Consider the following 57,671-nt stretch of genomic DNA (forward strand, 5'->3'; position numbering starts at 1 on the left):
TCACGGTTCGCGTCGCTCTCGCTGGTCTGGTTGGGCGTCGGGTGTGCGGGTTCGCAGACCCCTCGAGCCCAGCCGCCGCAAGCCCAAACCGAGCCCGAGCCCGAGCCCGAGCCCGAACCCGAGCCCGAGCCCGAACCCGAGCCCGAGCCGACGGCGTCGCTCGCCCATGGCGAGTTCACGCTCGAGGATAGCGACGGCGCCGTCTCGCACCCATCGTGGTCCGCGCCACCTGGCCACGTGTTCTGTCGCTGGTACGCCGAGCCCGAGCGCGGCGACTACCTGTGGATCCGCCTGGCCCAGACGCCCGAGCAAGACGGCGACGCCGGTCCGCGCCTGGACATCGACGTGTGCCGCCTGTCTCAGCGTCCGAGCGGCCGCTACGACCCGATGCCGGCCGGCGCCCACGGCAGCCACTGCGGACCCGAGCCAGGCTTCTCGATCTGGTGGCACGAGGGCGACGACGCCTACAACAACGGGGCGACGGCCACCAAGCCAGGCTGCACGCTCGACGTCGAGTTCGACGCCGAGTCGATGACGCTCACGGGCACGTTCGTGTGCCCCGACCTGGCCCCGGCCGCCCACGGCCAAACAAACGCGCCCGAGCTCCCAGAGCCCGGGCGAACGATGTCGGTGTCCGCGGGGCAGCTCCGCTGTGACGTTCAGCGGATGCCCCCGAAACCTACTTCGTCATGAGCATGTCTTGCAGGTTCTGCGGGATCGTGGGCATCAGCACGACCTCGATCCGGCGGTTCTGCGCGCGGCCCTCGGGCGTGGAGTTGTCGGAGACCGGATCAAACTCGGCGTAGCCCGCGGCGCCGATGCGGTCGGCCGGCATGCCCTGCTCGATCAGGAAGTTGACGACCTCGAGCGCGCGCGCCTGGCTCAGCTCCCAGTTGCTGGCAAAGGTGGCGGTCTTGATCGGCACGTTGTCGGTGTGGCCGCCGACGATCCAGTCGCGCTTGACGTTCTTGAGCGGCTCGACCAGCGACGCGATCGCCTCTTGGCCGGTCTTCTTGAGCTTGGCGCGACCCGAGTCGAACAAGATCGCGTCGTCGAGCTGGACGACCAGGCGGCCTTCGCGGAACCCGACCTTGATCGTGCCGGCATCCACCATTTTCTTGAGGCTGGCGAACAAGCTGCGGTAGACGTCGAGCTCCTTCTCGCGCTTGGCCTTCTCGGCGCGCAGCTCGGCGAGCTCGCGCTCGGTGATCCCTGCCTTGTCGGCGAGATCCTTGATCTGGCCCTCGAGCTGGGTGATCTGCGAGTCGAGGTCGGCGACCTCGCCCTCGAGCTCGGCGATCCGCTCTTGCAGGGTCTGGTTCTCGGCCTGCAGCGTCTCGTTGGCCTTCTTCTGGCCTTCGAGATCCTTGCGGGTCTGCGCGAGTTCGGCCTCGGCCTTCGCCAGAGCCGCCTCGAGTTCATCTTTTTTGCACCCTCCGAGCAGGAGGGCGACAAGGGGGAGCAGGATGGCGACGCGTCGCATGCCGCGGACACTAACCCGCTCCGGCGGTCCCCGCGACACCTCCCGATGAATATGTGTGGTGAAATGTAGGTGTTTGGCCTACAATATTGCCCGGGAGCCCGCGCAAGATCCACAACCCCCCGAGATTACTAAAGAAAATGGCCAAGAAGCAGCGCAGTCGAGAGCCGGAGCCGAGTGATCCTGGGATCCCCCGCGGGTGGGGCGAGTTCCTGGGCGTAGCGTTGCTGGCGATCGGCGCGCTGATGGCGGGCGGGCTGATCTCCTACCAGTTCGGCGACGGCAACCTCATGGGTCCGGTCGGCCGGCTGGTGGCGGCGGCGCTGTACGCCGGGTTCGGGATGGCCGCGTACCTGGTCGTGCTCGGGGTGGTCGGGATCGGCGTCAAGGCGCTGCTCGGGCACCGCATGGAGCTGCGGATGGGCGAGGGGATTGGATTCTCGTCGGCGACCTTGGCCGGGTGCGTGCTGTTGCACGTGATGTTCCCCAGCTATCGCGTGCACGGCTACACCGCCGGCGGCCTGTCCGGTGAGCTGCTCGGCGAGGTCAGCATCGGGCTGTTCGATCACGCGGGGACCTACCTGCTGACCGTGACGGTCATGTGCTTGGGGTTGATCGCCTCGACGCCGCTGACCTTCGGTCACTTGCTCGTCGCCTCGCGGGCGGTTGGGCGCGGCGGACTGTGGACGCTTCGGTACCTGTGGTCGGGCGTGATCGGCATCGCGCAGGCGCAGCGCGAGTACGCCGAGCAGAAGTGGGACGAGAGCGAAGCGCCGGCGGCTGACGCGGACGACTACGAGGAGGAAGCGGAAGCGGAAGCGGAGGAAGAGCTCGAAGAGGAAGAGGAAGAGGAGGCCGAGCTCGAAGAGGAAGAAGAGGAAGAAGAGGAAGAAGAGGACGAGGAGGAAGACGACGAACCGGCCGAGCTCGTCGCGGCCTCGAAGAAGAAGTCCAAGTCGACCCGCAAGTCCACGCAGGGCAAGCGCGCTCGCAAGAACCGCAAGCGCAGCGACGCCGCGGCGATCGCGGGCGCGGAGACCGAGCCGGCCGATCAGCCCGAGCTCGCCGTGGCACCCGAGCCAAGCGCTGCACCGCAGGCGCCGGGCAGCGACGAGCGCCCCGAGATCTGCGTCAGCGAAGATCCCGATCTGCTCAGCGGACCCGACGCCGACGACGACGACGACGACGGCGACGAGCTCGAAGCGGCCGCCAACGACGATCCAGCCGACGCCGACGGCAAGCCAGGTCGCAAGAAGGCGCCGCTGACCCCAGCGGAGATCGCAGCCCGGGCCCGCGCCAAGCGGGCCGAGGCGGTCGGCGCCGCGAGCGAGGCCAAGTTGGCGCCGCGGCGAGACGGCGCTCAGCCCGTCCAGTACCTGCAGGGCGCCTACGAGCTCCCGCCCCTGCACCTGTTCGCCGCGATCGACAAGACCGCGACCAAGGCCGAGATCGACACCGACTTCATCTATGAGCAGGCCGGCCGGATCGTCGAGGCCTTCGCCCACTTCAAGATCCGCGGCAAGGTCACCAAGATCCACCCGGGCCCGGTCATCACCCGCTACGAGTTCAAGCCCGAGGCGGGGGTCAAGGTCTCGCGGATCCAGAACCTCGAGAACGACCTGGCGATGGCGCTCGAGGCCATCCGGATCCGGATCCTCGCGCCGATCCCCGGCAAGTCGACGGTCGGCCTCGAGGTCCCCAACAAGGAGCGCGAGACCGTCTATCTGCAGGAGAACCTGGCCGATCCCGGCTACGAGGAGAACGGCGGGCACCTGCCGCTGGTGCTCGGCAAGGACATCGTCGGCAAGGCGGTCTCGATTGACCTCGGCAAGTCTCCGCACCTGTTGGTCGCAGGCGCGACCGGCTCCGGCAAGTCGGTCGGGGTCAACGCGATGCTGTGCTCGCTGCTGTACTCGTGCACGCCCGACCAGCTGCGGCTGATCCTGATCGATCCCAAGATGCTCGAGTTCAGCATCTACCGCGACATCCCGCACTTGCTGCTGCCGGTCATCACCGACGCCGAGAAGGCCAACTTGGCGCTGCGCTGGGCCGTCAACGAGATGGAGCGCCGCTACGCCTTGCTGTCCAGCGCCAAGGTCCGCGACATCAAGGGCTACAACAAGAAGATGCCGCAGCTGCAGGCCGAGTGGGACGGCGAGAGCAAGGCGCTCGAGGCCGAGGCCGCGGGGCTCTCGGCCGACGCGATGGCCGACGGCGAGGACGCCGTCGACGGCAGCCGGCTCAGCGGCGTGCAGTTTGACGCGCAGGGCAACGCGGTGGCGATCACGGGCGGCGTCGAGCTGCCCCCGCGGCCCGAGGCGATGCCCTACATCGTGATCGTGATCGACGAGTTCGCTGACCTGATGATGGTCGCCAGCAAAGAGGTCGAGTGCAACGTCGCGCGCCTCGCCGCCAAGGCCCGCGCCGCAGGTGTGCACTTGATCCTGGCCACCCAGCGGCCCTCGGTCGACGTGATCACGGGGACGATCAAGAATAACTTCCCGTCGCGGATCGCGTTTCAGGTCACCTCGGACATCGACTCGCGCACGATCCTCGACCAGAAGGGCGCCAAGCAGCTGCTCGGGATGGGCGACATGCTGTACATGGATCGCGGCAAGGAGCCGCGCCGCATCCACGGCTGCTTCGTGTCGGAGGCCGAGATCGAGAAGGTCGTCGACTTCGTGCGCAAGCAGGCCAAGGCCTCCTACAACATGGAGATCACCAAGGCCGAGGTCGAGACCGACGAGGTCGACGAGGAGCGGGCTCACGATCCGCTGTACGACAAGGCCGTGCAGCTGGTCGCCGAGGCCCAAAAGGTGTCGACCTCGATGCTGCAGCGCCGGCTCAACGTCGGCTACAACCGCGCGGCGAAGATCGTCGAGCGGATGGAAGAAGACGGCGCGATCGGACCGCCCAACGGCAGCAAGCCGCGCGAAGTCTTCGTCTCGGCGGCGTGAGCACCCGCGCGGGCGCGGGGCGAGACCCACGACATTGATGTCGTGGGGCGAAGCGGCGGTCACCGGGGAACTACGTGGGGCCAGCGGGTTGGACCATCCGTGAGCGCACACACCGCTGGGTTGATCCCGTGGCTTTTACGGCCGTCCGACAATAAGCTCCGCTCGATCGCGTCCGAGAACCACGCGGGCCGACCGCCCGTTCGAGGAACCCACATGCACGCTGTACTCGTTTCAATGTTGAGCCTCTCCGTTCTGCTCGGCTCCGGCGCCTCAGCCGTCGAGCCCAACGCGATCGCCAAGGTGGTGCGAGCGCAGAACCCGGACAAGAAGGCCGCCAAGCCGATGGCGCCCGCGTGGCGCCCCGACAAATCCTCCGAGGTTCTGGTCATGGTCCAGGCCTTCTACGACGGCACCGCGGACCTCGAGGCCAAGTTCAAGCAGACCTACTGGAACCCGACCTACGGCGAGGCCAAGAAGACCTCGGGCAAGCTCAAGCTCAAGAAGCCGGGCAAGATGGTGTGGGACTACGGCGACGGGCAAGACGCCGACTACTACGCCAACGGCGACACGCTGTGGATGGTCGAGCACGACACCCGGCAGGTGATCAAGACCTCGACCGACGGCAACTCCGAGGTCAACGTCGCGCTCAAGTTCTTGTTTGGTGGCGAGAAGCTGACCCGCGAATTCGAGGTCCGGTACGCCTCGGACGAGAAAGTTCAGCGCTACGGGGACGAAGATCACTACGTGCTCGAGCTCCGACCCAAGGCCAAGAACAAGCACTACAAGGGCCTGGTGCTGATCGTCCACGCGACCACCGGACGGGTCGACAGCTTCGTGGTCTACAACACCGACGGCTCGTCGAACTATTTTCAGCTCAAGGGCATCAAGACCAACGTCGGCATCACCGACAAGCTGTTCGACTTCAAGCTGCCGGCCGGCTACGTCGAGACCGTGGAGTAGCCTACTAGCTCCTTAAGGGGGCTTTCAAAAAGCGCCCTCGCTTCGGCGGCGGAGCCCCCTTCGCTCACCCCAAACGCTCGCCTGGCGGCTCGTACTAGCTCTTCAAGGGGGCTTTCAAAAAGCCCCCTCGCTTCGGCGGCGGAGCCCCCTTCGCTCACCCCAAACGCTCGCCTGGCGGCTCGTACTAGACCCGAGTCACGCGATCGCGTGCTCGGGTTTTGTCGCGATCTGCGGCGGCGCCGAGAGCCCGGCGCGAGCGCACGTCCGATTGTTCAGCTATGCGCTTTGTGCATGCGCGGGCTCACCAGCGACGCATGCCTGTCGCTTGTTTGGGCCGTATCGGCCCTGCTAGGCTCCGCTCGACAGAACCCGGATATCCCGGCTCAACGCGACGAGTGAACACGATGCGACGCATGAACAATGACTTCCTTGGCAAGCTCTCCATCTGCGGAGTTGCCCTGCTGCTCTCGATCCCCGCCGTCAACGGCTGCAAGTCCGAGCCGATGGCCGACGACGAGACCGACACCTCCGGCGACGGTGATGGCGATCCAACCGGCGACGGCGACGGCGATCCAACCGGCGACGGCGACGGCGATCCAACCGGTGACGGCGACGGCGATCCCGGTGATGGCGATGGCGATCCCGTGATGTGCGACGAGACCCACGCACCCGGTGACGGGGCAGCCAACGGCGAGGCCTGCTTCGCCAACGGCGAGTGCGCCTCGAAGCTGTGCGAGGTGTTTCAGGACGTCCCGCCGGTCGAGGGCAGCTGCGAGCCCGCGCCAGACGGATGTGAGACCCGCATCATGGGGCGGATCTTGGACTTCACCACGCGCCAGACCGTCGCGGACATCGACCTGCGGGTGGCCCAGGCCATCCAGGCTTCGGTTGACCCCGTCGGCGCGGCCGCGCTGGCCTCGGGGACGAGCGACGCCAACGGCGTGATCGACAGCCTGAGCGACGGCCAGATCGTGTCGGCGTTGGGCATCGTCGGGCTCGCCGAGGGCGGCGAGTACTACCTCACCGCGACCGGCCTCGCGAGCCCGGCCGTCGGCACCAACTACGGCCCGGCCAACGCGATCCACGACATCTGGGTGGTCCCGGCGCAGGCGCTCACGGACTGGTCGGACGCCCTGATGAGTGACCCCGAGGTGACCGAAGAGCTGCCGCTGGGCGAGGCTGGTGGGGTCGTTGGTCTGGTCCGTGATCAGGCCACTGGCGATCTGATCGAGGGCGCGGTGGTCGTGCCGACCGACGCCAACGGTTCGGGTGCGGTGATCCGCTACCTCAACGCCGCGGGCGACGACTTCGTGACCGACGCGACCACGACCTCGGGCGTGTTCGTGATCGTGAACCCGGGTCTCGGCGAGACCTTTGGTGTGGAGGTCAACGGCATGGACCAGGGGATCACCGGCACCGGTGGCTCGGCCAACGGAGCGATCTTCACGCTGATCATGAACGTCTCGATGTGAGCGATCCGTCTCCGTGAGCGGAGCTGCGGGCGCTCCCCGGCCATGTGGCGGGGGCGCCCGTTCTTGTTGGAGCGTGCGGGGGCGCGTCGGCGGTCACACAGGTCGACGCAAACCGGTTATCGTGGGCGCGATGGCCGTGCAGCTGAAGATCCGCGACATTCAAACGGGCCAAGCTCAGCTCGCCGAGTTTGACAGCGTCGAAGACACGCTGACCTGGCTGGCCGCGCGGCCGCGCTTCATCGAGGTGCTCGGCCCGGCCCAGCGCAGCAGCTTCTCTGTCGAGGACGAGCAGCGCTTGCGCGCGGCCATGCGACCGCTCGACGCCGACGAGAAGGCCGCCCAGGCCAGGCAGGACGAGCGCGACGCGGCGGCGATGCGCGAGCAGGCGGACCAGGAGCAGGCGCGCGCGCGCGAGGAGCTCGCGGCGATGCGCGAGCACAACCGCCACGCGGATCCCAACCGCGTGATGCAGGTGGCGTGGGAGCGCGGTAAGGGCTGCCGCAACGCCGATCCCGCCGATGATCGGGAGGTCAGCGCCGCCGCGGTCACGGCCGTCGAGGCGTGGGTGGCGGAGCGCGACACGTGGGTGCACCCGCGCGGACAGTACGTGGCCGACGCGATGGTCGAGGTCTGGCCTGGGCCCGTGCCCGGCGGGGACGAGGCCGACCGGGTCGAGCGGGGCGGGCAGTTCAACGCCGTCCTCGGTGATCCCCCGGAGTAGCGACCCCAGCAGTTGGGTCGCGATCCGGCGCGATTACGCTTGCGCGACTTCGCGAACTTCGGGCTCGGTAGCCGGCTCGACCCGGGGCTTGAGCGGCACCACTGGACTCATTTGCTCTTCGCGAAGCAACGGCGGCGTGAACAGCTGCGGATGCTTGGCCCACTCGGTCTTGTAGAAGGCGCGGACCCGATCCATGGTCGCGCAGACGTCGTCGTCGGGCTCGATCATGGGGCCGAAGCCAGCTTCGCGAGTCTTGTAGTCGAGATAGCTCAGGCAGATCGGGAGCTCGGCCCCCACCGCGATCTGATAGAAGCCCGACTTCCAGTAGTCGCGCTTGCCACGGGTGCCCTCGGGCGGGATCGCCAGCAGCAGCGACTCGCGGGACTCGAACTGCTCGACGATCTGCGCGACGAGGCCCTGGGGGGCGCTGCGTTCGACCGGGATCACGCCGCAAGCCCGGGGGATCCAGCCCAGCGGCCCGCGAGTGAGCGAGGCCTTGCCCATCCAGGCCAGGTCCACGCCCCACACCCAGGCGAACGCCAGCATCCAAAACCCGTCCCACCAGGTCGTGTGCGGGGCGGCCACGATCACGTACTTGTTGATGGTTGGCGGGGCGCCGCCGACCGTCCAGCCGCCGAGGCGGAGGCAGGTTGCAGCAAAGCGCGCACGCAGCCCGCGACCACGTATCGTCCGGCGTTCATAGCCGTCGTCGACGCACGCTGCGGGCAGGCCCTGGAAGTCGCGTATCCGACTCACTGCTGACTGCGGTACCATGGCGGGCTGCGCGTCACACGTTCACTTTGGTCTCAGATTGGTCATTTATTTGAGTATGGACGAGTGGGGTGTCCTACTGCGCGTATGCGCTCCACGCTTGCTGCCATCACTGTGCTCGCCGTCACCATTGGGGCGCTGACGGGTTGTGATTTCTTCCAGGAGCTCGAGAGCCTGCCGGAGGCCGGCGAGGATGGATCGAGCGACAGCGGTGGCACGGGTGACACGGGCGAGGCGGGGGACACGGGCGGCGAGCCGTGTGACGTGCTCGACGAGTACTGCTCGGACCAAGACACGCTGCATAGCTGCGACGTCGCGACCGGCGAGCTGTCGACCTACCCGTGCGCGACGGTGTGTGGATCCGCGAACCTGTTGAACTTCACGTGCACGCCGACGGCGACGTTCCAGCACGGGTGTTGGTGCGTCAACCCGGGCGACATCAAGATCGACACTTGCTTGCAGCTCGACCAGTGCGTGGTCGAGTGCGGGGATCCTGACTCGACCTGTGCAGGCAATTGCTTCAGCCGGACCGACGCGCAGACGGTCCGCCTGCTCGGTGCGCTCTACTCTTGCGCCGATCGAGCCTGCGATGAGGTCTGCGCGAGCTCACCGGGCGACTGCGGGAACTGCCTGACCGCCGCCAAGGCTGGCCTGTGGGGCGACTGTGGTGTCGCGCGCGAGGTCTGCGACGCCGATCAGAGCGATGAGCCCAGCTGGCCCTGAGGGGGGCGAGCCTGACAGCAGCGACGGCAGCGGGAGCGAGAGCGAGAGCGGGGCCGGTATGACCGCCGACGCCGGATCCGAGGCGGCAGAGACCCACGCCGACGGCAGCTGCCAGAGAACTGCGCGTGCGCGACGTGCCGCCCACGAACAGTGCTAGATTCGCGCTCGAATGGCCGGGAATTCCTTTGGTGAGCGGTTTCGCGTCACCACCTTCGGCGAGTCACACGGTGGCGCGCTCGGGGTCGTGGTCGACGGCTGTCCAGCCGGGCACCGGTTCCCGCGTGAGCGCATCGACGCGCAGCTGGCACGCCGCCGCCCGGGACAGAGCGCGCTCACGACTGCGCGCGACGAGGCCGACGCGATCGAGCTGCTCAGCGGGGTCGACCCGGAGTCGCAGCTGACGCTGGGCACCCCCATCGCGATGGTGGTCCGCAACAAGGATCACCGGCCGGGGCACTACGCCGACATCGCCGAGATCTACCGGCCCTCGCACGCCGACTACAGCTACGACGTTCGGTTCGGGCTGCGGGCGGTCGCGGGTGGGGGCCGCTCGTCCGCGCGAGAGACAGTCGCCCGCGTGGCCGCCGGGGCCCTGGCCGAAGATCTGCTCGCGCGTGTGCATGGGATCACGATCGTCGCGTGGGTCGAGCAGGTCGCCGAGCTCGAGGCTGGGCCGGTCGATGAGCAGACGATCGCGCGCGCCGACGTGGATCAGACCCTCGTGCGCTGCCCAGATCCCGGCGCGGCCGCGCGCTTCGAAGCGGCGATCCGCGAGGCCAAGAAGCAGGGCGACACCCTCGGCGGCGTGGTCCGCTGCGTGGTCCGTAACGTCCCGCCAGGATGGGGCGAACCCGTGTTCGCCAAGCTCACCGCCGAGCTCGCGGCCGCGATGATGAGCCTGCCGGCCAGCCGCGGGTTCGAGATCGGCGAGGGCTTCGCGGCCACGCGGATGCGCGGCTCGACCCACAACGACCCGTTTTACATGTCCACCGACCAACAGGTGCGCACGCGGACCAACCACAGCGGCGGCATCCAAGGTGGGATCAGCAACGGCGAGGCGATCCGACTAGCGGTCGCGTTCAAGCCGGTCGCCACAATCTTCAGGCCGCAGCAGACCGTGACCCGCGCTGGCGAGGAGGTCGTGTTCAGCCCCGCGAAGGGCCGCCATGATCCCTGCGTGCTGCCGCGGGCGGTGCCGATGGTCGAGGCCATGGCGGCGCTCGTGTTGTGCGATCAGATGCTGCGCCGCGCGGGCGTGCGCGCGGACGAGCTGGGCGCAACCACCGGTGGTTCGGGGGCCGCATGAACCAGCCACGCGCGCCCTTGCAGCTGCTGCCGGCTCCCGAAGATCGCGAGCCGAGCGAGCCCACACCCACCCGCAAGACGTCTGCGATCGAGCCACGCAGGCTGGCCCCGGGCGCACCGATGTCGCCGGGGCCGGTGCCGTTCGAGCTCGCGACCGAGCTGCGCGCGGGTGAGCCGGTGGTGTGGTGGGGTCGCAAGTCCAGGATCGATCGCAAGCCGATTGCGTGGCTGCTGATCGCCGGCTTGCTGGTGCTCGGGTTCGCGACCTTGCTGGCGCCCGAGCTGTGGGATCAGCCGTGGACGGACATGTGGAAGCCGCTGATCCCCGCGCTGGCGCCCGCCGCGTTGTTGACCGTGCGAGAGTGGCTCAGCCTCCGCGACGTGGTGGTGACCGACAGCTCGATCTTGGTGTGTGATCACCGTGGCCGGCTCGAGCGACTCGCGTTTCGTAACGTGCGTCGTGTCGCCCGTGATCTGCTGACGGGTGGGATCCTGCTCGAGGGCGCGCAGCACAAGCTGCGACTGCCCCCGGCGCTCGCAGAAGACGCCCGCGCGGCGATCGCCACCCAGACTCGGCACACCCTGCGCGCCGACGATGGCCCGGTCGATCCGCTGTCGTGGCTGCCGTGAGCGGGGCGCCAGCGCTCAAAACTGCATCTGCCAGGACACCACGGCCCGGCGCCCGGACTGCTTGCCGACCCGGACCTCGTCGACGGCCAGCGTGACTCCACCGAACACGAGCAGCGCCGAGCCGATGCCCACGGCGGCGATGCCCGAGACGGTCCCTTCGTAGAGATCCGGGCACTGCGAGGCGTCGGCGACTGGGTCTTGGCCACCTGGGCAGTTGCCGTCGAGGCCCAACATCACGCCCCCGGCGACCGCGGCCCCGACCCCGATCACGGCCACGCTGATCTCGGCCCAGCGCGGCAAGATCCGCTTGGGCGGCGGAGGCGGAGGCTCGACCACGGCCGGCGGCGGGGCCACGATCTCACACTGATCATCCTCGGCGATCTCGGGGTAGTAGAGCACCTCCGACACGCCGTCCTCGCCGAGCTCGAGCTCGTGGCGCTCGGCCGGCGCGCTGCCGTCGGCGGCCTCGATCCACACGCGGTGGGGGCCCAGGTACAGCAGCCCGGAGTTTGCGGTCGCGGGTTGCTCGTCGATCACGATCCGACAGGCGACCCGACACTGGATCTGGATCGAGCCAGACCCGCGCTCGTCGAGCAGCTTGCGGCGGGCGTCGTGAAACTCGACGAGGGTCGGTCCGAACCGCTTGATCGGCAGCTTGCGCTCGCGGGCGGTCAGCAGCACCGCGTCCATGACCCGCGCGGCCTGGGTCTCGTCGTCGGCCAGCAGCAGCGCCCGCGCGAGGTTGAGCTGCGAGAGGTCGAGCGCCTCGCGACCTTTGGGGTCGGCCGCGATCTGGGGCCCAAAGCCGACGAGCTGCTCGAGCGCGGCCTCGAGCATCGGCAGGCTGGACTCGGGGTCGCGGTTGACGGCGATGTTGGCCTCGTCGACCGCGGCGAGGGCTGCCTCGTAGTCGCCGTCCGACTCCGGCGCCGCGACCTCGACGAGCGGGGCGGCGAGGTGGGGGGCCGGCGGAGAAAAACTCGTGACGGCGCTCAGGGCCGCGAGCGAGCACGCGAGTACGGGGGACGCCACTGCCGCAAGATATCAGGACCGGGGCGGTCGCCGCAGCTTCACTGTTCCCCCGCCCAGGTGACGCGGTTGGCAGTACGATCAGTCGCCAGCGGTCTCGCCTAAACACCAATGCGCTCGTGCGCGTTGGGTTTGGCTGGAATATGGGCCGGTGCGGGGGCCGCACGCCTGGCCAGATTCTTGATCTCGACGGCCTCGACACGGCACCATGCGCATACGCCCTCGTGCTCAGCCACGAGCGTCGTCGCGAACGCGAAAACGGACAACCGTGCGCCAACTCGGGCCATATCAGCTGCTTCGCAAGATCGGGTCCGGCGGTATGGCCGAGGTCTGGTCAGCACGGATCCCGGGCACGAGCGCCGGGGAGGATCGCTTCTTTGCGATCAAGCTGCTCGCCGCCCACCTGGCCGAGCGCGACGAGTACCGCGAGATGTTCCTGGCCGAGGCGCGGCTGTCGATGATGCTCAGCCATCCCAACATCGTGCAGGTCTACGATGCGATGGCCCACGATCACGACTGCTACATGGTCATGGAGCTGATCTCCGGCATGACCTTGTCGCAGTTTCAGCGGGCGCTGGCGCGAGACCACCTGGCGCTGCCGTTGACGGTCTCGGCGTTCGTGATCGGTGAGCTGCTGCGCGCGCTGTCGTACGCGCACCAGGTCCGGACCGACGCCGGCTCGATCATCGTGCACCGCGACGTGTCGCCGCAGAACGTCATGGTCACCACGACCGGTCAGATCAAGCTGATGGACTTCGGCATCGCCCGGTTCGCCAGCGAGGAGACCCAAGGGTCGTTCGTGAAGGGCAAGCTGCAGTACATGCCGCCGGAGCAGCTGCGCAAGCAGACGCGCAAGCCAACGGTCGATCTGTACGCGGTCGGTGCGATCTTGCATGAGCTGCTCGACGGACGCCGGTTCCGCGGCAAGCTCGATCAGGGCAAGCTGCTGTCCATGGTGATGAACGGCGAGGTCCCGGCGTTGCGGGATCCGAGCGTCGTTCCGGCCGCGATCGATGTGGTGCGCTGCGGCTTGCTCGAGGCCGACGAGAACGCCCGGATCCAGTCCGCGCGCAAGGCCCTGGGCATGCTGGTGCGCTGGCCCGAGTACCGCGAGTCCAACAGCGATCTCAGCGCTCTGGTGCTGCGCTTCGTCGAGCCGGCGACGCTGTTCGAGATCCCCGAAGGCAGCATGGTCTCGAGCGTGCCCGAGGGGTCGTTCTCGGGCATCCCCGAGCACGAGCACCCGGTCGGGGGTGAGCTCCCCGCCAGCTCGGGCGCGCAGTTCGACACCAACGCGGCGGCGCACACCGAGCCAACCGGGTCGGAGCTGACCGCCGAAGAAGATCCCGAGGTGCTGTCGGGGAGCCACGTGATCCCGATCCCGGCCGCGCGCCGGGGGCGTCGCAAGGGCTGGCCGTTCGCGCTGGGCGGGGTGCTGGTGGCGGCGGGGATCGGGGCTGCCTTCATGCTGATCGGTCCCAAGCGCGACGGCGGATCCGAGCCGCCCGCCGCCGAAGCTTCGGCGACCGCGGGCTCCGACGTCGCGGACTCCGACGCCGCGGCCGAGCTCCCCCCGCGACCTGCTGACGAGGCCGCTGGCGACTCCGGGGCCGCTGGCGACTCCGGAGCCGCGCCCGAGGTCATCGCAGCGCTCGACGACACGGGGGACACCACGGGCGACACCGGCGACGCTGACCTGAACGGAGACAGCGGCGAGACGGGGGACGAAGCCGCGACCGAGACCGGCGACTCGCTGTCGGACGCCGACCGCGAGCTCGTGCCGATCGAGTTCGTCGCCAACGAATTTTTCTTCGTCTATGTCAGGGTCCACGGTCGGGTCCTCACGCTCGAACCGCGGTCGCGCATCCAGCTGCCGGAGGGCAGCTACGGCGTCCAGCTGCGTCAGTCGAGCGACGACGACTGGCAGCGGGCGGGGCGGATCTCGATCGAGCCTGGCGCCCAGTACCGTGTCGAGATGCAGAAGCCTGCGGGTCTCAAGCTGGTGAAAAAATGAAGCACGTTGGGCTGTTGGTTGGTGGGCTGTGGGCCGTCGGGCTGTGTGGCTGCGTTCGCGTGCCCAATCCGAACTACTCGGTCGGCGGTGGCAGCGACAGCGCTGGCTCCGAGACCGCGACCACGCTCGGCGATGGCGACGGAGATCCGGACAGCGGCGACGGCGACGGCGACGGCGATGGTGATCCAGAGAGCGGCGACGGAGACGGCGACGGCGACGGCGACGGCGATCCAGAGAGCGGCGACGGCGACGGCGACAACTGTGAGCCCGGGCAGCTCGACTGCCCGTGCGCGGCGCTCGAGACCTGCGACCCAGGCCTGGCCTGCGTGCTCGGTGACTGTCTCGCGGCCGACTCGTGCGGACCGGTCAACGACGCCGTGCAGGTCAGCGCGGTGCCGAGCTACGCGGCCGAGCCCCCGCCCACGCCCGAGACCTCGATCTGCGTGCTCAACGGGCTGGATCAGGGCACCAAGGCCGTCCTCAACATCGAGCAGTGCACGGGCATGCTCGCGGGCTTGGTCATCGAGGTCCAGCCGAAGGTCTCGCCGATCGAGGAGCTGCTGGGCAACCCGAACCTCGCCGCGACCGTGACCTTCGTCGAGCTACCTACCGGCTTCTTCGTGCGCATCGACGCCAACGGCATGGAGCTCTACTACATCAACGGCAGCACGCTGTTCGCCGACGGCGTCACCCAGTACCCGTGGGCGATCGCGCCGTTCTCTTCCGCCTGCGGGGTGACACCGACGATGTGCGGCGAGGTCGAGCGGCTCGCCATGTTGATCGACGACGGCGTGGTGTTCGACGGCAACGCGGCGCAGGCATCCGATGTTGCGACCGCATGGATCGAAGAGAACCTCGACCTGTGCGGGACCAACTCCCACGAGCTAGTGCTCTTGGGTTACTAGATTTTTCCGCACGTCGTGCGTCCCATGGACACAGGAAAATGTGCTCAGAGCCCCCTCCCAGGGGGCCACACATGCGCCTGCGAACAAACGGCCCCGAGGAGCGAAGCGACCAGACGCGCCAGCGGCTGCAGTCGGCGAAGTGCAGTGCGTCTGTGGGGGTCATATGGAGCCCCCTTCCAGGGGGCCACACATGCGTTCGCAAACAGCCAGCCCGATGGGAGCGAGCGAAGCGAGTGACCGCGAAGTGCGAAGCCGCCTGTGGGGGTCATTGACACACTAGAAGGCCCCCGTCGGAACGGGGGCCGTGAGCACGCTCGCCAAAGGAACGGAAGCGGAACGGAAGCGGAACGGCTACTCGTCGGCGGCTTCCTCTTCGGTCGGCTCTTCGGTCGGCTCGTCGGTCGCGTCGTCGCTGCCGGAGCTGAACGCCAGGATGGTGCCGTCGTAGTTGGCGACGATCAGGCTGCCACCCGCCAGCTCGAAGCTGAAGTTGGCGGCCTCGGGCTCCTTCGCGTCGGGGACGGCTGGGACCGCGACGACGAACACGAGATCGCCGTTGCCAGCCGCGCGACAGCGGATCTCGCGGGCGCCCGCGACGGCGTAGCAGATCCCCTCGTCCGCGACGCGCAGCTGCGAGACGGCGCCCGCCTCGGTCACGTTCCAGCTCGCGCAGGTGAGCGTGGTGCCCTCGGCGGTGCAGTCACCAGCGTCGCTGGTGGGCGGGGCGGTGATCGCTTCAGCCTGGGCCTTGTTTGGCTTCTTGACCTTGCCCGCCGCGGCACCGATCACCACGGCCTTTTCGCTGGAGGTGGTGAGCGAGACGAACTCGGCGCTGAGCCCCGCGAGCGAGAGCGACTCCTTGTTCTTGTAGGTCCATAGCAGCTTGCCCGTCTCGGCCGAGAGCGCGACGACGTGGGTCGCTGGGGTGCCGATGTCCATGTACGCCCCCGCGATCGCATAGATGCGATCGTCGAGCACGGTCGCGATCTGTGCGGTTGGCTGCCCGCTCGGAGTGGCCCACGCTTGCGCCCACGTCTGTGTGGGTGTGTTCGACGGACCGACGGGCTCGGGCTCGGGCTCGGGCTCGGGCTCGGGTGCGGTGACGGTTGGCTCTGGTGTCTTCGACTTGCTCTTGTCGCAGGCGACGAGGGTGAGCGAGCCGATCAAGACGAGCACGGTCGAGGACAGGATGACGTAGCGGGGCATAGCGCCGGAGCCTCGCCCACTGCCTGGCGCAGAGCAAGCAGGTCGAGCGCACCCGCAGCTTTATTTTGCGTACCAGCCGACGACCTTCGGGTGCTCGGCGACCGCCCGGGCGACGGCGTTGAGCTTGGGAAGCTCCGCGAACACCGTTGTTGGCACGTGGTCGATGACCCCCGATGTAAACCATTTGACCGCCATGTAGAGCTTGAGGTCCGCGACGCCAATCTCGGCCCCGCCAACAAAGGGACCCTCCCCCAGCTGGCGCTCGATGAACCCCCCCCATTGCTTCAGGTAGCCCTCGGCCAGCTCGGTGCGGGCGGCGAGCTTGGCCTCGGGCTCGCTGATCTTCAAAGTCGCGCTCACCACCCCGCGTAGCTCTTCGACGGCGCACATCAGGGCCTCGTGGTGGGCGGCCTGCCAATTGTCACGCGGGTGCAGGCCGTACTCGCGCCCGATGTAGACCAATATCGCGTTGGATTGCCCGAGCGGGGCCCGGCCCTCGAGCTCCAGGACCGGCAGCGAGCCGAATGGGGTGGTTGGCTTGCGCTCGGGCCAGCTGCCCGCCAGGCGGTCGTCCTCGAACTCGACGCCCGCGAGGTGCAGGGCCAGTCGGGCCTCCTCGCCGCGACTCCCGGCGAAATTGAAGTAGGTCAGCTTGGGCTTGCTCATGCCCGCGACGCTACGTCAGCGGTCGGTGGGTGTTCCACGGGTCGACGGCTCGGTTAGCATGGTCGCCGTGAGTCGTCCGAATGGGTCTGTGACGTGGCGCGGCCTGGCGCCTTTGCTGGGGCTGGGGCTGGTGTTGGTGTCGGGGTCGGGATGTGAGCGTACGCAGGTCAGCGCGGCGCCGTGTGAGCCGACGGCCGAGCCCCCGACCGCGTCCGCGCCCGCGCCCGAGATCGCTGATCCGAACCAGGAGACGGCCCGCTTCATCGCGCACAACTACGTCAAGCGCGAGGTCCGAATTCCGATGCGGGATGGCGCGACCTTGTTCACGACGATCTACTCGCCCGGCGAGGCGCTGCGGGCCGGGGCGCCCGCGCTCCCGATCATGCTGTTCCGCACGCCCTACTCGATCGGGCCGTACGGCGAGGCGCTCCCCGACAAGCTCGGGCCGCAGCCAGCCATGATGCGCGACGGCTATATCTTTGTGTATCAGGACGTGCGCGGCCGGTTCATGTCGGACGGCGAGTTCGTCAACATGACCCCGCAGATCGACGACAAGTCGGGGCCGGCCGACATCGACGAGAGCAGCGACACTTACGACACGATCGCGTGGCTGCTCGACAACGTGGAGGGTCACAGCGGCAAGGTCGGGCAGTGGGGGATCAGCTATCCGGGCTTTTACGCGGCGGCTGCGGTGATCGACGCCCACCCGGCCTTGCTCGCGGTCTCGCCCCAGGCTCCGATCGCGGACTGGTGGTACGACGACTTTCATCACCACGGGGCGTTCTTGCTCCCGCACCTGTTCAATTTCATCTCGAGCTTTGGCCGGGCCCGCGACGGGCACACCCAGGACTGGCCCGCGCGGTTTGACCACGGCACGCCCGACGGCTTCGAGTTCTTCAAGCGCCTGGGCCCGGTCCGCAACGCCAACGAGCGCTACTTCCACCACGAGATCGCGTTCTGGGACGCGGTCATGGACCACCCCAACTACGATGAATTCTGGGCCAGCCGCAACCTGCTGCCGCACCTCGAGCGGGTCAGCGCGCTGGGGCCCGCGGTCATGACCGTGGGCGGGTGGTTCGACGCCGAAGATCTCTACGGGCCGCTGCACATCTATGCCGCGCTCGAACAGGCCGATCCGAGCGGCCGCAACAGCCTGGTCATGGGTCCGTGGCAGCACGGCGGGTGGGCGCGGACCGACGGCGCGAGCCTGGGCGACGTCTCCTTCGGGGCCGCGACCTCGCTCGAGTACCAGGCCGAGATCGAGCGCCGGTTCTTTGCGACCACGCTCGGACACCCGGTCGCGGCCGAGTACGAGGGCTGCGCGGCGCTGCCCGAGGCGTACATGTTCGAGACCGGCGCCAATCGCTGGCGGAGCTTCGAGCAGTGGCCCCCGAACACGCAGGCGCGCGCGCTGTGGTTTGGACCCGACGGCTCGCTGCGCGAGCAGGCGCCCGAGGATCGCCCGCGCAGCTTCGACGCGTTCATCAGCGATCCAGCCCACCCGGTCCCGTTCACGTCGGCGATCGCCAAGGGCATGACCCGCGAGTACATGAGCGACGACCAGCGCTTCGCCGCGCGCCGTGCCGACGTGCTGGTCTATCAGACCGAGCCGCTGACCGAGCCGCTGACGATCGCCGGGCCACTGAGCGCGCAGCTGTGGGTCTCGACCGATCAGCGCGACGCGGACTGGATCGTCAAGCTGATCGACGTGTTGCCCGACGACGCGCCCGATCACGAGGGCCTGCGCGAGGGCATGCACATGGGCGGCTATCAGATGATGGTGCGCAGCGAGGTCATGCGCGGGCGGTTTCGCGAGGACCCGTCGGCGCCCAAGCCCTTCAAGCCCAACCAGCCGACCGAGGTCACGCTGCCGCTGCAGGATGTCCTGCACACGTTCGGGGTCGGGCATCGCGTCATGGTTCAGGTCCAGAGCACATGGTTCCCGCTCGTGGACCTCAACCCGCAGGGGTGGGTCGACAATATCTACGCTGCGCGCGAGGCCGACTTCGTGGCCGCGCAGCACCGGGTCTATCGCGATGCCAAGCACGCCTCGGGCCTGCGGTTCGGCAGCCTCGCCGCGTCTGAAGGCCAGCAACCGTCTCGCTGTCGCGTTGGCGAGACCCCAGCGCAGTGATAAACCACGCGCGATGCCCCGCTCGCTCTCGCTGTGCCTGTTCGGGTTGCTGATCGCCGGCTGCAACGGCGAGTCGGGCAGCCGCAGCGCCGACCAGGGCCGAGCCTCGGCCGCCGCCCCCGTCAGCGGGCCACCCACGTTCGCGGCTGACGTCGCCCCGATCATCTATGCCAACTGCGCGGTCTGTCACCACGACGGCGGCGCCGGCCCGTTCACGCTGCGCAGCTACGACGACGTCAGCGACCACGCCGAGCAGATCGTCGAGGTCACCCAGAGCGGCTTCATGCCGCCCTGGCTGCCGCGCGAGGGCTACGGCAATTTTGAGGGCGAGCGGCACCTGAGCGCCGCCCACAAGCAATTACTCGCGGACTGGGTCGCCGGGGGCCGGCTGCCTGGTGACCTGTCTACCGCCCCCAGCTTTCCCAGCTTCGCGAGCGGCTGGCAGCTGGGCCCGCCCGATCTCGAGCTGCAGGCCGAGGCCGCGTACGAGCTCCCGGCCGAGGGCAGGGACATCTACCGCAACTTCGTGATCTCCGTGCCGCCGGGGCCAACCCGGTTCGTGAAGACCGTCGAGCTCGCGCCGGGCTCACCCAAGGTGGTTCACCACGCGGTCATGCGCGTCGACGTCGAGGGCGAGGCCCGGCGGCTCGACGCGGCCGACCCGGAGCCCGGGTTTGACGGCATGGTGTTCGCGGGCGCGACCATGCCCGGCGGTCACTTCATCGGCTGGACGCCAGGTCGGACCGCGGATCCGGGCGACGACGACCGCTCGTGGCCGCTCACCGGGGGCACGGACATCGTCGTGCAGGTCCACCTGCGTCCAACCGGCAAGCCCGAGCGGATCCAGCCCAAGCTCGGTCTGCACTTCGCCGCGCACCCGCCGCCGAAGCCGGCGCTGGCGATGGTGCTGTCGTCGACGGCGATCGACATCGCCCCGGGCGACAGCGACTTTCGTGTGGTCGACACTTTCGAGCTGCCCGTGGATGTGCGGGTGTTGAGCGTCTATCCCCACGCGCACTACGTCGGCAAGCAGCTCGAGGGCTTCGCGACCTTGCCCGACGGCAGCCGCCAGTGGCTGGTCAAGATCGACGACTGGGACTTCAATTGGCAGGATCAATACCGCTATGAGCACCCGATCGCGCTGCCCAAGGGCAGCGTGATCACCATGGATCACCGCTACGACAATTCAGCTCAGAACCCGCGCAATCCGTTCTCTCCGCCCCAGCGCGTGGTGTTTGGGGCCAACTCGACCGACGAGATGGCCGAGCTGATCCTCGAGGTCGAGCCGGTCAATCCGGCCGAGATCGGCGTGCTCGACGAGGCGTCCCGGCTCGCGTGGTTGAGCGTGCAGATCGAGACGATCGAGCGCGCGCTCGCCGAGCAACCCAACGACCCCGAGCTGCTCGCCAACCTGGCCGGGATGCTGTCACACGGGGGCCGCCACGCGGAGGCCCGCGATCGCTACCAGGCCTCGCTGGCCCAGCGCGACGACGCGAGCACGCGGGTCGAGCTGGCGATCGTGCTCACGGCGCTCGATCAGCTGCCGGCCGCCGAGCTCGAGCTCGACGCGGCGCTGGGGCTCGAGCCCGAGCACGCGCGGGCGCACCTGGTGCGTGGCAACCACCGGCGACTGGCCGAGCAATACACCGCCGCGCTGGCGTCATACGAGCGCGCGATCGCGGCCGATCCCGAGCTCGTCGAGGCCCACAACAACCTTGGCGTCACCCATGAAAAGCTGGATCAGCCGGCCCGCGCCGCGACGGCGTTCGCTCGGGCGGCCCAGCTCTCGCCGGGGCGCTCGCTGTTCTGGGAGAACCTGGGTCGGGCCCACGAGGCCGCGCAGCAGTACGACGAGGCGCTCGCGGCCTATCGCACCGCGCTCGACTGCAACATCAACTCGTTCAAGGCGATGCGGGGGCTCGCGTGGATCCTGGCCACCCACGCCGATCCGAGCAAGCGCGACCCGACCCAGGCGCTCGCGCTGGCCGAGGCGGCTGGCCGCGCGACCGGGTTTCGCTCACCCGAGGTGCTCGAGGCCCTGGCCGCGGGCCTGGCCGCGAGCGGGCGATTCGAGCCGGCGACCGAGGCGATCGGGCGCGCGATCGAGCTGGCTCAGCTGGCCAAGCGGCCCGATCTCGAGGCCCGGTATCGGGCCCACGCGGCGCTGTTCGGGCGCCGCCAAGCGATCGTGCTGGGCGCGCCCGATTAGCGGCGATCTAGAGCTAGATCTCGATCGCGACTGGCACGTCGATCAGCCCCGCGGCCTGCAGGCTCTCTTCGATCGGGACCGGAAACACGCAGTACTTATAAAAGTCGTGCATGTCCCGGACCGAGAGCGCGCGAGTCGTCTTGCCGGGCCGGGCCGGGTCGCGCGCAATGTCTTGCCCCAAGACCCCGAGCAACAGCTGGCGCATCTCGAACTTGCTCATGGTCGGACCCACGCCCGACCGCGGCGACTCAGCGTTCATGATGTTGTGAGCCATAATTGCCGGCATCGAGTCATTGTTGACATACAGCCGCGCGGCGGTCGGGCCATGGAGAAATGTGTCGTCGATCATCGTGCCGTTTAGCGACGGCTGAATCGACCACACGAGCTTGTTCAACGCGAGTTGATCGAAGTGACCCGTACTCAGAATCCCCGTATCCACACCCCGCTTGAGCCGAACGATCAAGCCGGCGTTGACTCGGTCTTCGTCAAAGTCCCCGCGGACCACGTTATAGAGGCCCATGTACCAGGGCCCCGATAGATACGCGATCGACTTGACCGAGCCCGGCCCGAGCCCCAGCGCGCGGGCCCAGCGGGCCAACGCTTGCTTGTCTGTCCTTGGTAGCGCCTTGTGTCCATAGCTGAGCTCGGTCCTCGAGGCATCGAGCATTGGACAGCGAATCCGACCGGTCCTGCGCGGCACGCCGCGGGCGTTTAATTTCGTGGCTCGCGCGGCGCGAAATTCGACTGACACCTCGCGATAGCCTTCAGTGTTTGTCTCTACCTTGCGTGTGACGATGGGCATGCGCTCGCTCCGGGGTGGTGAAGTACCATATGGCGAGACCGCAGCTGCGACGAGCGGACGCACGCGGAGTCGGCGCGGGCCGGCGAGGCTGAGGGGTTGGGCACTGTTCGCGGGCAGATTCGCGTGTCGTGGCCCGCAAACATAGCATTGTTGCGGACTCGAGCGCGAGCGGCTGAGCGCCCGAGCGCAGGTTGACCCGACTGAAGACAGTCTACTCTCAATTAGTGGATCGTCGGCGCAGGAGCCCGAGCAGACCCAGCAGCGCCAGCATGGGACCAGGTGAATTGGGCGAGCGCGGACCCGAGTGACAGTTGCACCCGTCGCCGTCGCCAAGCCCGGCGTCGCCACCCGTCTCACCAAAGGGGTTGGTGTCGGCGCCATCCGTGCCGCCGTCGCCCCCACCGTCGTCCGAGCCGGTGCCTGCGTCCGCGCCAGAATCTGCGGTGTCGCCGTCGCCATCACCGGGATCGCCGTCGCCGTCCCCGCTGCCGTCACCAGTAAAGTCGATGTCCGCGAACGCGACGCTCTGCTCGGTCAGCGGATCTTCACCAATGCAGCTGACGTAATCATAGGACCAGGTTGCGACCAAGAACCAGCCGTCTGGCGTGATTGGTTGACCGACGGCCTCGACCACGAGGGTGACCTCGCGGCCGCTGCCGGCGGCAATGCTGCCGAGCGCGACGCCGCTGACGAGATCCGCGGTGGTGACCGGCTGCTGATTGACGTCACCCGGGGTGTCGTCAATTTCGAACGACACGAGCTCGAGGCCCTGGCCGAGCGGGGCCGTGAAGCTGAGGTCAGCCGCCGACACGTCACCCTCGTTGAGCAGCTCGAAGCTGAGGGTGGCCTGATCGCCGATTCCGATCTCTTGCGGGGAGACCTGCGCCGCGTTGCCGTCCTCGAAGTCGGGCGAGCTCACGTCGATCTCGAACGCCGCGAGCACGGGCATGAACGAGTCGCCGGTCGTGACCGCTCGCAGCACCGCCGAGGTCTGCCCGGCGCTGAGCTGGTTGGCGGCGGACGAGAGCGACAGCTTGGTGATGTCCCAGCCCTGCCGGCCGCCGATCACGTTGACGCCCGTGAACGCGTCGTGGTTGGCGTCGCCGGCCGACCCCAGGGTGTCGAGCTGGCCGTCGACGCCGTTGATCTGCGAGGCGAAGAAGTTATCGACCGGGTTGTTGGGGCCCGACAGCGGCGCGAACGGGCCATTGGCGGTCGGCGCGATCTGGAAGGTGTCACCGGTGCGGTTGGCGTCGCCTTCGATCGCGCTGATGACCACGCCGCCCTCGACGGTGCCCTGGGGCGGCGTGCAGAAGCCCGAGACCGGGTAGTCCTCGGTCGCGTCTTCATCGACGAATTGCCCGCCAACGAACACGGTCAGGTTGCGGGTCGGGGCGTCGGACGAGCGATACACCACGACCAGGGTCCAGCCGGCCGCGTTGAGCTGCTCGATCGAGAAGTCCTGGGTGGCCGGGACGCCGGTGACCGTGTACGTCGCCGACTCCTGCTCGACGACGAACGCGGTCACGTCGGCCGATCGCATGTAGTAGTTGACCGCGAAGCCCTGGGCCGCGAACCCGGCCAGGGTGACCGCGGTGTCGGGCGAGGGCACGGCGTCGAAGGTCATGCCGTTGGCGGCGAGTGTGACCGGTACGTCGAGGTCCGCGCTCACGTCCTCGGTCCCGTACAAGTAGCTGCCGCCCCAGACCAGCTCGGCGTAGAGGACCTCGACACCCGTCGAGTTCTGGGGCAGATCGAGCACGGCCGACGACCCATTGAGCGTCCAGTCCGACGTGGTGCCCGGGCCCCAGGGGTTGCCGAGGTTGGCCGGGGCGCTGTCAAACTGCTGCGCGTCGGGGCTCAGAAAGGTGCCGATCGAGTCGCCGACGCCCGGTCCGTTGGCGGCCGGTTGCTTGGACAGCCCCAAGGTGTTCCCGGTGCTGATGACCCCACCCTTGGCCGTGATCGAGAACCGCAGCTCGCTGGCGTGCGCGGTGGAGGCGAGTGCGAGCAGCGTGATTCCAAATGCGGGTACGGCGAGATAGCGAGGCTGCATGGGCATGAGGATATCAGCCTTCACGTGGTGGGCATGTGGGGGCGACTTTTTGCTTGGCCCCCAGCCCCCGAGGCGTAGTAGGGTCCCGCCCCATGGACTCGCACCCCGAGCCCCCCGATACCCGCACACCTCCCGCGCCCCCGAAGGCTCCGAAGCGAGAGCGGTCCGAGCTCGCGCTCGACAAGCTCATTGACTTCGTGCTGATCTTCATCGGTCTGTACGCCGCGATCGCCGTGCAGCGCTGGCAGGACACCGCCAAAGAGAAGGACGCCTACGTCGCCCTGCTCGGCGACTTCAAGCGCGAGCTGAACGCGAACCTGGAACAGGAGGGCTCGATCGAGAAAGATCTGGGGCTGATCACCGACACCACGCCGGGCAGCAACCTGGGCCCGATGCAGGCCACGTTCACGCACTTCTTCGAGGAGCTCAGCAAGGACGAGCTGCTGGTGAAGTGCCTCCACGAAGAATTCGCGACGGGGATGCAGCCAGGCGAGACCCACGTCAAGGAGGAGTGCCACCCCCTGTACGCGCAGTTCGAGAAGGCCCACTCGGAGCCGACCGAGTCCTTCAACTTCAGCCCCGTGGTGCTCACCCCATTCTACCGCTACGAGGTCTGGGAGCTGTACCTGGCCGATGGGGTCACGACCTTCCGCAACAAAGAGCTCGCCGTCCAGATCGCCGAGGCCTACAGCAACGCCCGCTTGATCGAGAAGCAGATCGCCGACATCGAGGCGACCTTCAACGACGCGTTCATGAAACAGGTCGGCCGCAGCGCCGCGACCGACATGGAGCTGGCGGAGATCGTGCACGACGAGGAGCAAGCGCACGGCCTCTCGGAGCAAAACCAGATTCTCTTGATCCACGTCGCGGAGACCATCAAAGACGAGCACTACGCCTCGCTCGAGGTCCTGCGCATTCTCGAGCTGAAGGTCGAGCGCATGAAGAAGATCGTGTTGCTGATGCGAGAAGAGATCGAGGCGGTCCAAAAGGCGATCGATGAAGAAATCGCCAAGGTCGAACGCTGACCGCGACCAAGGCGTAGCAACCGCGCAGGGAGCTCGAGGAACTCAGTGATCAAGGGGCAGCCCAGTGCTGCGCGAGCCTGTCGCTGACAGCGTCGGCGTGGGTGATCGGCAGGGTGTGGGCAGCGTCTTCGAAGCAGTGATAGTGCCGAGCGCCGATCGCCTGGGCCAACGCCTGATTGTAGCGCGGCTCGGCGATCAGATCCTCGGCGCCCGCGAGCACGATCGAGGGGATCGATCGCAGCTCGGGCAGGCGCGCGCGCTGATCATGGCGGTCCATCGCTCGGATCTGGCGCACGACGATGCGCCGCCGCTGGGCGAGATCGTGACCAAAGATCTGCGTGTAGCGCTCGACGACCGCGTCGAGGTCACCCCGCAGCTCGGACGCGGGCGCGATCAGGCGCAGGTAGGCTGAGCGACGCATCCGCGGGGTGCCGAGCACCGTGCGCGTACCCAACCAGAAGCCTCGCGGGCTCAGCCGCGCGGCCTCGGACCCATTGGTGAAGGTGCACAGCAAACCCAAGCTCGCGGCGCGATCGGGATGATCGAGCGCGAGCTGGTGGGCCAAGATCCCGCCCATGCTGTGGCCGATCACGTGGGCTCGATCGATCTGCAGGTGATCGAGCAGCGCGATCGCGTCGTCGACCATTTGGCCAAACACCAGCGTGCCAGGGGCTTCACCGCTGTCGCCGACCCCGCGATTGTCGACCGTGATGCACGAGTAGCGCTCGCGCAGTCGCTCCACCTGCGGGGCCCACACCATCCCGCGCGCGCCGACGCCCTGCAGCATCAACACGGGCGGGCCGGATCCTGTCACTTGGTAGGCGATGCTCGTGTCCGGTCGTCGCAAGCTCGGCACGGGCGAGATGATAGCTCGCCCGCACGCGACCGGAGCTGATCAATCCATTCGCGGGGCCACGTTGACGCTGATCTCGCTGAGGTCGCCCGCGGGCGCGACGATGCGAACCCGGTAGCGCACGCCGTCGTCGTCCTCTGCGTAGACAACCGTCTCACCCGCCGTGACCGCGAGCTTCTCGTGGGTCGAGTCTCCGATCCCCACGTCGACGCTGGAGAGCTTCTGCGTGAGGTCGGGATCGGCGTAGAACCCGGGCCTGTCCCAGGCGTAGGGCAGGTCGTCGTGGAGGTCTGCGGGCGTCACCCAAAACAGGTAGGGGTTGCCGTCTTCGGCCCGTCGATAGTAGAAGTCGACCGGCCCGCTGTTCGCTTTGTAGTTGCCGAGCAGGTAACCGGCGATGTCTGACGCCTGCGCCTGCAGGAACGGGCGCACGCCGTCGGCTGCCTCGGGGCCGGTGATCCCGACCGGCACCTGCTCGAGCGTGAACGCGACGTTGGCGTCACCCTCGGCGAAGGTCGGCGGGCCCTCGGGATCGAGGTGGTGGAGGTTGTGCTGTGCGACCTCGTTGATCAGCTCCCAGACAAACTGTGAGGGCGGCTCGTCGAACCACGATCCTCCGGGGACATCGAACACCGCCCAGCCGCCCGGGTTGCCGTCCATCCCGACCCGGACGACGTCGGTCCAGACCTTGGTGACGACGCTCATCAGGGTCTCGTACTTGCCGAGGCCAGCGTAGCCGACCATGTACTCGAGGTCCCAGCGGTCGAGTGTCCACACGAGACCATCACCGACTGGCGTGCCCGGCTTGTTGCCGACGCACGCCTCACTGACGTCGGTCGAGCACGCCGGAATGAAGCCATGGTGCTCGTAGATCGCGAATCGCAGGTCCAGGGTCGGATTGGGGGTGAGCCCGGTCAGCGAGAATTTGGCGGGATCATTGAAGTCGAACTCCGCCTCGTCATCGAAGCTCGGCCCGGTGACATCGGCGATGACGGAGATGTAGTCCTTGCCCGCGCCGAGGTCGACGCCGTCGAGGACCCGCAGGTTCGAGCTCGCCGCGACCTTCATCTCGAAATCGGGCCCCAACACCGGACCGTAGGTGGGGTAGTCGGGGACTAAGATCCCCGGGTGATCGCCGACCGGCCCGAGCCGCGCGCCGAGGGTCGCCATGTCGGTCAGCGCGTCGGCCAGCGTGACCGAGATCAGGCCCGCTGGCGTGGCCTCGGGGTGGGTGCCGATCAGGTTGTGGCGCAGCGACGAGACGACCGCGTCGGTGTCGAGGAACTCGTCGGTCACCGCGATCTTCAGGCTCTCGGCCATCATCTCCGAGAACCCACCGGTGAACATGGCGAAGAAGTCCGCGGCGCCCTCCACCCCCTCGAGGCTGGTCCCAGTCACGACCGAGTTGGCCGGGGTCATGGTCAGGATCCGGACCATCGAAAACTCGGGCGAGGTCTGCCAGTTGCCGTCGCCAAAGCTCTGACCCAGCTCCGTCAAGGAGCAATCGTGGTTGGGATCTTCGTTGTCGAGCTGCCAGTCGCTCCCGCACGCAAACTTGACGGTGTCGAGGGTGTTGGTCAGCAGCGGTGTCGAGTCGATCTGCAGGAGCACGATGTCGTTGGCGACGTCCCCGAACAGCTCGGCGACCTCGTCGCGACCCATCTGCAGGGTCAGCTCGGGCGGGACCTCGTCGCTGATGCGCAGGGTGAGCTCGGACTCGGGTCCGAACTCGGCCGGGTGCTCACCGGCGGTGCCGTCCTCCGCTGTCAGCCCGGTCTCGCCGTCGCCTCCGTCGCCGGGGTCGGTGCCCGGACCACCGCAAGCGGACACGAGCGTGAGCAGGACCGATCCCAGGTATGGCGTGCGTAGTTGCAATGCGAGACGACCTCCAGACCACGCAATGTACCACGCAGTGCCGGCTCATCATCGCTCAACCTCGCCACACGTGCGCGGCGATGCCCAGGCCGACGTTGGCCGCGTTGGCGACGATCATGACCACGCCGACGCGCCAGAACAGCTGCTTGATCGCGGGCAGCTCGGCTGGGGTCGCAAAGGTTCGGCGTGGCCACAGCACCCACGACACATACGCGAACGCGCCAGCGCTGACGCTGAACAGGGCGAGCTTGGCCACGAAGATCGCCAGCCAGACCGGCTCGCGCACGATCGCGTGGCCGGGCCAGACGCTCAGCGCCACACCCGAGGCCAAGATCGCCACGATGCCAGAGAACACCTTCCAGCGGGCCCCGTGCACGACCGTGAAGATGAAGTCCTCGAAGTCGGTGTCACGCTCGAAGTAGCGCTCCGCGCCGGGGTGCAGCACGAAGATCGAGAACACCATCACGCCGACCCAGACGCCGCCGCCCAGCACGTGGACGGCGAGCAGGGCGGCCTCGGCGACGCGGTCCCACATCGGTCGAGACGATATCAAGATATGACACTCTCGTACGCGGCGCGATTTAGCCCGAGCGGGAACCGGTGGGAAGGCCTGGCGCCGGGCACGAGTCGGAGTAGGGTGCCGGCATGGATCTCTCTGCCGTCGAGGCCTGGTTGTTCAATCCCACGGTCGGGAAGATCATCGCGGCGATCGTCGCGGTGATCCTCGCGCGGGGGCTGGCGATCGTGTTCAGCTCGAGCGTCCTCGGCCGGATCAGCGACACTACCGCGCGGTACCGGGCCCGCAAGCTGGTCGCGCTGGTCAGCTACCTGATCGCGGCGGTCGTGATCACGATCATCTTCAGCGACAAGCTGGGCGGGCTGACCGTGGCGTTCGGTGTCGCGGGTGCCGGCATCGCGTTCGCGCTGCAGGAGGTGATCGCGAGCCTGGCCGGCTGGGTCGCCGTCATGTTCGGGGGGTTCTATCGGATCGGGGATCGGGTCCAGCTCGGTGGTATCCGCGGCGACGTGATCGACATTGGGGTGATCCGCACGACGATCATGGAGATCGGCGAGTGGGTGAACGGGGACCTCTACACCGGCCGCATCGTGCGCGTGGCCAACAGCTTCGTGTTCAAGGAGCCGGTGTTCAATTATTCGGGCGACTTTCCGTTTCTGTGGGACGAGATCGTGGTCCCGATCAAGTTTGGCAGTGACTACGCGGAGGCCCGCAAGATCCTGCAGGTCATCGCCGCCGCGCACCTGGGCGACTACGCGGCGCGAGCGAAGAGCACCTGGGCCGATATGGTCACCAAGTTTGCGATCGAGGACGCCCAGATCGACCCGATGGTGACGATGGTGGCCAACGACAATTGGGTCGAGTTCACGCTGCGCTACGTGGTCGACCACAAGCGCCGCCGCGGGACCAAGGACGTGCTGTGGTCCGAGGCGCTGGCCGCGTTCGACGCCACCAACGGTCGGGTGGGGATGGCGTCGATGACCGTGCACCTGGTCGAGACCCCTGCCTTCGATGTCCGCATGTTGCCCCCGCGGGCGAGCTGAGCGGCGGGCGAGCTCAGGCTCGGACCAGCAGGTCGCGGAGCTCACCGAGGACGAGCGCGAGCGCACCGACGTCCCGCGCGGGAGAGGCGACCACTCGCGCGATCACCTCGGTCACGCTGACATGCGCCGACGCCCCACCAAACATGCTCTCGTTGAGCTTGAGCGAGAGGTTGTCGATCGCGCCGCGCAGCATGTCCAGGGTTGGCTCGGCGACCTCGCCGGAGAGTTCGGCCTGCTGCGCGGCGGCCTGCATCAGGGTGTCGATGTGCTCGGCGTAGATCAACAAGATCCGGGCGGAGCTGACCGTCGAGATCAAGTCAGCGAAGCGCTGCTCGGCGGCGCGGACGTCAGCGAGGGCCAGATCGGTCTGGTGCAGGGTCAGCTGACAGGCCGCCCGGTTGTTGTACGCCGCGGCCAGGCCGAGCTTGGCGTCGGCGTGCTGGGTGTGCTCGAACTGCTCGATCGCCCGGCCGAAGTCGGCGATCGCTTGCTCGTGGTGCCCGAGCCGACGGTGGGCCTCGCCGCGGTTGAGGTAGCCGCGGCCAAGCCTGACCTTGCGCTCGGTCGCCGTTGGAAATTCCTGCGCCAGGAGCAGCGCGAGCGCGCGGTCGAGGGCCCGCAGCGCGCGGTCGAGGTCGCCCCGCAGCGCGCGAAGCTTGCCCATGTTCAGGTAGATGTCGGCGGTCTGAGCGTTGACCGGCTGACCGAGCTTCTTGAGCTGCATCGCAAGCGCGAGCCCGGCCTGGCAGGCATCGAGGGCGCGGTCGAGCTCGCCGCTCTGCAGCTCGCTGTTCGAGCGCGCGACCAGACACTCGAGCTGCTCGACCTCGAACGCGCGGCGACGGGCCTCGAGGTAGCTGTGCAGCAGCTCGCCGCGGCGGGCCGCGAGCTGGTGCTCACCGTCGCGCTCGAGCGTCTTGATATGCAGATTGAACAGCTTGGCGATCTCGAGCTCGTGGAGGTCGACGGTCGGCGTGAACCCGGTGGTGAGCGTGGTGCCGTCGGGTGAGAAGCCGGACGAGGCGAGGACCGTCCAGGCGCAGTCGGCCACCGCGCTGTCGAGCTGCGCGCGGATCAACGACTCGGCGTTGGCCAGCAGGTGGCGGGCCGCGCTGGCGAATTCGTGCTCCTTGATCAGGCTCTCGATCGCGGTGAGCCGCACGAACGCCGATGAGTGCGAGCGCCGCGACGCCTGGGCGTTGGCGATCGCAACGCTGGCCTTGCCCGCGACAGGCTCGGGGATGTCGGCGCGGATCAGATCGCGGTACCAGGGATTGACGATGAATCCATCGAGGCTCTCGCTGATCAGCGGCGGCGCCGAGAACTCGCGGTTGATGTCGACGATCCGCTCGTAGAACACCTGCGCCCAGTGATCGTGGCTGCGCTTGGACACGCTGCGGCGGACGTCGTGATAGGCGTCGACCAGATCCTGCATGGACAGCGGGTGGCTCGACAGCGCGATCAAGCGGCACAGCAGCAAGCTCGCGTCGCCCTTGTTGGGGCCGCAAGCCTTGATGCGGGCCGAGAACGCCTTGCCGTCGGCGGCGGTCAGCTGCTGCACCCGCGAGACCACTTGATCGGCGCTGGCGTGGGAGCCGAGCACGACGAAGGCCCGGTGGATCACGCCCGGGAGGTAGCGGGCGGCGCGGGCGATTCGGCCGGCGTCATCCGACCGCAGGCCCGGGAAGTACTTGCGCGCGACTGAGGCCGCCTGCCGCTCGCTCAGCGTGGGGATCGGGGTGTGCGGGAGCGGGTTGCCGTGGCGATCGAGCGGGCGGGTGTGGGCGGTGGCCAGGATCCGGCAGGTGAAATTGCGGGCCTTGTTGAGGTGCGCGTACTGAAGCAGCGCGACCAGCTTGGGCTCGCGCTCGAAGTCGACGTCGTCGATCAGCAGCGCGGCGTTGTTGCTGAGCAGCAGATTGTAGAGGGTGTCGACCTCTTGCAGCTCCTGGTGGGGCACGTACCACAGGCTGCTCTGGACCTCTGGCAGCGCGCGCTTGAGCTCGGCGAACAGCCGATCGAAGCGATGCGAGACGTCGCCAAAGTCGCCGCACCAGATGACCGGGGAGGCCGGCTCGGACTCCTCGATCTGCTGCATGAGCATGGCGAGCAGCGTGGTCTTGCCGCTCTTGGGCGGGCCGACGAGCAGCGAGAGGCGCTGGGTCATCGCGCCACTCAGGAGCCGCTGATAGCCGCTGAGCGCCCCGGCTGGCGGTGGCGGCGTGCCCAGCTGCAAGTAGCGGCTGGTCCCGAGCACCCCGCGGCCAAGGAACTCGCGGTGGAGGTCCTGCAGCGGCAAGAAGTAGCAGGTCTCGGCGTAGTTGCCGGCGCTGCCCCACAGCACGCCGATCGCCGAGCGGCTGCCAAACAGCACGACCGGGCCGCCGCTGGCCCCGTGGATGCCGGTCGGGCCCAGACCCGTATGCTTGATCACCGACAGTGGCGCCGAGGACAGGCCCGGCTGGCCGTCCGAGACCAGCGCGATGCCCTCGCCGAACCGGGCGCTCTCGTAGCCGGCGATGCACAGCTTGTGTCCGGCGTGATCCTGGGTCTCGTAGGCGCCGATCTCCAGGAAGTGATCGAAGTTCTTGTTGAGGTCGAGCAGCACCAGCGCGTCGTCGCGCAGGGCGGTGTTGGGTACTTTGATCGGCTCGGAGATCGCGGCGACCCGGGCGTAGACCGGCATCTCCTCGCTGGTGAACACGTTGGCGCGCACCTCGATCTGCGCGTCGAGCAGATCGACCGAGTGCGGGGCCCGGTTCTCGCGGCCGCGAAAGTACTCGTCGACGACGTGCAGCAGGGTGAGCGCGTGGCGACGCCCGATCAAGAACGCGGTGCCAGCAGGGGCCTGATCACCCTCGCGCATGACCGCCAAGCAGCTGCGCTGGATGTGCTCGACCGAGCTCACGTCTTGGCGCGATCCCAGGTCGTCGTGACTTCGATCGCGCCCGAAGCGGTGCCCTTGGCGATGTACAGGTTGCCCTCGACCCCGGCCGCCAGTGAGAATTTCATGGTCACGGTCGCGGGTCGGCTGGCCTCGGGTAGCTTGGCCATGGCCTCGGCGAAGCACAGCGCGGGGGTGACGATGAAGTCGGTCAGGGTCGACATCCCAACGTCGGCCAGCTGCTCGCCGAGCGCCTGGATCTTCTCGCGTGGACCGCGGGTCGGACCGCGACTCGCCGGCTCGTAGGGAGCGCTGAGCTTGGCGCCGCCTTCCGGGGTCTCGACCTGGATCGAGATGGTCGACATCCCGGGAGGCGTGTCGCTGGCATCGTCGCTCGTCACCCGAGGATCGGGCCACAGGAGTGGCGAGGGTGTCAACCGAAACGGCGTTGCCCCGCCCGCGAGCAGGCGCGCGGGCGGGCGTTGACGCAACCCCTCACGCCGCCCCGCGAGCTCGATGATTACGCCAACGGCTGTTTGGCCTGTATCATGCCAGCCATGCGCGCCCTGACCTGGTCTGCCGGTATTGGTTCCTTCGCCCTCCCGCTGCTGTTGCTCGGTGTGTCCGCGCTGACGCCCGCGACCGCGGCCGCGAGTCGGGTCGTGTTCGTCAACACCGAGCCGGTCACGATCGAAGCGGGCACCAATGATCCGGCGGCCGACAGCGTCAGCGTCAACGGCTACACGCAGACCGACTTCGACGGCTGGGTCGGGGCCTCGGACGAGCAAAAGCAAGACCTGCTCGCGCTGCTCAAGGACGTGAGCGTGCCGTTCGACATCATCTTCACGCTCGAGCGCCCGGCGATGGGGCCCTACGACATGGTCGTGTTCGGCAGCGCCGAAGATCACATGAGCTCGTTTGGCGGCACCTGCTCGGTGCAGGTCGGGCTGTCGGACTGCGGTGACGCGAGCGGGGTCTCGATCGCGTTCGCGTACTGGGGCTGCCTGGCCGAGGATCTGCACCTCGACACCGAGCGCGTCGCGTTTCATACCCTCGGCGCGCTTGGCTATGGCTGGGGGCTCGAGAACATCGCGGGCAACGGGCAGATCATGTCGTCGTGGAGTAACTCGGCCCTGAAGTTTGGGGAGGCGTGCGCGAACATCAATGGTGGCTCGGGGTGCGCCCACGCGGAGTGTGGGATGGGTCAGCAAAACAGCACCGCTGATCTGATCGCCAACCTCGGGGCGCGGGTCGACGACGGGCCGCCCGAGATCGTCGTGATCGAGCCGCAGCCGGGGTCGGATGTGACGTCGCCGTTTGACGTGGTCGTGGAGGTCGACGATGGGTTTGGCGGGATCACGGCCCAGCTCGAGGTCGTCGGGCTAGGGGCGCCGCCGGCCGTGGATGCGGAGTATCCATATCGCTGGAGCGGGCTGGATCTCGGGGCGGGCCCGAGCGCGCTGACCTTACTGGTGACGGCGACCGACGCCGACGGCAATGAGGTCTCGACCGAGATCCCGGTGTGCCTGGGCGGCGGGTGCCCGGAGCCTGGCGATGGCGACGGCGATGGCGATGGCGATGGCGACCCTGGCGACGGGGATGGCGATGGCGACGGCGGCGGGGAGACTGGCGGGGGAACGGCGGGCGCCGACGCGGGCGAGGCCAAGGGGTGCGCGGTCGAGCAGCGCGGGGCCGGCGGTCTCGGCGGGCTGCTGGTGCTGGGGTTGGTCGGGCTCGCTCGGCGGCGAGCGCAGCAGGCGTAGCGCCTACGGCAGCACACACACGCCGAGATCTTCGAACCCCGACGGCGGCGGATCCTCGAAGAAGGGGATACACGCGTAGTCGGGATCGATCGCCTGACAGGGCCCGTCGCCCGCGGCCACCGTGCAATATGCCGCGCAACACTCGTCGCCCGCGCAGCTCGTCAGCGACAAGCCCTCGACGCACAGCAGCTCGGACGCGCAGTCGTTGACGAGGCTGCACGGCTCACCAACCCCATGGCCCGCGCCTTCGAGCACGCAGCTGAAGTCGGGATTGGTCCACGCACACTCGAGGCCCACGCCGCAGTCGCTGGCTAGCGGCACGCAACGCTGGACGCACATGGGCGGGTCCACGTCGCTGAGCGAGCATGTCCAGCCATCGATACATTCGACGTACTGGATGCCTCCGGTGCAATAGGGGTGGCAACGACCGGCGAGCAGCCCCGAATTGTATGACCAACAAAAGCCGTCGGCGTCGCAGTCGTCGTTGCCGGTTGCGAGGCTGCCTATCGAACAGGTCTGGCCGGGCTCGACCGCGCCCGTGACCGACACACACCGGTACTCGGGCGCGCTGGCGAGGTCGGGCCAGTGCGGCACGCACTTATAGCTGGTGGGGCAGTTCTGATAGATCATGCTGCAGGACTGCTCACCGATGTCCCCAATCTCGCACTCGTCGAGGTCGTTTTCACCGCATTCGTCGGGGCCGTCGGTGAAGGTGGTCGGGGCGGTCGATGTGGTCGTCGAGGCCATGCCGCTCGAGCTGGTCTCGCCATCGCCCGCGCCGCCCGAGGCTTGGCCGCACGCGGTGATCCAGCTGGCCGCCAAGCTGGCCGCACAGATCAGCGTGTAGACGCGCAAGTCACCGGGCGTTCGCATGGACCGCCAATGTTGCACATGTTCATGGCTCTGCTCAATCTCTCGTCTCGTCTCGTCGCGGTGAGCTCAGCGCCGCGCAGGCCGATACCAAGATCACGCGAGCGGTCGCCAGCTATTGTGCGCCCGCGTCGCTCGGGCCCGCGGCCGGCTGCGCGCGGTCACGGCTGAGCGCGCGCGTCGATTGGAAACAAACCACACGAGCAGCTACCGTGGGCGCGATGCCTGCCCACGCTCGTCGACAGTTCTTGTATCTGTGTGCTGGCGGGGCCACGACCCTCCTGTTTGCGTGCAGCGAGGAGCTCGGCGGCAGCACGGGCGAGACAGGCGAGACCGGCGAGACCGATGATGGCAATGGGGGCCCGTGCGCCGATCCCTTCGCGGGTGGCGTCCTGCTTGGCGCGATCACCAGCTTCGAGGGCGAAGGCCAGACCTCGGTCGGCGATCCCCAGGGCCAGGGCCTCGACGGCCGCCTGGCGCTGGACCTCGGCACCCTCGAGGCCGACACTCTGATCACTCAAAACGACGACTTCTTCGTCCGCACCGCGCTCCCGGATCAACTCGACCTCGACCAGGCGTGGAACCTGCGGGTGTCGGGCCTCGTCGACGCCGAGCTCGATCTCAGCCTCGATGACCTCGCTGCGCTGCCTCAGACCTCGCGCGTGGTCCTGCTCGAGTGCTCGGGCAACGGCGACAATCGTGCGTTCGGGCTGATCTCGGCGGCCGAGTGGTCGGGGGTGTTGCTGACGGAGATCCTGGCCATGGTCTCGATCCAGGCCCAGGCGACGGCGGTGTTGATCGAGGGCTTCGACCAGCACTCGCAGCCCTCGACCAGCTCGAGCCCCGGCTGCAGCTGGGTGTTTCGCTTCGACGAGCTCGCGGCGGCCGGGGCGATGCTGGCGACGCACATGAACGGCGAGCCGCTCCCGCCGGATCACGGCCAGCCGCTGCGGCTGATCATCCCGGGCTGGTACGGCTGCTGCAACGCCAAGTGGGTCGACTCGATCCGTCTGGTCGGAGCCCGCGAGCCCGCGACCGCGCAGATGCTGGAGTTCGCCACGCGCACCCACCAGACCCAGGCCCACGCGCTGGCGGCCGACTACGCCCCCGCGATCATGCAGCAAGCGGCGATGCCCGTGCGTGTGGAGCGGTGGTCGGTCGACGGCGCGCTGCTCTACAAGATCGTCGGGATCATGTGGGGCGGCACCCAGGTCACCGACGCGCTGGCGATCCGGTTTGACGGCGGCGCCCCGCTCCCCGTCCAGGTCTGCCCGACACACGCCAGCACCGACACCTGGACGCTGTGGTCCTACGCCTGGAAGCCCGGCGCCGTTGGGACCTACGAGATCACCATGGCGATCGACGATCCGACGGTCTCAACGGTCCGACTGGACAGCGGGTACTATGCCCGTCGGATCGTCATTGACGAGGTCTGAGGCGGCGCGACAGCAATGAAGGCAGCAACCATCGTGTCGATCACCAGCCAGGGGCGAGCATGAACGAGCTGTGGCACACCCACCTGTTCACGCTCGGCGCCCAGAACATCACCGTTGGCACCTTGGTGTCGGTCGTGGCGTACCTGGCCCTGCTCGCGCTGCTCACCCAGGTCGTCAAGCGCAAGCTGGTGTTTCGCCTGCTCCGCCGCACGCAGGTCGACCCCGGGGTCCAGTACGCCACGGCGCGGATCAGCTCCTACGTGATCTGGGTGGTCGGCTTGTTCTCGATCCTCCCGTGGCTCGGGCTCGAGTTCAAGAGCATCATGGTCGCCTTCGGTGCGATCGGCGTCGGCGTGGGCTTGGGTCTGCAGAACCTGGCGGACAACTTCGTCAGCGGTCTGGTGCTGCTGTTCGAGCGTCCGGTCAAGGTCGGCGATCGGGTCCAGCTCAACGACGGCGTGCAGGGCCAGGTCGTGGGGATCCACGCGCGCACGACCGTGGTCCGGACCAACGAGAGCATCGACATTTTGGTGCCCAACTCCGAGTTTGTCAGCCAGCGGGTCACCAACCTCAGCCTTCACAGTCGCGTGGTCAAGTTTCGATTCCCGATCGGGGTGTCGTACTCGAGCGACGTGGAGCAGGTCCGCGAGGCGCTGCTCACCGTCGGCAACGCGACGCCCTCGCTCGCGGTCGGGCAGTCGCCCGAGGTCCTGTTCCTGGGCTGCGGGGACTCGAGCCTGAACTTCGTGCTGCGGGTCCCCTCGGACACGATGCTGCACACCCCGGACGTGTTTGCGACAGAGATCTATTTTGCGATCTGGGCCGAGTTCGCGCGCCGCAAGATCGAGATTCCGTTCCCGCAACGCGACCTGCACCTGCGCAGCCCCACGCCGCTCTCGGTCCAGCTGCTCGAGCCGGGCAACCTGTCCTGGCTACAAAACAAGGTCGCGAAGCCGCCCTCGGATTCGTAGCCACATCGTCGACCGATTTTTTGACTAGGCGCTGTGCGACCGCGGGCGTACCATCGGGGCCTGGAGACGTTCATGCGAAGTGACAACCTGCGAGCCGTAATCATCTCGGGCACCTGTGCCGCCTTCACGTTCGGCTGTGCGACCGGCGAGTCCGACGACGGCGACGTGTTCTTGACGTTGACGACGCAGAACCCCACGTCGGTCGGCGACGGCGACGGCGACCGCGAGACTGGCAGCGACGACCACCAAGCAGACGACACCGGCGATAGCTCGGCCCCGGATCCGACCTGTGATGACGCCGAGCAAAACCAGATGGAGACCGACCTCGACTGCGGCGGTCCCAACTGTGATCCATGCGCGAATGGCTTCGCGTGCGTGATGAACAGTGACTGCCTGAGCGACAGCTGCGTCGGCAACGTCTGCATTGAGCCGTCGTGCTCGGATGGGGTCCAAAACGGCGACGAGACCGACGTCGACTGTGGCGGCGCGGCCTGTGATGCATGCGAGGACAACCTCGGCTGCGCGATCGCGGCGGACTGCCTGAGCGGGGTGTGCTCGGGGGGCGTGTGCTCACCACCCGCGTGTGGCGACGGCGTGTTGAACGGCAGCGAGACCGACGTGGACTGCGGCGGCACGTGCCCAGGCTGCGCCGAGGGTGGGGCGTGCGCGATGGACCTGGACTGCCTCTCGCAGTTTTGCGACGCCAACGCCTGCGCCCCAGCCGACTGCCTCGTCGACGCCGACTGCGGTGCGTTCAACGGCGACTGCACGGCGGGCGTGTGCAACGTCGAGAAGGTCTGCGAGTCGTCGCCGGTCAACCAAAATGGTGCGTGCGACGACGGCAACCTGTGCACCTCCGGCGAGGTCTGCTCGGCGGGCAACTGCGGCGGCGGGGTGCCGCTCGACTGCAGCCAGCTGAGCAACGCGTGCAACGTGGGGGTCTGCAACCAGAACAACGGCCAGTGCGCGCAGCAGTCGGCCAACGACGGCAACCCCTGCAACGACAGCAACCAGTGCACGGTCGCCGAGGTCTGCAACATTGGCGAGTGCGAGGATCCGAACGCGCCGGGCTATGTGTTCTTCGAGGACTTCGCCAACAACAGCGCGGGCTGGCAGCTCGGGACCGAGTGGCAGATCGGGGCGGCGGCGGCCTCGAACTGCGCGGCCTCGTGCCCCGGCAACGATCCGGCCACGGATCACACCCCGACCAATGACAACGGGATCGCGGGTGTGGTCATTGGCGGCTGCGCGAGCGTGGCGCTCCACGCCGACTACTGCATCACGAGCCCGGTCATCAATACCGCCGCAATGAACACGGTGTGGCTGACCTACTGGCGTCACCTCCACACCGACTACTCGCCCTACATGGTCTCGACGGTGCAGGTGTACAACGGCAACACCTGGCAACAGGTGTACACCACCAGCAACACGTGCATGAACGACCTGGCCTGGACCGAGGTTGGCCACAACGTGACGGCCTACAAGAACGCCAACTTCCGCGTTCGCTTCTGTCATAACGTTGGCAGCAACGGCGCGTACACTGCCGGTCACTGGAACATCGACGACGTGACCATCGGCCCCGCTCAGTGCACGCCGGGCTGAACGGGTGTCGATCAACCACGTGAGCCCAGAACAGGGTAGGGTCGCGCGATGCGCTGCTCGCTCCTACCCTTGCTTCCTGTCTGTGCCTGTCTCGCGCTGGGGGCCGCCTGCGCCGACGAACCTGCCGCTGATTCCGAGACCGGATCGGCGACGGAGAGTGGTGACGGCGACGGAGATCCAGGCGACGGCGACGGCGATCCCGGAGACGGAGACGGCGACGGCGATCCGGGCGACGGCGACGGAGATCCGGGCGATGGAGACGGAGACGGGGACGGAGATGGAGACTCGGGCGACGGCGACGGCGATCCGCTCGAGTGCAGCGACCCCGCGCCCGAGTGGATCTTCTGCGACGACTTCGAGTCCGACGCGCCCATGGTCGCAGACGGCCGCTACTTCGAGTATGGCGACGACGAGGGCGACTTTGTCGTCACGCCGGGCGCGGGCTACGGCGGCACCCAGGGCATGCGCACCCACTTCGAGCCAGGCGAGGTCGAAGCCGGCGGCATGAAGCTGGGCTTTGGCCGCAACCCCAACGGCTACATGAACAAGGGCATTCGCCCCGACGAGGACTTCCGCGAGATCTGGTACCGCATGTACCTGCGCAACGACGACGGCTGGACCGGCAACCCGGCCAAGCTCTCGCGCGCGACGATCTTCAGCTCGGCCGACGACTGGTCGCAAGCCATGATCGCCCACCTGTGGAGCGACGGCAACGCGCACCTGTTGCTCGATCCCGCCAGCTGCGTCGAGGACGGACAGGTCGTGTGCCAGGGCTACAACGACTTCGCCAACCTCAGCTGGCTGGGCAACCTGTCCGGGCAGACGCCGCTGTTCTCGACCGAGCTGTCGGGCCAGTGGTTCTGCGTCGAGGCGCACGTGAAGCTCAATGATCCGGGCATGCAAAATGGCGTGCAGGAGTTTTGGATCGACGGTCAGCTCGAGGCCCAGCGCGATGGCCTGGACTTTGTCGGCACCTGGACCGAGTACGGCATCAACGCGGTGTTCTTCGAGAACTACTGGAACGACGGCTCGCCGCAGGACCAGGGCCGCGACTTCGACAACATCGTGGTCTCGACGGCGCCGATCGGCTGCCTGTGATCACGGCTGCGTCAGCGCGACCGGGTGTGGCAGCGGCTCGCCGCGGACCCCGGCGAGCAGGTTGAGGCACGCGAGCTCGGCCATGCGCCTGCGGGTGGTGTGGGTCGCCGAGCCGATGTGCGGCAAGATCAGGCAGCCAGGCGCGGCGAACAGCGGGTGCGCGGGCGGCAGCGGCTCGGGCGAGGTGACGTCGAGCGCCGCGCCGCGCAGGCGACCCGTGGTGAGCGCGGCCAGCAGCGCGTCTTGATCGACGATCGCCCCGCGCGAGGTGTTGATCAGGATCGCCTCGGGCTTCATCTGCTCGAGCGCGGCTGCGTCGATCATGCCCTGGGTCTCGTCGGTCAGCGGCACGTGCAATGTCACGATGTCGGCGCGGGCGAGCAGCTCGGTGAAGCTCAGCCGCTGCGCGCCGAGCTTGGCGGCGTCGGGGTGATCGTGATCCGAGCGCCCGACGTAGCAAATCTGCATGCCAAACCCGCGGGCCCGCTCGGCGACCGCGTAGCCAATTTTGCCGAGCCCGACGACCCCCAGGGTGGTCCCGCGCAGCTCGACGCCCAGCCAGCCGTCGGGGGTCCAGGTGTGCCAGCGACCCTCGCGGGCGTCGAGCGCGGCCTCGTCAATCCGGCGGGCGGCGGCGAGCAGCAAGGCCATGGTCAGGTCGGCGGTCGCGTCGGTCAGCACGCCCGGGGTGTTGCCCAGCGCGACGCCCCGCGCGGCGCAGGCCGGGATCACCACGTTGTCGTAGCCAACCGCCATGTTGCTGACCACGCGCAGCGCAGGCAGGCGCACGAGCAGCTCGAGGTCGACGGGCATGGTCAGCAGCGAGAGCAGGCCGACGACCTCGGGCAGGCGCGGGGTCGGAACCGCGTCGATCCCAACGATCACCTCGCAGCCGGCCTCGGGCTGGTCGAGCCGCGCGAGCCACTCGCGGGGCACCTCGGGTGGGACGACGACCAGGTGGGTCACGGCGCCGCCGCTCCGATCGCGTCGGGCAGCTGCGCGAGCGCGTCCTTGGCGTTGGGATGGTTGTCGAGTTGCTCGGCCAGCCACTGTGGATCGAAGCGCTCGAGCACGTCGCGCAGGCCGTGCCAGCACGGCCCGATCGAGCCGTCGAGCTGGCGGCGCAGCCAGAACCCCGCGGCCATCGGGGTGGTCAGGGTCGTGCCATCCCAGTTGCCGTCGAACTCGGGCATGCTCTTGGTGTAGTGGCGCTCGAGCCACTCGATCCCGTGCTGGCCGTTGGAGGTGTCGCGCAGGTAGCTCTGGGCTTCGGTGGCGATCGAATATTGCTGATGCAGCTCGAACAGGCTGACCGCCATCATGCGAAAGAACCGGTAGAACACCCGATCATAGGCCAATTGGACCGGGACACCGTCAATGTACTGATTGGGCGCGGGCAGCAATTTTGCGCGGGCCCAGAAGATGATCTCCGGGTTGACGGTGTCAAACGGCAGGCTGGACCCGGGCAAGGTCGCGCTCACGCCAGCGAAGCGCTCGATCGGCCGAAGATCACTGTAGCTCGCGGGCGGCTGCCCCACGATGTCGCCGACGCAATTGTTGAGGTTGCCGTAGTAGAGGATCCCGCTGATCCCGGCCATGAACACGCCAAACTGACGCTGGTTGAACGCGAACGGCTCACCCTCGTAGGTGAACATGTAAGAGTAGGGGTCGTTGAACCAGCACCGGTAGATCTGCGCGGCTTGTTCGGACAGCGGCTCGAACACGCGACGGCCGGCGGCGCCGACCTGCGACTCGACGAACACGGGCGGGTCGCTGCGGGTGGTCGTGCGGGCCTCGATCTCGGGCAGCGTCGCCGGCACCGTACGGCACGCGAGCGTCAGCATCGCGACCACGCCGAGCGGGAGCAGAGGGCGGAGGGGAGCCATTGGCCGCGATCTAAGCACGACGGAGAGGGCAAGGGTAGCGCGGCCGGATGCTGCTACCCTGGCGGCATGGCGAACCCACCCAAGGACCCCACCATGCAAGTTCCGTTGATCCTGTGGGCCGCGATGTTGGTCAGTCACATCCTGTTCCTCGTCGTCGGGCACGTCGCTCGCCCGCCCGACGGCGCAGGCGCTGGTGACGTCCAGATGATCTCGATCACGCTGACCGGGGTCGGGGTCGTGGTCGCGCTCCTCAGCGCCCTGGGCGTGCCACTGTTCGCCCGGACTCAGGCGTTCTTGACCGCGATGATCCTGCGCTTCGCGCTCGCCGAGGCGGTGTCGATCTTCGGCCTGACCCTGGCGATGCTCGGCGCTGACATGCAGTGGACGTATGCCCTGACCGCGCTCGGGGTCATGGCCCACATCGCGGCGTTTCCGAGCGAGCGCGAGCGCGAGGCTCACGAGCGGCGTCGGGGTGGTGCGTAGGTGGCCAAGCGCGACCGCACGCTCGAGGCGCTGGACCGGCTCGCGGAGGCCGTGACGGATCCGCACTCGAAGTCTGCCCAGGCGGCGCTGACCAAGGCTCTGGGGGCTCGCTCCAACCTGGTGGTCGCGGCCGCGCTCGAGGTCATCTGCGAGCACGAGCTGACCGGGTTCGAGGCGGCCATGCGCGCGGCCTTCGACAGGGCGATGACCGATCCGGTGCGCAGCGATCCTGACTGCCGAACCAAGGTTGGGGTCGTCAAGGCGCTGGACCTGCTCGGCGAGCCAGCGGACGAGCTGTTCTCGATCGCCGTCCGGCACGTGCAGCCCGAGCCGGTGTGGGGTGGCTCGCAGGACACCGCGGTGGCGCTGCGCGGGATCTCGGCGATGGCTTTGGTCAACCGCCGCCATCCAGACGCCATGGTCGAGCTGGCGCGGCTGCTCGCAGACCCCGAGCGCGAGGCCCGAAGGATGGCCGCCGACGCGGTCGCGGCCAGCGGTGACGTGGCGGCCGGGGTTCCGTTGCTGATCCTCAGGATCCGCGCGGGCGACCCCGAGCCGGAGGTGCTCGGGGCCTGCTTTGCCGCGCTGCTGGCCCTCGACGGCGAGGACTCGTTCGGGTTTGTGGTCGAGCACCTGCGCGCGCGCGATGAGTTGGTGGTCGAGGCCGCCGCGCTCGCGCTCGGACAGGAGCGGCCGCCGGGGGCGCTCTCGGCGTTGCGCGAGTTTGTCGAGGGCACGCTGCTCGGGCCACGCAGGATCGGGCTGCTGGCGATCTCGATGCTGCGCAGCGAGGACGCGTGGGGGTACCTGCTCGAGCTGGTCGCCGACGCGCCGACGGGCCTGGCCCGCGACGCGATCGAGGCGCTGGGGGTCTACAGCGAGCTGGGGGATCTGGCCGCGCGCACCCGCGAGGCGGCGGCTGGGCGGGCAGACGAGGGCGCGGGGCTCGAGCGCAGCCTGGCCGAGGCGTTCGGCGACTGACGCGGTCGCCAGTGTGTCTGCGGATCGCTTGCGGCGCGGCCTCGCTGCCGCGATCCTGTCGGCGATGCGGGAGCGCTTCGACAAGAAGTTCGGAGGCGACTTTCTGGCCCAGATCCCCAGCGCGCCCGGTGTCTACCGCATGTATGACCGGGCAGGAGCGCTGATCTACGTGGGCAAGGCCAAGGATCTGCGCAAGCGCCTGTCGCAGTACCGCAACGCCGGCCCCGAGCGGAGTCGCAAGAAGATGCGCGCGTTGGTCCGGTCTGCCACGCGGATCGTCGTCGAGCAGCACGAGTCGGAGCTCGACGCATGCCTCGCGGAGATCCGCCTGATCCAGGCCCACCGGCCCAAGCGCAACGTGGAGTTCGCCTATGAGTTCTTGTACCCCTTCATCGGCGTCGCGGCGGACGGGAGCTTGCTGCGATGGTGCCTGACGACCGTGCCCGAGCAGTTTGAAGGCTACGAGTTGCATGGCGCGTACCGGTCGCGCGACGTCACGGGCACGGCCTTCTTTGCGATGATGCGGCTGTTTGGATATCTCGGCCACGCGCAGCCGCGTCGGACCCTCGGCGCCGACGCGGACAAGGACTACTCCTACGTGTTCGAATTTCGCCAGCTCCCAGCCCAGACGCGGGCCGGGTGGACGCAGCTGCTCCGCGGCGCGAGCGACGACGCGCTCGCCGATACTGCGGTGGCCTTGCTCGACAAGGTCAAGGCTCGGTCGCAGTCTTCGGAGGTCGAGGCTGACCTGCTCGCGGTCGACACATTCTATCGGGAGCAGGCGCGGCCGCTGCGGCTGATGGCCGACGCCGCGAACCATGTGGCGTGGCCGGTCGCCGCCGCCGCGAGGGACCCGCTGCAAGCGATGTGGAGGCTCCGGGAAGCTCAGTCCGAGGCGCAGGTCAGCGCGTAGACGCTGTCGCGGGGGACAGGGAGCGTCCCTGGACGAACGGCGATGCTGACCTCCAGCGGGCGCTCCGCGTCGACGCAGATGTCACTGATGTCGTCGTAGAGACTCTCGGTCTGCTGGTCTGAGTCGGTCAACAGCACGTGGCAGCGATCGGCGCCAGCGGGCACGGCGTAGTTCAGGTTCGCGTCGAGGACGAACCCCTGCTCGTCGCGGACGCAGGGCGGCACTGGCCAGGTCTCGTCGGCGGCGGTGCGCACGATCAGCTCGCAGTCAGGCTCGACCAGGACGGTGCTGGGGTCGGTGTCCGCGACTCCGACCGGTCCACACCATGGCGGAAGTTGCGGCCTGATCTTGTTGGCCACGCTCTCGAGCGCGGGGGTCCAGTCCGCGCTGCAGATCGAGGACGCCGCTCCGATCGGCGCGACCAGCTGGTAGAGCCGCCCAGGCGGCTGCGCGCGCTGGCCCATCGCGTTCTCGCAGCCGGGGCCCCAGCCAAACTCTTCGATCCATGCGGCGTCATCGGAGGGGGCGTAGCTGAGTAGACCGTTCGGTGTCACGCCGCCGATCATGCTCACGAATACCCCCCGCTCGAGCCGCAGCGTGGCGAGCTTGGCCTCGAACTCGACCAGCGAGCGCAGCGTGGCGTCGGCGTAGTCGGTGGTCGGCTGACCGTGCGCGTCGCGGTCGATCGGCACGCAGCCGTCGGCGTCGCACGAGCTCCCCGCGTTGTGACACACCGCCGAGGTCGGGGCGTCGGCGGCGGGGTTGGACCAAAACACGCGCTCACCCTCGGGGTCGAACATCGACGCCGACGCGGCATGATGCGAGCAGTCGTCCTCGTCGCCGATGAACAAGATCATGAGCGGGGTGTCGTCGCGCAGGAACCCGAACGCAGGATCACCCGGGCTGCCCATGTGCTCGAGCGCGCGGCTGGCCGCCGCCAGCGGGCTCTCGAATTCGCAGCCGCCAAACCCCCGCAGCGCCGCGCAGCTGAGCGCGTGCTCGAAGCTGACATCTCCGGGCAGGTTGCCGCCGTAGCTGTTGTTGGCCGGCTCGAACCACGGGCGGATCGCAAGCTGCTCGGCGTAGTCGTCGAGCGGGCTGGGGCGCCGCGCGATCTGATCGTGGGGGCACGCGTCGTTGCAGATCTCGCGCTGGTCGACGACCTCGTCCGAAAATTCGCTCGGCGCCTCGAAGGCCTGGGGTGGCGCGGCGCGGCAGGTGTCGGTGAGCAGCTCGCCACCACGTGCGAGCGGGCCGGCGCAGGTCGGGCCGGGGACGCTGGTCGTGGTGATCGCGACGCGGACGTCGAAGTCGACGTCATCGGCCAGCAGGACCTGCGCGATCGCGTCGAGGTTGGCTGCGAGCGTGGCTTGGTACCCGCTCATCGAGCCCGAGTCGTCGACCACGATCAGGAGGTCGAGCCGGTCGGGCGCGGGGACCGGGACGACCATCCCGACCACCGCGGCTTGCTCGGGCGGATCCTCGACGCAGGCCGGACCCAGGGTGATGATCGAGAGGGAGAACCAGGCAGCAGCGCGCACGAGCACCGACGGTGCAAGCGCCGTGCTCGCTCGGGCGTCAGCAGCGACCAAATAAACGGCGTTTGTCGTGGGATCAGGCCAATCGAGTTGGCGGCTCGATCAACTGGGTTGCGCCGCGATCCGCCAGCGCACCCGCTCGCCAGCCCGCAGCGGGACCAGCAGCTCATCGCCCAAGCTCAGGGTCTCGGGCACGGTCCAGGCCTCGCGCACCAGGTTGAGCATCACCCGGTTGCGGGGCAGCCCGTAGAAGTCCGGTCCATGAAAGCTGGCGAAGGCCTCGAGCCGGTCGAGCGCGCCCGCGGCCTCGAACACCTCGGCGTACAGCTCGATCGCAGCGTGGGCGGTGTAGATCCCCGCGCACCCACACGCGCTGTGCTTGTTGGCGATCGAGTGCGGCGCGCTGTCGGTGCCTAGAAAGTACTTCCCGGTGTTGGCGACCGAGGTCGCGGCTTCCACCAGCGCCTCGCGGTGACGCTCGCGCTTGAGGACCGGCAGGCAATAGTGATGGGGCCGGAGTCCGCCGCTGAAGATCGCGTTGCGATTCAGCAGCAGGTGGTGGGCGGTGACCGTCGCCGCGGTGCGTGGGCCGGTCTCGCCGATCCACGCGACCGCGTCGGCGGTGGTGATGTGCTCGAGCACGATCTTGAGCTCGGGGTGGCGCCCGTGCAGCCGCGTGAGCGCGCCGTCGACGAACCGGGCCTCACGATCGAACACGTCGTCGTTGGGGTCGGTGGTCTCGCCGTGGATCAGCAGCGGCACCGCGTGCTCGGCCATCGCCTCGAACACCGGGGTCAGGGCGTCGAGGCTGGTCACGCCGGCCTCCGAGTTGGTCGTGGCGCCGGCCGGATAGAGCTTGACGCCGACCACCTGTGGCGTGGCCGCGACCTGCTGGATCTGCGCAGGGGTCGTGTCTGCGGTCAGATACAGGGTCATCAACGGCTCGAAGGCCGAGCCAGGCGGGCGCGCGGCCAGGATCCGCTCACGGTAGCCGAGCGCCTGGGCCACGCTGACCACTGGCGGCTTCAGGTTTGGCATCACCACCGCGCGGCCGAACCGGGCGGCGGTGTCGGCGATGACGGAGATCAGCTGATCCCCGTCGCGCAGGTGCAGGTGCCAGTCGTCGGGCTGGGTGATCGTGAGGCTATCCATGCTGGTACTCGATCGACGACTCGACGACCTACTCGACGACCTACTCGACGACTAGGGCGCGGGTCGAGATCGCCTTGCGCAGCCGCGCGCGGAATTCCTCGAACGACATCGACTCTTGCTCGCGGCTGCCGTAGCGGCGCAAGGTCACCGACTCGCCCTGCTCCTCGCGCTCACCGACGACCAGGGTGTTGGGGATCTTGCCGGTCTGGGCGTTGCGAATCCGCTTGTTGAGGGTGTCGGCCGACAGGTCCGCGCGGGCTCGCACGAACTCACCGCGCAGCTCGTCGACCAGCTTTTGCGCGTAGCCAGCGAACGGCGCCGCGACCGGCAGCACTCGGACTTGCTCGGGCGCTAGCCAGGTCGGGAACGCGCCGCCGTAGTGCTCGATCAAGAACGCGACAAACCGCTCGTGGGTGCCGAGCGGGGCCCGGTGGAGCACCCAGGGGTGGCACTCTTCGTCGTTGGCGTTGGTGTAGGTGAGCCCGAGCCGCGCGGGCACGGCGAAGTCGAGCTGGTTGGTGCTCGCCGTCTCTTCGCGGCCGGTGACCGTGCGGAACTGGACGTCGATCTTGGGCCCGTAGAAGGCGCCCTCGCCCTTGACCTCGCGGTAGGGCATGCCGATCTCGTCCATCGCCGCGCGAATGTGGCGAGTGGAGGTCTCCCAGGCCTCGGGCATGTCGACGTATTTCTCTTTGCCCTTGGGATCGTCGGGATCCCAGGTCGAGAGCCGCATCCAATAGTTGTCTTGCAGGCCCAGGATCTCATAGACCCGACGGTGCAGAGCCATGACTTTCTTGAATTCGTCGCCGATCTGCTCCTCGGTGCAATAAATGTGGGCGTCGTTCATGCACATGCCGCGCACGCGCAGCAGCCCCGACAGCGCGCCAGACTCTTCGTAGCGGTAGCAGTTGCCATACTCGGCCAGGCGCAGCGGCAGGTCGCGATAGCTGCGGGGCCGGGCCGCGAAGATCTTGTGGTGATGCGGGCAGTTCATCGGCTTGAGCGCGTACTGCTCGACGACCTCTTCGACCTCGCCGGCCTCGGTCTCGTGGCGCTCCTTGAGCTCGAGGAACGGGAACATGCCGCTGGCGTAATAGGGCAGGTGACCCGTGCGGTAGTAGAGCCCGACCTTGGCCAACTGCGGGGTCACGACCCGCTCATAGCCGTCTTTGAACTCGAGCTCGCGGGCGAGCTTCTCGAGCTCGTCGCGGATCACCGTGCCGTTGGGCAGCCACAGCGGCAGGCCCTTGCCGATCTCGTCGTCGATGTGAAAGATGTCGAGCTCGCGGCCGAGCTTCTTGTGGTCGTTGGCGAGCGCGAGCTTGTGCTCTTTGATCCGCGCCTGCAGCTCTTCGGCGGTCTTGAACGCCCACGCGTAGATCCGGGTCATCTGCACGTTGTCGCTGTCGCCCCGCCAGTACGCGCCAGCGATGCTGCGCAGCTTGAAGGCCCCGGCCGGCAGCGCCCGCGTGCTGTCCACGTGGGGGCCCTCGCACATGTCCAGGAAGGGGCCGTTCTTGTAAAATGACAGGGTCTCGAGGCCGTTCTTCTCGACCAGCTCGCGGGCGTACTCGAGCTTGTAGGGCTCTTGCATCTCCTCGCCGATCAGGCGGAACGCCTCTTGCGCCGGGAGCTCCTCACGCTCGAACTTTTGCCCGCGCTTGATGATGTGCTTCATCTTCTTCTCGAGCTCGGGCAGGTCCGCCTCGGTGAGCGGCTCGCTGAGCACGAAGTCGTAGTAGAAGCCGTCGGCGATCGGCGGGCCAAACCCCAAGGTAGTCCCCGGACGCAGCTCGAGCACCGCCTGCGCGAGCACGTGCGCGAGGCTGTGGCGAATGCAGTAGAGTTCGGCGTCCTCGGCCGACTGATCTTTGTTGCTGGCGTCTTGCATGGGGCCCTACGTTGGGAGGGCGGTATACCGAGCAACCCCGGCGGGCGCCAGGGTGCCGCTCAGGCGCGGAGCAGGAACGCCAGGTCGCACACGTTGGTGCCGGTCGGCCCGGTGCGGACCAGATCATCGAGCGCTGCGAACACGCCGTGACTGTCGTGCTCGGCGAGCGCGGCGGTGACATCCAACCCAGCCGCGCGGGCGCGAGTGAGCGAGTCACCGGTGACCAGCGCCCCGGCGGCGTCGGTCGGGCCGTCCTCGCCGTCGGTGGCCAGCGTCATCAGGGCGACACCGGGCACGCCCGCGAGCCCGTCGATCGCCGCGAGCGCGAGCTCTTGATTGCGACCCCCGGCGCCGCGGCCGACCCCGGCGCCGGGCTGTCCCCCGCTGTGTTGAGGACCGAGCTCGACCGTGGTCTCGCCACCCGTGATCAGACAAAACGGCCGCGCGACGGGCAGATCCGCGGGGGTGTGGGCCAGCAGCTGCGCGAGCCGCCGGCCCTCGTCGGCCGCGGGCCCGCCGAGCATCGGCAGCAGCACGATGCTGTCCAGCCCCTGCGCGCGCGCGGCCTGGCACGCCGCCTCGCGGGCGTCGCCGTTGCGGGCGACCAGCACCTGGAACACGCCCTGCGGACGACCCGACGCGGTGGTTGGCCACGCAGCCAGCGGCGGCGGCTGGCGCAGGGCGGCGAGCAGCGGCGCGTCGAGTCCGCCGAGGCGCGGGCCCAGCTCGTCGAGCAGCTGCGCGTGGGCCTGGTCGTCGTTGGTGTCGGGGTAGACCGTGGGCCCCGAGCCGATCAGCGCGAGCTCGTCGCCGACCACGTCCGAGACGATCAAGCTGACCACGGTCGCCGGGCACAGCAGCCGCGCGAGCCCGCCGGCCTTGAGCGCGTCAAACCGGCGGCGCAGCTTGTTGATCGCCTGAATCGACACGTCGCGATCCAGCAGGTGTTGGGTGAGGGCAGCCCAGTCGGCGCTCGCCAGGGTCGGCTCGCTCAGCAGCGCCGACGCGCCGCCCGAGATCGGACACAGCACCAGATCCCGCGGACCGACGAGGCGCGCGCGAGCGCGGAGGTGCGCGGTAGCCTTGGCCGTGGCCGGTCCCGGGATCGGATGATCCCCACGCAGGATCTCGACCGGCCCGATCCTGCCGTCTTGCTCGCCGCTGTCGTGTTTGACGATCACGACCCCGCCGGCCACGCGCTCACCGAAGCGCTCGACCAGGGCGCGGGTCATCGCCGCGCTGGCCTTGCCCGCGCCGAACACGAAGATCCGGCCATGCTCGGCCTCGCCCGGGGCGTCAGGGTTGGCGGAGAGATCGAACACGAACTCACCGACGACCGCCGCCTCACCGTGGGGCTTGATCAGACGATGGGCAGCACGCAGCACGCAGGCGCGGGGGTCGACGGCGGCCAGCGCCTGGGCGGCGACGTGGGCGAGCGCGCGGGTGTGGGGGGCCCGCGTCAAGCACGGGCTGTCGGCCAACAGTCGTTCGGTCCACGCGTCGCTCCCCATCCCGGCCCATCCTACTCCAGCCGGTCTGACCTCGCACATTGGCGCAGGGCGCAGGGCCACGCGGCCCTCGTCGTGTCTCCGCACGTCGTGCGACCCATGGGTAGAGAGCCCGCTTCTAGGGGGCCACACATGCGCCCGCGAACAAATGGCCCCGAGGAGCGAAGCGACCAGACGCGCCAGCGGCAGCAGCCGGCGAACTGCCAAGTTCTCCGTGGAGGGTCATAGACGTCCGTCAGACCTCGAGCGCGCAGGCGGTGAACGCCTCGCAGGTCTCGGAGGCCGTGCACGTCTCGAACGCGGCGCGCACCGTCGCCTCGCCGCTGTCGAGGTCCTTGCCGCACTGCACGGCGCACTCGACATAGGTGCTGGTCATCGCCTGCTTGAGCTCGGCGAGCTCCTCGGGCTCGAGCTCCACGCTCTCTTGCTCCGCGCCGCACACGATCGCGCGGGTACAGAACGAGTCGCAGGTCTGGCTGATCCCCGGCGTCAGCCCGCCAGGATCGCCGTAGTCGGTCTCGGCCCAGCTGTCGAGGCAGCCGAGCATGCCTTCACACGAGGCGTGGTCGATACAGCCGGTCAGCTCGACGCGGGCCCGGCTGTCTTCAGGGGTGGACTCGCACTGCAGCAGGCAGGTCTCGTCGAGCTCGTTGCGGTGGGCCTCGTCCTGCATGCAGATCGGATCGAGCGCCAGCTCTTCGCCGCCGTCTGGCTTGACCGCGCGTGGCTTGCGGGTGCCCGCGTCGGACTCGCAGACCTTGGCGATCGCGCATGCGCTGGCCTGGCTGCACAGGTTCTCGCAGCTGCGATCTCCGACCGGCGCGACCGTGGCCAGCCACGGGCGCACGCTGGGGGTCCCGACGCAGCCCCAGTAGGCGTTGCATGACTCGAGCTTCAGGCAGTCGCGCAGCGCCAAGCTCGAGCCGCGATCCGCAAAGCTCGCGCACCCGGGCTCGCAGGCCTGGGCCAGGCGCTCGGCGATCACCGCAGGATCACCGTCGACCTCACTGGCGAGCTCGGGCACGCAGCGCTCGAGCCGACGGCAGCCGGCCGCGCAGATCTTGGGTGAGTCGATCTGCTCGTCCGCGACCTCGACCGGGGTCTGATCCGGCTCCTCGCTGGGGTTGGCCGGGCGGTGGCAGCCACCGACGAGCGCGCCACACACGAGGGCCAAGACCAGCGCCACCGCGACGGGCGGCCTGCGACGGTGGGGCATGGGCGGAGTGTAGATTAAGATGTGCGTCCATGTCCGCCGACGCAGGACCGCTGTGGATCTTTGGATACGGCTCGCTGGTCTGGCGGCCCGCGTTCGCCCACGTCGAGCGCCACCCGGGCTTCGTGCGCGGGTTCACCCGGCGGTTCTGGCAGGGCTCGACGGACCATCGGGGCGTACCAGGGGCGCCCGGCCGGGTCGTGACGCTGCTGCCAGCTGGCGCGGACCAGCGCTGCTGGGGCACCGTGTACCGGGTTCGGCCCGGCAGCGAGGGTGAGGTCCTCACCGGGCTCGACCACCGCGAGCAGGGCGGCTACGTGCGCGAGCGGGTCGAGGTCACCCACGCGGGCGGGCAGATCCGCGACGTGCTGGTGTACCTGGCGACCCCGGCCAACCCCGAGTGGCTCGGCGACGCGCCGCTCGAGCAGATCGCCGCCCAGGTGATCGCCAGCGTCGGACCGAGCGGCGCAAACGTCGAGTACCTGCTGCGCTTGCATGACGCCCTGGTCGACATGGGTGGGCGCGACGAGCACGTCGCGGCGCTCGCTGAATTGGTGCGCGGGCGGCTCGGCTAGAGCACCAATCAGTTTGAATTCACGACGCCAGGCACATCTGGGGCCGCTCCTGCCGTTGTCGCTCGGCGCTCGCAGTATGCCGGATACAGCTTCGGCCTCGCTCCTAGGCAGGAACGGCCCCAGACGCACCTGACGACGCGACTCCAAACTGATCGGCGCTCTAGCAGTGATATGGTGCCGCCCAGTGATGCCCCCCGCGGTCGACACCACGCAGCTCAGCGAGGCGCTCACGCAGCTCGAGCGTGCTCAGGCGTGGCCGCCTGGGCTGCTCGACGAGCTGCGCGATCTGATCAGCTCGGCGACCGACGAGGCGCTGTTTCAGATCAACCCGGTCAGCTACGCGACCGCGCGCGGCCGGGCGCCCGAGCTGGGCATCGCGCTGTTTCTTCACGCCGCGCGGGCCGGCCTCATGCAGATCGACTGGAGCCTGCGCTGCTGCGGCTGCGGCGAGCTGGTGTCCAACCGTGGCGGGCTCGCGCAGCTCGACAGCGACTTCTACTGCGACTCGTGTGCGCGCAGCTCGGCCGCGAACCTCGATGAGAACGTCGAGGTCGCGTTCACCGTGGCGCCGAGCGTTCGGCCCCTGCGGTTTCACGCGCCCGACTCGCTGTCGCTCGAGGACTATTTCTATCGGTTCCGATTCTCGCGCGACATCGTGATCCGCGGGCTCGACAAGCCACTCGTCGCGTTCTTGCGCGAGCAAGCGCTGATCCTGGCCTGGCTCGAGCCTGACGCCGAGCTCGTGTTCGAGCTCGACATCCCCGAACAGGGCTGGGTGGTCGGGCACCCGCGCACCATGATCACCACGATCGGCGCGCCGACCCGCGAGCGCCGCGAGCTCACGCTCGACTATCACGATCGCGCCTTTCACCCCCGCCCCGAGCTGGCGCCTGGGCCCGTGCGGCTGACCTTGCGCAACAAGACCGCCGAGCGGGTGCGGGTGCTGAAGTACTTCACGCCGATCGTGACGTACTTCGACTACCTGCCGCACTTGAGCGGGCGGCGGCTGCTCAACAACCCCGAGTTTCGCCGCTGCCTGGGCACCGAGGTCGTCCGCCCGGGCACGGGGATCCCTGTCAAGGACTGCACCTTGCTGTTCACGGATCTGCGCGGCTCCACGGCCATGTACGATCTGATCGGTGACAACGCCGCGTTCGAGCTGGTCACCGAGTCGTTCGAGGTCATGGCCCAGATCGTCACCCGCTGCGGGGGCGTCGTGGTCAAGACCATGGGCGACGCGATCATGGCGTCGTTCAACCATCCCGCCGACGGCGTCCGGGCCGGACTGCAGATCATCTTGAACGAGCACGGCGAGCTGCAGCCAAAGGTGGGGCTGCACCGCGGGCCATGCATTGTCGTCAATCAAAACGACATGGTCGATTACTTTGGGCAGACCGTGAACGTCGCCGCGCGAGTCCAGGGCGAGGCGGCCGGCAACGAGCTGTGTCTGACCGAGGCGGTCTGGGACGACGTGCGCGAGGACCAAGCCGTAGCAGCGTCACTCGCCGAGTTTGGTGAATTGCAGCGCGAGCTTCGGGCGCTCAAGGGCGTGAGCGAGCCGGTCCCGCTGTACCGCGTGCGGGTGCGATGAGCGATGAGCGATGAGCGATAACTAGTTTCCGGGATCGGTGACGCGACCGATGAACAGCGCGGCGCCGCTGGTTTGATCGTGGATCACGAACAAGAACGGGCGGTCGAGGGTCATGACCGCGGGGGCCGGCGCCGTGCCCCGACCGTAGCCCGTCGCCACCGCCGTCGCGGCGGCGGCTTCGGTGCCCATCTCGTCGACCTTGACGAAGGTCTTGTGGAACACCTGCCCGATGAAGATGCGCTCGCTCGGGTCCTTGGGGGCGGCGATCCCGGTGAAGTCTGCGCTCGCGCGATCGAACGCCTGGACCGCGCCCAGCGCTTGCAGCGGCTCGGCGAGCTCGAGTGAGTCGGGCGGGGACAGCTCGAAGCGAGGCAGGTCGAGCTGGACTTGCCGCTCGGCGGTGGTGGTCCCGCTCAGCCACCCTTGCAGCGTGGCGAGCTCGAGCCCGGCTTCGACCTCGGCCAGATCCTTGCCCTCGCGCGGGAGCACCAGGGTCATCGCAAACCCCGGCGCCGAGTAGCGCAGCGTGGCGACCTGGACCTCGGCGTTCTCCTGATACGCGTAATAGTGGGTCGCGTGCATCATCCTCACGCGAATGTTCTCGCCGACGCCGTGAAAGGTCGCGTCGGTGGTCAGCTTGGCGTCGAACGGCTGGCGCCAGTCGGCGAGGAAGTACACCGCGTTGGTCAGGACCAGGCGGGTCTGCGCGTCGACTCCGTTCGCCGGGATCAGGTCGACGATCCGGTCTTTGGTCTGGGTCTCGACCCAGCCGTTGATGTGGGCCCGCGTCGGCTCGGCCGCGCCCGCGAAGTCGACGAGCTCGAGGGGCGCGCGCAGCTTGACCTCGAGCGAGGCAATGTATGGCGCCTCGAAGCTGAAGGTCTGCTCGCCGAACAGGCGGTTGGCCGCGAGCAGGGTCAGGGCTGGCACGTCCTTCCAGCTGTCCCACAGCGCGGCGGTCGAGGTCGCGACGTCGGCGGTCGCGGGCAGCTCGTCGAGGTGCAGCGCGCTGCCGAGCTGATCGCGGGTGGTCCCCTTGGCGCCGAGCCAGGTCATGGTCAGGGCCACGTGCACGCTGACCGGGGAGATCGTCAGGTTGCCCGGACGCTCGCGCAGCTGGCCCCACAGATCCAGGCCGAACCCGTTGATCGCCGCGCCGAGCTCGTTGGAGACCTCGACTGGCTCGTCAACGGTTGACTCGGGCGCGGGGGGCTCGGGCGCTTGGGGCTCGGTCTTGGTGCGCTGGTCCACGCTGGTGCGCGCGGCTGGGGGCTCCTTGGCAGACGAGCAACCGCTCAGTCCCAGCGCGAGCAGGCTCGCGGAGACAACACCAACCGAGGTCAGAGAACACGCGAATCCGTTGCGGCGAGGCACGCCCCACAATGGCCTGCTCAGCGCGTGTTGTCACCCCGCGCGGGCTCAGGTCGGCGGCGCGGCTTCGAGCAGCAGCTGCTTCGCGCCCGCCAGGACCCGCGACTGGGTGGCGTAGTTGTCCCAGCCCCACGCGTGAACGGGGAACGGCTCGTTGACGTGGCCACAGTCCGGGCAGGTGCGAAGCTCGGGATCTTCGTTGAACGCCCGGAGCACGTCGGGGAGCGCGGCCGCGGACATGAACGGGTGGTCGAGCTCCGTCGCGTCGGGCGGTGAGGCGCCGTCGAACTCGCCCTTGAACAGCTGCTTGCGACAGCTGGTGCACAAGATCGAGATGGCCTCGGGCTGGGCGCCCTCGTCGAGCTGCCGCTGCGTGACCGAGAACAGCACGAAGCTGCCGGGCGCCGTCTGATCCTTCAAGAAGCCGTTGACCCCGTGGACGCGGCCGCCGTTGTAGAGCTGACCCGTCTGCAGCGTCGCGCCGTTGGCGACGAACGCGATGATGATCTCGTCGACCGAATTGTGGTGATAGAACTGGCCGTAGTCCGTGTCCGGTCCGCCGATGAACAGCGCGCCCGTCGGGACGATCGCGCCGGGATGCAGGTACGGAAACAGCGGCGCCAGCGTGGTGTTGGCCTGCTGCATGTGGTTGAGCAGGTTGGCGTGGAGCGGCGGCCGGTCGGCTCGCGGCGGGGGGATGACGAGCTCGCGCGGGTTCGGTTGCTGTGACATGTCCAGGTCCAATCGGCTCGCGCCGCCGATAGTATCGGTGGGCCTGAACTGCGGGGTCAACGAGAGAACGGGCGTCGACGGGGGAGGGCGCGTGATCGCCCCGAGTTGGCGGCGGCGACCGTGGGAGGGATCACGCCCGGTACAGCTTGCCAACTGCGGTCAGATGGCCAGCTTCCGGCTCGCATGGCCAACCTGAAGGTCGACGACAAGGGCGTTCGCCAGCGCTGCGGCGCATGTGGCAAGCAGAACCGGCTGCCGTTCGCCAAGCTTGGTGTCACCGCCAAGTGTGGCAGCTGCGGCGCCGAGATCGGCGGAGCGCTCGCCGGCCCCGCCGATGTCACGAGCGACGCGGCTTTTCATGCGCTGATCGGCGGCGCTCCGCTGCCGGTCCTGGTCGATTTTTGGGCGCCGTGGTGCGGCCCGTGCCGCACGGTCGCGCCCGAGATCGAGAAGGTCGCTGCCGAGACGGCCGGCCGGCTGTTGGTGGTCAAGGTCGACACCCAGAGCCTGCCGGGGCTCGGCGCGCGGTTGGGGGTGCAGAGCATCCCGACCATGGCGGTGTTTCGCAGCGGCAGCGAGCTCGCCCGGGTCGCGGGGGCGCGGCCGGCCCCCGCGATCCAGCGCTTCGTCGCCGAAGCGCTGGGTAGCGATGCCTAGGCGGGGGCGTCCGAAGGACGGGCGCGGACTCCGAGCCTTCGCCTTGACCCTCGAGTCAGAGCATCGAGGACAGGTGGGCCTCTTTGACGGGTCCTCCGCAGACTCAGAGGTGGGTTCGCTACTGTCTACTCGGCCGCGTTCGATTGGTCGTGGAGTCCGCTGTCGATGGGTATGGTCAAGCGTGCGTGACCACGCAGCGGCGCACCGCCAAGGAACAGCCGCTTTTGGATCCTGCACGTCAGCGCGTCCAGGGCTCCCACCGCGTCGACTCGCTCGAAGTCGAGGCCAGTATTCGTGACATTGTCGGACTCGTCGTCGCCATCACGAATCAGCGTCGCACCCCGCTGCAGCATGCCGACCAGCTCGTCGACCTCGGGTAGCTCACCACAGAGCTCGAGGTGCAGCGTCTGCATGAGCGCGATCACTCCCGCGACGACCGGCGCCGCCTGACTGGTCCCGTGCTGGACGGACTCGCCGCGAGGCCCCTCGATCCCAGCCGAGGTGACCGGCGCTCCGGGGGCGAAGAGATCTGTACGACAGCTGCCGCCGACGGAGTGGTGGAGGCGCTGGCTAAATGGCGTGATACGGTCGGGGCCAGTCGAGAACGCCTTCGCGCCGCTCTCATAGCTGAACGAGCCCGCGCGCTTGTCGTACACCGCGCCAACGCTGACGCAATGGCGCAGGATCGCGGGGTAAGACATGCCTTGGGCGCTGCCGTGCTTGAAGTAGTCGTTTCCGGCTGCGATCACGACAGCGATGCGGCGCTCACGAAGGTGTTGGATTTGCTCGTTGATCCTGTCGCCAACCAGACCGTCGTCGCTCGTGCGGTTGTCCCCCGCGCCCAAGGACATGCACACGACCGAGATGTTGTGGCGACCCGCGTTGTCCAAGACCCACTCGAGGGCCTCCGCGACGGCGGCGAAGCTGCCACGGCCCATGTTCGAGAGGACCTTTAGTGGGACAATACCCGCGCCAGGCGCGATGCCCCGATGGTCGCCGTTGGCGACGATGATCCCACTGACGTTGGACCCGTGACCGTGGCCGTCGTTCGCGTCCTCGAGGGCACCCTCGTTGTCTGCGGTGAAATTTCGTTGATCCCGCACCTTTCCTCGGAAATCGATGTGGCGGGTGTTGAGGCCCGTGTCACACACGGCGACCGTGACCGCAGATCCGTCGACAGCAAAGCGGTTGCGCGCTTCGCTG

The 57,671-nt window shown here is 68.3% G+C and carries 48 protein-coding genes (2 of these 48 cut by a window edge); 25 read left to right on the forward strand and 23 right to left on the reverse strand.

Going from position 1 to position 57,671, the window contains the following annotated elements; all coding sequences use genetic code 11:
• Window positions 1-693 carry the 3' portion of a hypothetical protein gene (locus ENSA7_RS44405; RefSeq protein ID WP_181234281.1) on the forward strand. 39 nt of this gene lie to the left of the window's left edge, so only the last 693 of its 732 coding nucleotides appear in the window; its start codon lies off the left edge, out of view; its stop codon occupies window positions 691-693.
• Here ENSA7_RS44405 and ENSA7_RS30990 read toward each other — a convergent pair.
• Window positions 680-1,483, reverse strand: a complete 804-nt coding sequence (locus tag ENSA7_RS30990; protein ID WP_106093007.1) for an OmpA/MotB family protein — start codon at window positions 1,481-1,483, stop codon at window positions 680-682. The two genes, ENSA7_RS44405 and ENSA7_RS30990, sit on opposite strands and share 14 nt — an antisense overlap.
• A 137-nt stretch (window positions 1,484-1,620) precedes the next feature.
• On the opposite strand from ENSA7_RS30990, the gene ENSA7_RS30995 reads away from it, so the two are divergent.
• From ENSA7_RS30995 to ENSA7_RS31015, 4 genes are all read left to right on the forward strand, one after another.
• Window positions 1,621-4,437 carry an FtsK/SpoIIIE family DNA translocase gene (locus ENSA7_RS30995; RefSeq protein ID WP_106093008.1) on the forward strand — a complete coding sequence of 939 codons (2,817 nt, stop codon included), beginning with the start codon at window positions 1,621-1,623 and terminating at the stop codon, window positions 4,435-4,437.
• Window positions 4,438-4,674: 237 nt separating this feature from the next.
• The gene (locus ENSA7_RS31000; protein ID WP_181234282.1) at window positions 4,675-5,397 is read left to right on the forward strand and encodes a LolA family protein; all 723 of its coding nucleotides are present in this window, start codon (window positions 4,675-4,677) and stop codon (window positions 5,395-5,397) included.
• Window positions 5,398-5,810: 413 nt separating this feature from the next.
• A complete protein-coding gene (locus tag ENSA7_RS31010; protein ID WP_181234283.1) occupies window positions 5,811-6,869 on the forward strand; it encodes a hypothetical protein in 1,059 nt (352 codons plus the stop codon).
• 130 nt (window positions 6,870-6,999) lie between these two features.
• Entirely contained in the window at window positions 7,000-7,590 is a 591-nt protein-coding gene (locus ENSA7_RS31015; protein ID WP_106093012.1) for a hypothetical protein, read from the forward strand.
• A 33-nt stretch (window positions 7,591-7,623) separates the two neighbouring features.
• Here the strand turns inward: ENSA7_RS31015 and ENSA7_RS31020 are convergent, their stop codons facing one another.
• Window positions 7,624-8,346: a lysophospholipid acyltransferase family protein gene (locus tag ENSA7_RS31020; protein ID WP_244923966.1), complete on the reverse strand. Its 723-nt coding sequence runs from the start codon at window positions 8,344-8,346 to the stop codon at window positions 7,624-7,626.
• A 129-nt stretch (window positions 8,347-8,475) separates the two neighbouring features.
• Between ENSA7_RS31020 and ENSA7_RS31025 the strand changes: the two genes are divergently transcribed.
• From ENSA7_RS31025 to ENSA7_RS31035, 3 genes are all read left to right on the forward strand, one after another.
• Window positions 8,476-9,084, forward strand: a complete 609-nt coding sequence (locus tag ENSA7_RS31025; protein WP_106093014.1) for a hypothetical protein — start codon at window positions 8,476-8,478, stop codon at window positions 9,082-9,084.
• A gap of 169 nt (window positions 9,085-9,253) precedes the next feature.
• Window positions 9,254-10,390, forward strand: a complete 1,137-nt coding sequence (gene aroC, locus ENSA7_RS31030) for a chorismate synthase (RefSeq protein WP_106093015.1) — start codon at window positions 9,254-9,256, stop codon at window positions 10,388-10,390.
• Window positions 10,387-11,019, forward strand: a complete 633-nt coding sequence (locus ENSA7_RS31035) for a hypothetical protein (protein ID WP_106093016.1) — start codon at window positions 10,387-10,389, stop codon at window positions 11,017-11,019. Before aroC ends, ENSA7_RS31035 begins: the two co-directional genes overlap by 4 nt.
• A 15-nt stretch (window positions 11,020-11,034) precedes the next feature.
• Here the strand turns inward: ENSA7_RS31035 and ENSA7_RS31040 are convergent, their stop codons facing one another.
• Window positions 11,035-12,051 (reverse strand): hypothetical protein, encoded by a 1,017-nt coding sequence (locus ENSA7_RS31040; protein WP_106093017.1) that lies wholly within the window; start codon window positions 12,049-12,051, stop codon window positions 11,035-11,037.
• A gap of 265 nt (window positions 12,052-12,316) precedes the next feature.
• On the opposite strand from ENSA7_RS31040, the gene ENSA7_RS31045 reads away from it, so the two are divergent.
• The gene (locus ENSA7_RS31045; protein ID WP_181234284.1) at window positions 12,317-14,062 is read left to right on the forward strand and encodes a serine/threonine-protein kinase; all 1,746 of its coding nucleotides are present in this window, start codon (window positions 12,317-12,319) and stop codon (window positions 14,060-14,062) included.
• A complete protein-coding gene (locus ENSA7_RS31050; RefSeq protein ID WP_106093019.1) occupies window positions 14,059-14,967 on the forward strand; it encodes a hypothetical protein in 909 nt (302 codons plus the stop codon). The genes ENSA7_RS31045 and ENSA7_RS31050 overlap by 4 nt, the downstream gene beginning before the upstream one ends.
• Window positions 14,968-15,318: 351 nt before the next feature.
• On the opposite strand, the gene ENSA7_RS31055 is transcribed toward ENSA7_RS31050, so the two are convergent.
• Complete coding sequence (locus tag ENSA7_RS31055) at window positions 15,319-16,173, reverse strand: outer membrane protein assembly factor BamB family protein (RefSeq protein WP_106093020.1); 855 nt, start codon at window positions 16,171-16,173, stop codon at window positions 15,319-15,321.
• A gap of 60 nt (window positions 16,174-16,233) precedes the next feature.
• Window positions 16,234-16,839 (reverse strand): glutathione S-transferase family protein, encoded by a 606-nt coding sequence (locus tag ENSA7_RS31060; protein WP_106093021.1) that lies wholly within the window; start codon window positions 16,837-16,839, stop codon window positions 16,234-16,236.
• Between the two features lie 67 nt (window positions 16,840-16,906).
• Between ENSA7_RS31060 and ENSA7_RS31065 the strand changes: the two genes are divergently transcribed.
• Window positions 16,907-18,973, forward strand: a complete 2,067-nt coding sequence (locus tag ENSA7_RS31065; RefSeq protein WP_244923967.1) for a CocE/NonD family hydrolase — start codon at window positions 16,907-16,909, stop codon at window positions 18,971-18,973.
• A gap of 13 nt (window positions 18,974-18,986) precedes the next feature.
• Window positions 18,987-21,182 carry a tetratricopeptide repeat protein gene (locus ENSA7_RS31070; RefSeq protein WP_106093023.1) on the forward strand — a complete coding sequence of 732 codons (2,196 nt, stop codon included), beginning with the start codon at window positions 18,987-18,989 and terminating at the stop codon, window positions 21,180-21,182.
• 13 nt (window positions 21,183-21,195) lie between these two features.
• Here the strand turns inward: ENSA7_RS31070 and ENSA7_RS31075 are convergent, their stop codons facing one another.
• Together ENSA7_RS31075 and ENSA7_RS31080 are read right to left on the reverse strand one after the other, a co-directional pair.
• Window positions 21,196-21,780: a hypothetical protein gene (locus ENSA7_RS31075; protein ID WP_146158334.1), complete on the reverse strand. Its 585-nt coding sequence runs from the start codon at window positions 21,778-21,780 to the stop codon at window positions 21,196-21,198.
• A 421-nt stretch (window positions 21,781-22,201) separates the two neighbouring features.
• On the reverse strand, window positions 22,202-24,040 hold the full coding sequence (locus ENSA7_RS31080) for an MYXO-CTERM sorting domain-containing protein (protein ID WP_146158335.1): 1,839 nt from the start codon (window positions 24,038-24,040) through the stop codon (window positions 22,202-22,204).
• Between the two features lie 92 nt (window positions 24,041-24,132).
• On the opposite strand from ENSA7_RS31080, the gene ENSA7_RS31085 reads away from it, so the two are divergent.
• The gene (locus ENSA7_RS31085) at window positions 24,133-25,065 is read left to right on the forward strand and encodes a hypothetical protein (RefSeq protein WP_106093026.1); all 933 of its coding nucleotides are present in this window, start codon (window positions 24,133-24,135) and stop codon (window positions 25,063-25,065) included.
• 49 nt (window positions 25,066-25,114) lie between these two features.
• Here the strand turns inward: ENSA7_RS31085 and ENSA7_RS31090 are convergent, their stop codons facing one another.
• From ENSA7_RS31090 to ENSA7_RS31100, 3 genes are all read right to left on the reverse strand, one after another.
• Window positions 25,115-25,921: an alpha/beta fold hydrolase gene (locus ENSA7_RS31090; RefSeq protein ID WP_146158336.1), complete on the reverse strand. Its 807-nt coding sequence runs from the start codon at window positions 25,919-25,921 to the stop codon at window positions 25,115-25,117.
• 39 nt (window positions 25,922-25,960) lie between these two features.
• Window positions 25,961-27,748, reverse strand: coding sequence for a hypothetical protein (locus tag ENSA7_RS31095; protein ID WP_146158337.1), 1,788 nt, complete (start codon window positions 27,746-27,748; stop codon window positions 25,961-25,963).
• A gap of 100 nt (window positions 27,749-27,848) precedes the next feature.
• Window positions 27,849-28,328 (reverse strand): hypothetical protein, encoded by a 480-nt coding sequence (locus ENSA7_RS31100; RefSeq protein ID WP_106093029.1) that lies wholly within the window; start codon window positions 28,326-28,328, stop codon window positions 27,849-27,851.
• Between the two features lie 110 nt (window positions 28,329-28,438).
• Between ENSA7_RS31100 and ENSA7_RS31105 the strand changes: the two genes are divergently transcribed.
• Window positions 28,439-29,353, forward strand: a complete 915-nt coding sequence (locus tag ENSA7_RS31105; protein WP_106093030.1) for a mechanosensitive ion channel family protein — start codon at window positions 28,439-28,441, stop codon at window positions 29,351-29,353.
• Window positions 29,354-29,366: 13 nt separating this feature from the next.
• Here the strand turns inward: ENSA7_RS31105 and ENSA7_RS31110 are convergent, their stop codons facing one another.
• Entirely contained in the window at window positions 29,367-32,261 is a 2,895-nt protein-coding gene (locus ENSA7_RS31110) for an AAA family ATPase (protein ID WP_106093031.1), read from the reverse strand.
• Complete coding sequence (locus ENSA7_RS31115; protein ID WP_146158338.1) at window positions 32,258-32,602, reverse strand: CU044_2847 family protein; 345 nt, start codon at window positions 32,600-32,602, stop codon at window positions 32,258-32,260. The genes ENSA7_RS31110 and ENSA7_RS31115 overlap by 4 nt, the downstream gene beginning before the upstream one ends.
• Window positions 32,603-32,794: 192 nt before the next feature.
• On the opposite strand from ENSA7_RS31115, the gene ENSA7_RS31120 reads away from it, so the two are divergent.
• Complete coding sequence (locus tag ENSA7_RS31120; protein WP_146158339.1) at window positions 32,795-34,000, forward strand: hypothetical protein; 1,206 nt, start codon at window positions 32,795-32,797, stop codon at window positions 33,998-34,000.
• A 3-nt stretch (window positions 34,001-34,003) separates the two neighbouring features.
• Here the strand turns inward: ENSA7_RS31120 and ENSA7_RS31125 are convergent, their stop codons facing one another.
• Window positions 34,004-34,873: a hypothetical protein gene (locus ENSA7_RS31125; RefSeq protein WP_146158340.1), complete on the reverse strand. Its 870-nt coding sequence runs from the start codon at window positions 34,871-34,873 to the stop codon at window positions 34,004-34,006.
• Between the two features lie 218 nt (window positions 34,874-35,091).
• On the opposite strand from ENSA7_RS31125, the gene ENSA7_RS31130 reads away from it, so the two are divergent.
• The 4 genes from ENSA7_RS31130 (at window position 35,092) to ENSA7_RS31145 (ending at window position 39,977) form a co-directional block, all read left to right on the forward strand.
• A complete protein-coding gene (locus tag ENSA7_RS31130; RefSeq protein WP_146158341.1) occupies window positions 35,092-36,306 on the forward strand; it encodes a molybdopterin-dependent oxidoreductase in 1,215 nt (404 codons plus the stop codon).
• A gap of 59 nt (window positions 36,307-36,365) precedes the next feature.
• A complete protein-coding gene (locus tag ENSA7_RS31135) occupies window positions 36,366-37,277 on the forward strand; it encodes a mechanosensitive ion channel family protein (RefSeq protein ID WP_106093036.1) in 912 nt (303 codons plus the stop codon).
• Between the two features lie 72 nt (window positions 37,278-37,349).
• Complete coding sequence (locus ENSA7_RS31140) at window positions 37,350-38,879, forward strand: hypothetical protein (RefSeq protein WP_146158342.1); 1,530 nt, start codon at window positions 37,350-37,352, stop codon at window positions 38,877-38,879.
• A gap of 48 nt (window positions 38,880-38,927) precedes the next feature.
• A complete protein-coding gene (locus ENSA7_RS31145) occupies window positions 38,928-39,977 on the forward strand; it encodes a hypothetical protein (RefSeq protein ID WP_106093038.1) in 1,050 nt (349 codons plus the stop codon).
• Here the strand turns inward: ENSA7_RS31145 and ENSA7_RS31150 are convergent, their stop codons facing one another.
• Both ENSA7_RS31150 and ENSA7_RS31155 read right to left on the reverse strand, forming a co-directional pair.
• Window positions 39,978-40,943, reverse strand: coding sequence for a 2-hydroxyacid dehydrogenase (locus ENSA7_RS31150; RefSeq protein WP_106093039.1), 966 nt, complete (start codon window positions 40,941-40,943; stop codon window positions 39,978-39,980).
• Window positions 40,940-41,863 carry a hypothetical protein gene (locus ENSA7_RS31155; protein ID WP_106093040.1) on the reverse strand — a complete coding sequence of 308 codons (924 nt, stop codon included), beginning with the start codon at window positions 41,861-41,863 and terminating at the stop codon, window positions 40,940-40,942. The genes ENSA7_RS31150 and ENSA7_RS31155 overlap by 4 nt, the downstream gene beginning before the upstream one ends.
• Window positions 41,864-41,929: 66 nt before the next feature.
• Here ENSA7_RS31155 and ENSA7_RS31160 point away from each other — a divergent pair, with 66 nt between their 5' ends.
• The 3 genes from ENSA7_RS31160 (at window position 41,930) to ENSA7_RS31165 (ending at window position 44,240) form a co-directional block, all read left to right on the forward strand.
• Entirely contained in the window at window positions 41,930-42,346 is a 417-nt protein-coding gene (locus ENSA7_RS31160) for a hypothetical protein (protein WP_106093041.1), read from the forward strand.
• Window positions 42,347-43,327 carry a hypothetical protein gene (locus ENSA7_RS44410; RefSeq protein WP_181234285.1) on the forward strand — a complete coding sequence of 327 codons (981 nt, stop codon included), beginning with the start codon at window positions 42,347-42,349 and terminating at the stop codon, window positions 43,325-43,327.
• Window positions 43,328-43,391: 64 nt separating this feature from the next.
• Complete coding sequence (locus ENSA7_RS31165) at window positions 43,392-44,240, forward strand: nucleotide excision repair endonuclease (RefSeq protein WP_181234286.1); 849 nt, start codon at window positions 43,392-43,394, stop codon at window positions 44,238-44,240.
• On the opposite strand, the gene ENSA7_RS31170 is transcribed toward ENSA7_RS31165, so the two are convergent.
• The 5 genes from ENSA7_RS31170 to ENSA7_RS31190 form a co-directional block, all read right to left on the reverse strand.
• On the reverse strand, window positions 44,213-45,781 hold the full coding sequence (locus ENSA7_RS31170) for a hypothetical protein (RefSeq protein ID WP_146158343.1): 1,569 nt from the start codon (window positions 45,779-45,781) through the stop codon (window positions 44,213-44,215). The two genes, ENSA7_RS31165 and ENSA7_RS31170, sit on opposite strands and share 28 nt — an antisense overlap.
• Before the next feature lie 99 nt (window positions 45,782-45,880).
• Window positions 45,881-46,930, reverse strand: a complete 1,050-nt coding sequence (pyrC, locus tag ENSA7_RS31175; protein WP_106093044.1) for a dihydroorotase — start codon at window positions 46,928-46,930, stop codon at window positions 45,881-45,883.
• 40 nt (window positions 46,931-46,970) lie between these two features.
• On the reverse strand, window positions 46,971-48,821 hold the full coding sequence (thrS, locus tag ENSA7_RS31180; protein WP_106093045.1) for a threonine--tRNA ligase: 1,851 nt from the start codon (window positions 48,819-48,821) through the stop codon (window positions 46,971-46,973).
• Between the two features lie 59 nt (window positions 48,822-48,880).
• Entirely contained in the window at window positions 48,881-50,332 is a 1,452-nt protein-coding gene (locus ENSA7_RS31185; RefSeq protein ID WP_181234287.1) for a glycerate kinase type-2 family protein, read from the reverse strand.
• Window positions 50,333-50,564: 232 nt separating this feature from the next.
• Window positions 50,565-51,545, reverse strand: coding sequence for a hypothetical protein (locus tag ENSA7_RS31190; protein WP_146158344.1), 981 nt, complete (start codon window positions 51,543-51,545; stop codon window positions 50,565-50,567).
• Between the two features lie 29 nt (window positions 51,546-51,574).
• On the opposite strand from ENSA7_RS31190, the gene ENSA7_RS31195 reads away from it, so the two are divergent.
• Together ENSA7_RS31195 and ENSA7_RS31200 are read left to right on the forward strand one after the other, a co-directional pair.
• On the forward strand, window positions 51,575-52,117 hold the full coding sequence (locus ENSA7_RS31195) for a gamma-glutamylcyclotransferase (protein ID WP_106093048.1): 543 nt from the start codon (window positions 51,575-51,577) through the stop codon (window positions 52,115-52,117).
• Window positions 52,118-52,304: 187 nt separating this feature from the next.
• Window positions 52,305-53,708 carry an adenylate/guanylate cyclase domain-containing protein gene (locus ENSA7_RS31200; RefSeq protein ID WP_106093049.1) on the forward strand — a complete coding sequence of 468 codons (1,404 nt, stop codon included), beginning with the start codon at window positions 52,305-52,307 and terminating at the stop codon, window positions 53,706-53,708.
• Between the two features lie 21 nt (window positions 53,709-53,729).
• Here ENSA7_RS31200 and ENSA7_RS31205 read toward each other — a convergent pair whose 3' ends face one another.
• Window positions 53,730-54,959, reverse strand: coding sequence for a serpin family protein (locus tag ENSA7_RS31205; RefSeq protein WP_181234288.1), 1,230 nt, complete (start codon window positions 54,957-54,959; stop codon window positions 53,730-53,732).
• A 168-nt stretch (window positions 54,960-55,127) separates the two neighbouring features.
• Window positions 55,128-55,811: a hypothetical protein gene (locus ENSA7_RS31210; RefSeq protein WP_146158345.1), complete on the reverse strand. Its 684-nt coding sequence runs from the start codon at window positions 55,809-55,811 to the stop codon at window positions 55,128-55,130.
• 183 nt (window positions 55,812-55,994) lie between these two features.
• Here ENSA7_RS31210 and ENSA7_RS31215 point away from each other — a divergent pair, with 183 nt between their 5' ends.
• Window positions 55,995-56,468, forward strand: coding sequence for a thioredoxin family protein (locus ENSA7_RS31215; protein WP_106093052.1), 474 nt, complete (start codon window positions 55,995-55,997; stop codon window positions 56,466-56,468).
• A 125-nt stretch (window positions 56,469-56,593) separates the two neighbouring features.
• On the opposite strand, the gene ENSA7_RS31220 is transcribed toward ENSA7_RS31215, so the two are convergent.
• On the reverse strand, window positions 56,594-57,671 hold the 3' portion of the coding sequence (locus ENSA7_RS31220) for a S8 family peptidase (RefSeq protein ID WP_106093053.1). 125 nt of this gene lie beyond the right edge of the window; the window shows 1,078 of its 1,203 coding nt (coding positions 126-1,203); its start codon lies off the right edge, out of view; it ends in the stop codon at window positions 56,594-56,596.

It is taken from the genome of Enhygromyxa salina, assembly GCF_002994635.1.
Classification (GTDB): domain Bacteria; phylum Myxococcota_A; class Polyangia; order Nannocystales; family Nannocystaceae; genus Plesiocystis; species Plesiocystis salina_B.

Bases quoted from the DNA above. Each gene is read 5' to 3' on its own strand.
- ENSA7_RS31155 (WP_106093040.1), bottom strand. From the start codon at position 41,863: ATGGCTCCCCTCCGCCCTCTGCTCCCGCTCGGCGTGGTCGCGATGCTG.
- ENSA7_RS31190 (WP_146158344.1), bottom strand. From the start codon at position 51,545: ATGCCCCACCGTCGCAGGCCGCCCGTCGCGGTGGCGCTGGTCTTGGCC.
- ENSA7_RS31160 (WP_106093041.1), top strand. From the start codon at position 41,930: ATGGCGAACCCACCCAAGGACCCCACCATGCAAGTTCCGTTGATCCTG.
- pyrC (WP_106093044.1), bottom strand. From the start codon at position 46,930: ATGGATAGCCTCACGATCACCCAGCCCGACGACTGGCACCTGCACCTG.
- ENSA7_RS31050 (WP_106093019.1), top strand. From the start codon at position 14,059: ATGAAGCACGTTGGGCTGTTGGTTGGTGGGCTGTGGGCCGTCGGGCTG.
- ENSA7_RS31120 (WP_146158339.1), top strand. From the start codon at position 32,795: ATGCGCGCCCTGACCTGGTCTGCCGGTATTGGTTCCTTCGCCCTCCCG.
- ENSA7_RS31130 (WP_146158341.1), top strand. From the start codon at position 35,092: ATGCCTGCCCACGCTCGTCGACAGTTCTTGTATCTGTGTGCTGGCGGG.
- ENSA7_RS31015 (WP_106093012.1), top strand. From the start codon at position 7,000: ATGGCCGTGCAGCTGAAGATCCGCGACATTCAAACGGGCCAAGCTCAG.
- ENSA7_RS31215 (WP_106093052.1), top strand. From the start codon at position 55,995: ATGGCCAACCTGAAGGTCGACGACAAGGGCGTTCGCCAGCGCTGCGGC.
- ENSA7_RS31115 (WP_146158338.1), bottom strand. From the start codon at position 32,602: ATGTCGACCATCTCGATCCAGGTCGAGACCCCGGAAGGCGGCGCCAAG.
- ENSA7_RS31105 (WP_106093030.1), top strand. From the start codon at position 28,439: ATGGATCTCTCTGCCGTCGAGGCCTGGTTGTTCAATCCCACGGTCGGG.
- ENSA7_RS30990 (WP_106093007.1), bottom strand. From the start codon at position 1,483: ATGCGACGCGTCGCCATCCTGCTCCCCCTTGTCGCCCTCCTGCTCGGA.
- ENSA7_RS31010 (WP_181234283.1), top strand. From the start codon at position 5,811: ATGAACAATGACTTCCTTGGCAAGCTCTCCATCTGCGGAGTTGCCCTG.
- ENSA7_RS31185 (WP_181234287.1), bottom strand. From the start codon at position 50,332: ATGGGGAGCGACGCGTGGACCGAACGACTGTTGGCCGACAGCCCGTGC.
- ENSA7_RS31060 (WP_106093021.1), bottom strand. From the start codon at position 16,839: ATGAGCAAGCCCAAGCTGACCTACTTCAATTTCGCCGGGAGTCGCGGC.
- ENSA7_RS31055 (WP_106093020.1), bottom strand. From the start codon at position 16,173: ATGCCCCGCTACGTCATCCTGTCCTCGACCGTGCTCGTCTTGATCGGC.
- ENSA7_RS31145 (WP_106093038.1), top strand. From the start codon at position 38,928: ATGCGCTGCTCGCTCCTACCCTTGCTTCCTGTCTGTGCCTGTCTCGCG.
- ENSA7_RS31200 (WP_106093049.1), top strand. From the start codon at position 52,305: ATGCCCCCCGCGGTCGACACCACGCAGCTCAGCGAGGCGCTCACGCAG.
- ENSA7_RS31210 (WP_146158345.1), bottom strand. From the start codon at position 55,811: ATGTCACAGCAACCGAACCCGCGCGAGCTCGTCATCCCCCCGCCGCGA.
- ENSA7_RS31140 (WP_146158342.1), top strand. From the start codon at position 37,350: ATGCGAAGTGACAACCTGCGAGCCGTAATCATCTCGGGCACCTGTGCC.
- aroC (WP_106093015.1), top strand. From the start codon at position 9,254: ATGGCCGGGAATTCCTTTGGTGAGCGGTTTCGCGTCACCACCTTCGGC.
- ENSA7_RS30995 (WP_106093008.1), top strand. From the start codon at position 1,621: ATGGCCAAGAAGCAGCGCAGTCGAGAGCCGGAGCCGAGTGATCCTGGG.
- ENSA7_RS31035 (WP_106093016.1), top strand. From the start codon at position 10,387: ATGAACCAGCCACGCGCGCCCTTGCAGCTGCTGCCGGCTCCCGAAGAT.
- ENSA7_RS31070 (WP_106093023.1), top strand. From the start codon at position 18,987: ATGCCCCGCTCGCTCTCGCTGTGCCTGTTCGGGTTGCTGATCGCCGGC.
- ENSA7_RS31085 (WP_106093026.1), top strand. From the start codon at position 24,133: ATGGACTCGCACCCCGAGCCCCCCGATACCCGCACACCTCCCGCGCCC.
- ENSA7_RS31100 (WP_106093029.1), bottom strand. From the start codon at position 28,328: ATGTGGGACCGCGTCGCCGAGGCCGCCCTGCTCGCCGTCCACGTGCTG.
- thrS (WP_106093045.1), bottom strand. From the start codon at position 48,821: ATGCAAGACGCCAGCAACAAAGATCAGTCGGCCGAGGACGCCGAACTC.
- ENSA7_RS31195 (WP_106093048.1), top strand. From the start codon at position 51,575: ATGTCCGCCGACGCAGGACCGCTGTGGATCTTTGGATACGGCTCGCTG.
- ENSA7_RS31135 (WP_106093036.1), top strand. From the start codon at position 36,366: ATGAACGAGCTGTGGCACACCCACCTGTTCACGCTCGGCGCCCAGAAC.
- ENSA7_RS31165 (WP_181234286.1), top strand. From the start codon at position 43,392: ATGCGGGAGCGCTTCGACAAGAAGTTCGGAGGCGACTTTCTGGCCCAG.
- ENSA7_RS31080 (WP_146158335.1), bottom strand. From the start codon at position 24,040: ATGCAGCCTCGCTATCTCGCCGTACCCGCATTTGGAATCACGCTGCTC.
- ENSA7_RS31125 (WP_146158340.1), bottom strand. From the start codon at position 34,873: ATGCGAACGCCCGGTGACTTGCGCGTCTACACGCTGATCTGTGCGGCC.